At 64.0% G+C, this 42,352-nt stretch carries 36 protein-coding genes, 1 other RNA gene and 1 pseudogene; 9 read left to right on the top strand and 29 right to left on the bottom strand.

The window, feature by feature from the left end; genetic code table 11:
- A pseudogene (locus AC30QB_RS23310) lies at positions 1 to 278 on the bottom strand (hypothetical protein); the annotation flags it as partial.
- Between the two features lie 83 nt (positions 279 to 361).
- Here AC30QB_RS23310 and AC30QB_RS23305 point away from each other — a divergent pair.
- Positions 362 to 1,810, top strand: a complete 1,449-nt coding sequence (locus AC30QB_RS23305) for a transglycosylase SLT domain-containing protein (RefSeq protein ID WP_489548671.1) — start codon at positions 362 to 364, stop codon at positions 1,808 to 1,810.
- A gap of 1 nt (position 1,811) precedes the next feature.
- Here AC30QB_RS23305 and recR read toward each other — a convergent pair whose 3' ends face one another.
- From recR to dnaX, 3 genes are all read right to left on the bottom strand, one after another.
- Positions 1,812 to 2,399 (bottom strand): recombination mediator RecR, encoded by a 588-nt coding sequence (gene recR, locus AC30QB_RS23300; protein WP_489548670.1) that lies wholly within the window; start codon positions 2,397 to 2,399, stop codon positions 1,812 to 1,814.
- Between the two features lie 74 nt (positions 2,400 to 2,473).
- Positions 2,474 to 2,800: a YbaB/EbfC family nucleoid-associated protein gene (locus tag AC30QB_RS23295; protein ID WP_489548669.1), complete on the bottom strand. Its 327-nt coding sequence runs from the start codon at positions 2,798 to 2,800 to the stop codon at positions 2,474 to 2,476.
- Positions 2,801 to 2,816: 16 nt separating this feature from the next.
- Positions 2,817 to 4,622: a DNA polymerase III subunit gamma/tau gene (gene dnaX / locus AC30QB_RS23290; RefSeq protein WP_489548668.1), complete on the bottom strand. Its 1,806-nt coding sequence runs from the start codon at positions 4,620 to 4,622 to the stop codon at positions 2,817 to 2,819.
- A gap of 80 nt (positions 4,623 to 4,702) precedes the next feature.
- Here dnaX and AC30QB_RS23285 point away from each other — a divergent pair, with 80 nt between their 5' ends.
- Positions 4,703 to 5,833 carry an AIR synthase-related protein gene (locus AC30QB_RS23285; protein WP_489548667.1) on the top strand — a complete coding sequence of 377 codons (1,131 nt, stop codon included), beginning with the start codon at positions 4,703 to 4,705 and terminating at the stop codon, positions 5,831 to 5,833.
- Positions 5,834 to 5,873: 40 nt separating this feature from the next.
- Positions 5,874 to 5,971, top strand: an RNA gene (gene ffs / locus AC30QB_RS23280) — signal recognition particle sRNA small type.
- On the opposite strand, the gene AC30QB_RS23275 is transcribed toward ffs, so the two are convergent.
- The 5 genes from AC30QB_RS23275 to AC30QB_RS23255 all read right to left on the bottom strand — a co-directional run bounded on the left by AC30QB_RS23275 (position 5,967) and on the right by AC30QB_RS23255 (position 7,638).
- Positions 5,967 to 6,386, bottom strand: a complete 420-nt coding sequence (locus AC30QB_RS23275; RefSeq protein WP_489548666.1) for a DUF2177 family protein — start codon at positions 6,384 to 6,386, stop codon at positions 5,967 to 5,969. The two genes, ffs and AC30QB_RS23275, sit on opposite strands and share 5 nt — an antisense overlap.
- Before the next feature lie 15 nt (positions 6,387 to 6,401).
- A complete protein-coding gene (locus AC30QB_RS23270) occupies positions 6,402 to 6,665 on the bottom strand; it encodes a hypothetical protein (protein ID WP_489548665.1) in 264 nt (87 codons plus the stop codon).
- Positions 6,662 to 6,889: a hypothetical protein gene (locus AC30QB_RS23265; protein ID WP_489548664.1), complete on the bottom strand. Its 228-nt coding sequence runs from the start codon at positions 6,887 to 6,889 to the stop codon at positions 6,662 to 6,664. The genes AC30QB_RS23270 and AC30QB_RS23265 overlap by 4 nt, the downstream gene beginning before the upstream one ends.
- Positions 6,886 to 7,107 (bottom strand): hypothetical protein, encoded by a 222-nt coding sequence (locus AC30QB_RS23260; protein WP_489548663.1) that lies wholly within the window; start codon positions 7,105 to 7,107, stop codon positions 6,886 to 6,888. The genes AC30QB_RS23265 and AC30QB_RS23260 overlap by 4 nt, the downstream gene beginning before the upstream one ends.
- A gap of 123 nt (positions 7,108 to 7,230) precedes the next feature.
- Positions 7,231 to 7,638, bottom strand: coding sequence for a BLUF domain-containing protein (locus tag AC30QB_RS23255; protein ID WP_489548662.1), 408 nt, complete (start codon positions 7,636 to 7,638; stop codon positions 7,231 to 7,233).
- 117 nt (positions 7,639 to 7,755) lie between these two features.
- Here AC30QB_RS23255 and AC30QB_RS23250 point away from each other — a divergent pair, with 117 nt between their 5' ends.
- Complete coding sequence (locus tag AC30QB_RS23250) at positions 7,756 to 8,493, top strand: Crp/Fnr family transcriptional regulator (protein ID WP_489548661.1); 738 nt, start codon at positions 7,756 to 7,758, stop codon at positions 8,491 to 8,493.
- A gap of 138 nt (positions 8,494 to 8,631) precedes the next feature.
- On the opposite strand, the gene AC30QB_RS23245 is transcribed toward AC30QB_RS23250, so the two are convergent.
- The 5 genes from AC30QB_RS23245 to AC30QB_RS23225 all read right to left on the bottom strand — a co-directional run bounded on the left by AC30QB_RS23245 (position 8,632) and on the right by AC30QB_RS23225 (position 20,122).
- Entirely contained in the window at positions 8,632 to 9,807 is a 1,176-nt protein-coding gene (locus tag AC30QB_RS23245) for an ABC transporter substrate-binding protein (protein WP_489548660.1), read from the bottom strand.
- A 164-nt stretch (positions 9,808 to 9,971) separates the two neighbouring features.
- Positions 9,972 to 12,395 carry a protein kinase domain-containing protein gene (locus AC30QB_RS23240; protein WP_489548659.1) on the bottom strand — a complete coding sequence of 808 codons (2,424 nt, stop codon included), beginning with the start codon at positions 12,393 to 12,395 and terminating at the stop codon, positions 9,972 to 9,974.
- 5 nt (positions 12,396 to 12,400) lie between these two features.
- Entirely contained in the window at positions 12,401 to 14,245 is a 1,845-nt protein-coding gene (locus AC30QB_RS23235) for a serine/threonine protein kinase (RefSeq protein ID WP_489548658.1), read from the bottom strand.
- Positions 14,246 to 14,384: 139 nt separating this feature from the next.
- The gene (locus AC30QB_RS23230) at positions 14,385 to 17,618 is read right to left on the bottom strand and encodes a UvrD-helicase domain-containing protein (RefSeq protein ID WP_489548657.1); all 3,234 of its coding nucleotides are present in this window, start codon (positions 17,616 to 17,618) and stop codon (positions 14,385 to 14,387) included.
- Positions 17,615 to 20,122: a PD-(D/E)XK nuclease family protein gene (locus AC30QB_RS23225; protein WP_489548656.1), complete on the bottom strand. Its 2,508-nt coding sequence runs from the start codon at positions 20,120 to 20,122 to the stop codon at positions 17,615 to 17,617. The genes AC30QB_RS23230 and AC30QB_RS23225 overlap by 4 nt, the downstream gene beginning before the upstream one ends.
- A 142-nt stretch (positions 20,123 to 20,264) precedes the next feature.
- On the opposite strand from AC30QB_RS23225, the gene trxA reads away from it, so the two are divergent.
- The 4 genes from trxA to AC30QB_RS23205 all read left to right on the top strand — a co-directional run bounded on the left by trxA (position 20,265) and on the right by AC30QB_RS23205 (position 24,284).
- The gene (gene trxA, locus AC30QB_RS23220) at positions 20,265 to 20,594 is read left to right on the top strand and encodes a thioredoxin TrxA (protein WP_489548655.1); all 330 of its coding nucleotides are present in this window, start codon (positions 20,265 to 20,267) and stop codon (positions 20,592 to 20,594) included.
- 254 nt (positions 20,595 to 20,848) lie between these two features.
- Positions 20,849 to 22,111 carry a transcription termination factor Rho gene (gene rho / locus AC30QB_RS23215; RefSeq protein ID WP_489548654.1) on the top strand — a complete coding sequence of 421 codons (1,263 nt, stop codon included), beginning with the start codon at positions 20,849 to 20,851 and terminating at the stop codon, positions 22,109 to 22,111.
- A gap of 100 nt (positions 22,112 to 22,211) precedes the next feature.
- The gene (locus AC30QB_RS23210; protein ID WP_489548653.1) at positions 22,212 to 22,466 is read left to right on the top strand and encodes a type B 50S ribosomal protein L31; all 255 of its coding nucleotides are present in this window, start codon (positions 22,212 to 22,214) and stop codon (positions 22,464 to 22,466) included.
- Between the two features lie 111 nt (positions 22,467 to 22,577).
- Positions 22,578 to 24,284, top strand: coding sequence for a hypothetical protein (locus AC30QB_RS23205; protein WP_489548652.1), 1,707 nt, complete (start codon positions 22,578 to 22,580; stop codon positions 24,282 to 24,284).
- Here the strand turns inward: AC30QB_RS23205 and phoR are convergent.
- The 11 genes from phoR to AC30QB_RS23150 form a co-directional block, all read right to left on the bottom strand.
- Complete coding sequence (phoR, locus tag AC30QB_RS23200) at positions 24,244 to 25,587, bottom strand: phosphate regulon sensor histidine kinase PhoR (RefSeq protein ID WP_489548651.1); 1,344 nt, start codon at positions 25,585 to 25,587, stop codon at positions 24,244 to 24,246. The genes AC30QB_RS23205 and phoR overlap by 41 nt on opposite strands.
- Before the next feature lie 6 nt (positions 25,588 to 25,593).
- Entirely contained in the window at positions 25,594 to 26,295 is a 702-nt protein-coding gene (gene phoB, locus AC30QB_RS23195) for a phosphate regulon transcriptional regulator PhoB (RefSeq protein ID WP_489548650.1), read from the bottom strand.
- A 111-nt stretch (positions 26,296 to 26,406) separates the two neighbouring features.
- Complete coding sequence (gene phoU / locus AC30QB_RS23190) at positions 26,407 to 27,114, bottom strand: phosphate signaling complex protein PhoU (protein WP_489548649.1); 708 nt, start codon at positions 27,112 to 27,114, stop codon at positions 26,407 to 26,409.
- A 15-nt stretch (positions 27,115 to 27,129) separates the two neighbouring features.
- The gene (gene pstB, locus AC30QB_RS23185; RefSeq protein ID WP_489548648.1) at positions 27,130 to 27,915 is read right to left on the bottom strand and encodes a phosphate ABC transporter ATP-binding protein PstB; all 786 of its coding nucleotides are present in this window, start codon (positions 27,913 to 27,915) and stop codon (positions 27,130 to 27,132) included.
- An 18-nt stretch (positions 27,916 to 27,933) separates the two neighbouring features.
- Positions 27,934 to 28,800 carry a phosphate ABC transporter permease PstA gene (gene pstA, locus AC30QB_RS23180; RefSeq protein ID WP_489548647.1) on the bottom strand — a complete coding sequence of 289 codons (867 nt, stop codon included), beginning with the start codon at positions 28,798 to 28,800 and terminating at the stop codon, positions 27,934 to 27,936.
- Positions 28,797 to 29,774, bottom strand: a complete 978-nt coding sequence (pstC, locus tag AC30QB_RS23175; RefSeq protein WP_489548673.1) for a phosphate ABC transporter permease subunit PstC — start codon at positions 29,772 to 29,774, stop codon at positions 28,797 to 28,799. Before pstC ends, pstA begins: the two co-directional genes overlap by 4 nt.
- Before the next feature lie 73 nt (positions 29,775 to 29,847).
- A complete protein-coding gene (gene pstS / locus AC30QB_RS23170) occupies positions 29,848 to 30,885 on the bottom strand; it encodes a phosphate ABC transporter substrate-binding protein PstS (protein WP_489548646.1) in 1,038 nt (345 codons plus the stop codon).
- A gap of 128 nt (positions 30,886 to 31,013) precedes the next feature.
- Positions 31,014 to 32,345: a phosphoglucosamine mutase gene (glmM, locus tag AC30QB_RS23165; protein ID WP_489548645.1), complete on the bottom strand. Its 1,332-nt coding sequence runs from the start codon at positions 32,343 to 32,345 to the stop codon at positions 31,014 to 31,016.
- Complete coding sequence (gene folP, locus AC30QB_RS23160) at positions 32,342 to 33,223, bottom strand: dihydropteroate synthase (protein ID WP_489548644.1); 882 nt, start codon at positions 33,221 to 33,223, stop codon at positions 32,342 to 32,344. The genes glmM and folP overlap by 4 nt, the downstream gene beginning before the upstream one ends.
- A 68-nt stretch (positions 33,224 to 33,291) precedes the next feature.
- Positions 33,292 to 35,175: an ATP-dependent zinc metalloprotease FtsH gene (ftsH, locus tag AC30QB_RS23155; RefSeq protein WP_489548643.1), complete on the bottom strand. Its 1,884-nt coding sequence runs from the start codon at positions 35,173 to 35,175 to the stop codon at positions 33,292 to 33,294.
- 155 nt (positions 35,176 to 35,330) lie between these two features.
- Positions 35,331 to 36,017, bottom strand: a complete 687-nt coding sequence (locus AC30QB_RS23150) for an RlmE family RNA methyltransferase (RefSeq protein ID WP_489548642.1) — start codon at positions 36,015 to 36,017, stop codon at positions 35,331 to 35,333.
- Positions 36,018 to 36,073: 56 nt separating this feature from the next.
- Here AC30QB_RS23150 and AC30QB_RS23145 point away from each other — a divergent pair, with 56 nt between their 5' ends.
- Positions 36,074 to 36,550: a YhbY family RNA-binding protein gene (locus AC30QB_RS23145; protein ID WP_489548641.1), complete on the top strand. Its 477-nt coding sequence runs from the start codon at positions 36,074 to 36,076 to the stop codon at positions 36,548 to 36,550.
- A gap of 6 nt (positions 36,551 to 36,556) precedes the next feature.
- On the opposite strand, the gene AC30QB_RS23140 is transcribed toward AC30QB_RS23145, so the two are convergent.
- From AC30QB_RS23140 to carA, 4 genes are all read right to left on the bottom strand, one after another.
- Positions 36,557 to 37,000, bottom strand: coding sequence for a DUF4149 domain-containing protein (locus tag AC30QB_RS23140; RefSeq protein WP_489548640.1), 444 nt, complete (start codon positions 36,998 to 37,000; stop codon positions 36,557 to 36,559).
- Positions 37,000 to 37,476, bottom strand: a complete 477-nt coding sequence (gene greA, locus AC30QB_RS23135) for a transcription elongation factor GreA (protein ID WP_489548639.1) — start codon at positions 37,474 to 37,476, stop codon at positions 37,000 to 37,002. Before greA ends, AC30QB_RS23140 begins: the two co-directional genes overlap by 1 nt.
- Positions 37,477 to 37,567: 91 nt before the next feature.
- Positions 37,568 to 41,035, bottom strand: coding sequence for a carbamoyl-phosphate synthase large subunit (gene carB / locus AC30QB_RS23130; protein WP_489548638.1), 3,468 nt, complete (start codon positions 41,033 to 41,035; stop codon positions 37,568 to 37,570).
- Positions 41,028 to 42,188 carry a glutamine-hydrolyzing carbamoyl-phosphate synthase small subunit gene (gene carA, locus AC30QB_RS23125; protein ID WP_489548672.1) on the bottom strand — a complete coding sequence of 387 codons (1,161 nt, stop codon included), beginning with the start codon at positions 42,186 to 42,188 and terminating at the stop codon, positions 41,028 to 41,030. The genes carB and carA overlap by 8 nt, the downstream gene beginning before the upstream one ends.
- Positions 42,189 to 42,352: the final 164 nt, after the last annotated feature.

Below are 42,352 nucleotides of genomic sequence, written 5' to 3'. Positions count from 1 at the left end.
TCGTGCAGGTCGTCGATGATCCCGCCGGTCAGCACGATGGCGATCGAGAGAGCCAACCCGAACCGCACCTCCTGCCCCCCGGCGGCGGCGATCCCGAGGTAGGCGGCCAGGAAAACGATTCCCATCACGATCCCGCCGATCACCGGGATCTCGCCCTCGTGGATCTTGCGGCCGTTGGCCACGTCCACGAGCCCCCAGGCGGGCGCGGCGCGCACGAGCGGCGGGATGGACACCACCGTCACCCCGAAAGCGGCCAGGAATCCGAGCGCTTCGGTCATGTAATCAATCGTGAGGAGCACTGCGGTTTGCGTTGACCCGGGCGGGCGCCAGCCGTTAGCATTGACGGGTTCTGGAGTCCCCCATGCCGTACCCCCGAAACCTGACCGCAAGAAAGCTCGCGCTGGCCGTTATCCTGGCCTGGCCGCCGGCCGCGTTTGCGTCGTTGGACCCGTTCGTGAACCTCTCGGGCGAGCCTCCCGTGCTGCAGGCCGGCGCCTCGGGCGCGAACCCGCGGATCGACAAGCTGCTCGGGCAGACGGACGACCTGTGGGAGCGGATCCGGCTGGGCTTTGCAATGCCCGGCCTCGTGGACCGCAAGCTCGTCGACCAGCAGGCGGCGTGGTATGCCGCGCGGCCCGAACTGGTGCAGGCGATCGTGGTGCGGGCGCGCCGGTACCTCCATTTCATCGTCGACCAGGTGGAGCAGCGCGGGCTGCCCACCGAGCTCGCGCTGCTGCCTTTCATCGAGAGTGCGTTCAACCCGCAGGCCATCTCGTCGGCCCAGGCGTCTGGCATGTGGCAGTTCATGCCCGCCACCGGCAAGCATTTCGAGCTGCGGCAAAACGTGTTTCGCGATGACCGGCGCGACGTGCTCGCCTCCACCCGCGCCGCGCTCGACTACCTGGGCAAGCTGCACGACATGTTCGGCGACTGGCACCTGGCGCTGGCCGCCTACAACTGGGGCGAAGGCAATGTGCAGCGCGCCATCGCACGCAACCGGCGCGCTCATCTGCCCACCGACTACCTCAGCCTGCGCATGCCCAACGAGACGGCCTACTACGTGCCCAAGCTGCAAGCGGTGAAAAACATCGTGATGCGCCCTGAGGCTTTCTCTATCGGGTTGCCCGCATTGGCCAACCACCCCTACTTCCTGAGCGTGCCCATCGAGCGCGACCTCGACGTGTCGGTAGCCATCCAGCTAGCCGGCGTCACGAGCGATGAATTCCACGTGCTCAACCCGCAAATGAACAAGCCGGTGATCCTGGCAGCCGGCACGCCGCAGTTGCTGCTGCCGTACGACAACGCCAGCCTCTTCTTGCGCAACGTCGCGGCTCACAGCGGCCCCTTTGCCACCTGGACGGCCTGGGTCGCGCCGCGCACGCTGAAACCCGGCGACGCCGCCAAAGAGGTCGGCATGACCGAGGCCGAGCTGCGCGAGGTCAACAAAATCCCGCCGCACATGCTGGTCAAGGCGGGCTCCACGCTGCTCGTGCCGCGTGCGCAGCACTTGCTGAAAGACGTGTCGCTGCATCTGGCCGACAACGCCGTCATGTCGCTTGCACCGGAAGCCTTGCCGCCGCGCAAGGTCACCCACCGGGCAGTGAAGGGCGACACTGTGGCCAGCGTGGCCAAGCGCTACCGCGTGGGCACAGCGCAGGTGGCGCAATGGAACAAGACCACCACCGGCGCTAGTTTTTCACCCGGCCAGGCCGTGGTGGTGTTCGTGCCGCAGCGTCAACCCAGCGTGCGCAGCAGCTCAAAAGGCAAGAAGCCGGCGGTCAAGCGTAAGAGCCGCCGCAGCAAGCGCTGATTCAGCGCCGGTCGCTCAGGGCGTGGGCAATGGTGCCCAGGTCCACGTATTCCAGCTCGCTGCCAATTGGCACGCCACGCGCCAGGCGCGTCACACGCTGTTGGCGGGCCTTCAGGGTCTCGACCAACACATGTGCGGTGGCTTCGCCTTCGGCGGTGAAGTTGGTCGCGACGATCACCTCTTCGACTGAACCGTCGGCTGCGCGGTCTAGCAGTTGCTGCAAGCCGATGTCATGCGCACCGATGCCGTCGAGCGGGCTCAGGTGGCCCATCAGCACGAAATAGAGGCCGCGGTAGCTGCCGGTGCGCTCCATCGCAGCCTGATCAGCAGGCGTTTCCACCACGCACAGCAGACGCTTGTCTCGGGTGTCGTCTAGGCAGGTGTGGCAAACGGGCGCTTCGGTAAAGGTATGGCAGCGCTCGCAGTGGCGGATGTTATCAACCGCACCTTGCAGCGACTGTGCAATGCGTCGGGCGCCTTCGCGATCGTGCTGCAGCAGGTGAAACGCCATGCGCTGCGCCGACTTCTGGCCCACGCCAGGCAAGCGGCGCAGGGCTTCGATCAGGCCATCGAGTGCGGGCTCAGCCAAGGACACCCTCTATCCCTTGCCCACTCTCCCTCCGGGAGAAGGAACCCTGAGCTGTGAGGGCTATGGTCATGAATTCAGAACGGAAACTTCATGCCGGGCGGCATGGGCATGCCGGCCGTCAGCTTGCCCATCTTCTCTTGCGACACCTCTTCAGCGCGGCGAATGCCGTCGTTGAAGGCGGCTGCCACCAGGTCTTCGAGCATGTCTTTGTCATCGGCCAGCAGGCTGGGGTCGATGGTCACGCGCTTCACGTCGTGCTTGCAGGTCATGGTCACCTTCACCAGGCCCGCACCCGACTGGCCTTCGACCTCGATGTGGGCCAGCTCTTCCTGCGCCTTCTTGAGGTTGTCTTGCATGGCCTGGGCCTGCTTCATCAGCCCGGCCAATTGGTTCTTCATCATGTGAACTTCTCCTGAATCAATGGGGTTTAACCGAGCCGGGCACGATGCGCGCGGTCTTGAACTGCTGCATCAAGGCCTGCACCAGTGGGTCGTTGTGAATGATCTGTTCGGCTTCGTTCTGGCGGCGTGCGCGCTCTACTGCAGCGCGCTGCGCAGGGGTGTCGCTGGCGACGCCGGGTTCCACTTGCAACTGCACCGAGTGCTTCAGCAAGTCGGACAGCGCGGCCTGCAGCTTGTCTCGCTGCACAGGCGCGCGCAGCGTTTCTCGCTCCACACGCAGCCGCCACACCGGCGGCTGCGCCTGATCTTCGATGGCCAAGCACTGCGCTTGCATGGCCAGCTCGCGCACCAGCGCGCCAATGGTGCCCGCCTCCACCATCTGCCCCACCACCCGCACCCAACGATCGCCCAACGGCGTGGGCGCAAAAATCGGCGCGGCCGCGGGTGCCAGCCGTTGCGGCTCGGGCTCGCGCGCTGCCATGGGGGCAGCAGGTTCTTCGTCTTCGTAGGGTGCGTCTAGCCAAGGGGGCGGCTCGCTGCTGGCCCGTGCCACAGCGGGCGGCGCCATGACGGCCGGGCGCGCTGCCGCCACAGGCGCAGCAAGTGGCTTGCTGATCGCAGGAACAGGCGCGGGAACCGCAACGGGGGGGGCAAGAGCCGACGCGGGGGCCGCAATGCCGGGCCGGGCCGCCGGCACCACGGCCTTGGGGGATGTGCCTGCACTGCCCGGCCTGAAGGCCAGCATGCGCAACAGCACCATCACGAGGCCGCTGTATTCGTCAGGTGCCAAGCCCAGCTCGGCGCGGCCATGCAGCACGATGCTGTAGAGAAACTGCGTCTCGTCGGGCGCGAGCAGGCCGGCAAGGCGCGCCGCCGTGGGGGCATCGGGGTCGCTCTCGTCGAGCGCATCGGGCACGGCTTGCAGCACGGCCATTTGCTGCAACAGCGCCGCCATTTCTTCTAGCGTGCCGGTCGCCGACAGGCCAAGGCTCCTCAAACCATCGACCGCAGCAATTACTTCGGCGCCCTGCCCTGCGGCCAGGGCTTCGACCAGACGCACCGCATGGCTGCGATCGACAGCGCCCAGCATCTGGCGCACGCCGGCTTCAGACAGCGTGCCGGCACCGAAGGCAATCGCCTGATCTGTGAGCGACAAGGCATCTCGCATCGAGCCGCGCGCCGCACGCGCCAACAAACGCAGCGCGCCGGGCTCGGCCTCGATGTTTTCGGCGGCCAGCACGGTGACCAGGTGCTCTTGCACCGTCTGTGGTGCCATTGGCCGCAGGTTGAACTGCAGACAACGTGAGAGCACCGTGGGCGGCACCTTCTGCGGGTCAGTCGTGGCCAGCACAAACTTCAAATAATCGGGCGGCTCTTCCAGTGTCTTGAGCATCGCGTTGAACGCGGTGTTCGACAGCATGTGCACTTCGTCGATGAGATAGACCTTGAAGCGGCCCACCACCGGCTTGTAGACGGCCTGGTCGAGCAGCTGCGAGATTTCTTCGACGCCGCGGTTGGAGGCTGCGTCTAGCTCTATGTAGTCAACGAAGCGGCCGCTGTCGATGTCGCGGCAGGCACTGCACACGCCACAGGGGTGAGCCGTGATGCCCCCATTGCCATCAGGCCCGGTGCAGTTGAGCGCCTTGGCCAGAATGCGTGAGACCGAGGTCTTGCCCACACCGCGCGTGCCGGTGAACAAATAGGCGTGGTGCAGGCGCCGTTGTGTGAGCGCGTTGGTGAGCGCCTTGACCACGTGCTCTTGGCCGACCAGCGCTTCAAAATCGCGCGAGCGGTACTTGCGGGCAAGGACGAGATAGGACATCGGGCCATTCTATAAGTCACGCCGAGGTGAGGGTGCTCGGCTGCCGGATAATCCCGCCTTTGCCAGCTCGCGCCTTCTCGATGAACCCCAAGCTCCCCCAGACCACCGACCACAGCACGCTCAGCTATGAGCAGGCTGGCGTCAACTACGACCTCATCGACCCGTTGAAGGTGGCGGCCCAGCGCGCGGCCAAAGCCACGGGCGGGCACCTCGCCGCGCATGGCTTCAGCGAGGTCGAAGCCTCGCGCGGCGAGTCGGCTTACGTGGTCGACGTGGGCCCCTTCTACATCGCCTCCATCGTCGAATGCCTGGGCTCCAAAGCCCTGGTCGCCGACGAGATGAAAGCCCTCACGGGCAAGAGCTACTACGACAGCATTGCGCAAGACACCATCGCCATGGCGATCAACGACCTGATCACGGTCGGGGCCACGCCGCTGGTGGTGCAGGCCTACTGGGCCGCGGGCGGCTCCGACTGGTTTTCGGACGCCCAACGAGCGCAAGCTCTCGTGGCCGGCTGGAAGCGCGCCTGCGACGTGTGCAGCGTGGCCTGGGGCGGTGGCGAAACGCCGGCGCTCGCCGGCATCGTGGCCGAGGGCCGCATCGATCTCGCGGCCAGTTGCACCGGCCTCATCAACCCGAAAGAGCGACTCTCGGTGGGCGACAAGCTCGCACCGGGCGACGCCATCGTGATGCTCGCATCGAGCGGCATTCACGCCAACGGCCTGAGCCTCGCGCGCAAGCTGGTCGAGCGGCTGCCTCAGGGCTATCTCACCGAAATTTCGCCAGGCCTGAGCTACGGCGAAGCGCTGCTCGCGCCCACTGTGCTCTATTCCCCGGTAACCGAGGCGCTCTACAAGGCCGGCATCACGCCGCACTACTGCGCCAACATCACCGGCCACGGCTGGCGCAAGCTGCTGCGCCACCCCGCCACGCACACTTACCGCATCCACTCGGTGCCCGAGGTGACGCCGGTGCTCAAGTTTATTCAGCAGCACGCCAAGCAAGACGACCAAGAGGCCTACAGCACGCTCAACATGGGCGCAGGGTTTGCGCTCTTCGTGAGGGCCGAAGACGCCGAGCGCACGGTGCAGGTGGCCGAGGCACAGGGCGTGAAGGCCTTGATCGCAGGCCGCGTGGAAGCCGGGCCCAAGAAGCTCATCATCGAGCCCATCCAGGTTGAGTTCGGGGACGACGCACTGCAATTGCGCTGAGTGCGAAAAGGTCATCAAGGCCTCCCCTACAATCCGCCCTGACGGGCCTCCCCGCATGGAAGCGCGCCCAAACGGGTCAGGTTGGGAACGAAGCAGCCCTAAGCGTTGCAACCAGTGCCGGGGGTAAGGCTCGTCACCCCAACACCACATCAGCAGGTCGGAGCAAGCCCGAAGCCGCCCGGCCCGCCGCGGCCGACAAGCCGCTGACCAGCGCACCCCACGCCACGTCAATCACCGTCAATCCAAGCGGCCAGTCTTTGAGAATGGCCAAATTGGTGAGGTCGTAGGTGGAATAGGCGAAGAGGCCGAACAGCGCCCCCATCACTGCCGCCCGCCACCAGGCCTCGCCCGCGCCCGGCATGGCGGCAAAGATCACGATGCCAACGGGGTACAGCAGGTAGAACAGGCCAGCAGCCCACAGGTTCGGCTTCGCGCTCATCAGGTGACCGATGCCTTGCTGATACCAGTCGCTGGCGATGCCGCGCAGCCAGAGCATGTCGAGTGCCACAAGCACCACGGCCACCGCCAAGTAACTTACCAAGTAGCGCTTCATGAGCCGCCCGCGTTGTCAGCCAAGCGCAAAGCATCGCACGTGCTCTGCGGCGGGCCCACGCATTAACGTAGACGCTTCCTCAGCCAGCCCATCCGGCGGCCTGCAGGCCGTGCCCGAGCGGGTAAGGTTGTCCAGCACGAGGCCATCGTCGTCAATCACTTCGGTCAGGTATCGGTGATCGACACCAAACAGCAGCGCGCGTTGCACCGTCTGATCCTGCAGAAGCACGAGGTACTTGGCCTTGTAGCTGCTGTCTTGCATCTGCTTTCTTGCCTTCACGTGCGCTCGCTTTTGTTGTTCTTCTGACGTTGGTAAGCCTCATCCATTGGCGCGCCCCGGTCAGTGTCGACCTTGCCCGATGCCAGATCGTCATGCGCCTGCTGAATGATCGGCCGCACACCGTCGGTTTGGCTGTCGGACGATTCATCGTGCTCATGAGGCAGCCGCGGGACCGGCTGCTTGTCGATGGACGTGCGCGTTTGCCCAGGTGGCTTGGTGCTCACCTGCTGACTCCGGGGTCTTCACCCTTGGAATGCGACTTGCCGATGTCTTCGGCCTGCTCCATTTCGCTGGCCTCGCGTGCGTTGCGCGGTTTGGCCTTGCGCGCGGCAGGCTCGACCTTGCCGGACTGCGCAAAACCGCCTGCAGCCTTGTCGAAACGGCGGGCTGCTTCGTAATCGCCCTCGCCTTGAACCTGGCTCTTGCGTATCGTTTCTCTCATGATCTTCTCCTGGTGGATTGAACGTGGGCGGAACGATAGGCTGAGCACTTCAGCCGGAACACAGGCGCGCTGCGCGCCTCTCGGTCAGATCAAGTGCCCGCAGCAGGTAGGAGCTTTCCGACCTCAGGGCGTCAGGGCGCAACGAGGCAAAAGCGACAAGAAGGCGCTCACAGCGGGCTCTCCTTCCAGGGCAGCCGGTCCACTGAAGGGTTCGAGCTCGGTGACCTCGCAGTAGCCGCTGCACCAGGCCGCCAGCTGACGCAATGCAATGGCAGAGGCCGCGTGCAGCACGCGCATGCCCACATGGCGCGTGTCGAACTCGATGTCCCGGCACACCGCGAGGATCTTGTTCGCCTCACCTTCCAGCAATTCGCAGAAGCGTTCGCCGTCGAAGACCATGGCGCCCGTCAAGCCCAGGCGCTGGCTGCGCTCACGCGACGAGCGCCATATTTCGGGCACGTCGCCGGGCGCCAGCAGGGGTGACAGCTGGCTGGTCCACAGCACACAAAAAATGGGATCGCCTGGGGTCATGAGCGCACAAAAGAGTTGCCGGAATCTAGCCTCCGACACCCTGCCCAGCTGTGTCGAATGACATAACCACGAGTGGCGGATACTCCGCCTCACCGACCGGCCCCAAGCGAGCACGGCATGAAAATCGTTCCTTGCAAAGACTGCCCCCTGCGCGCGCTCGAGCTGTTCACACCGCACGCACCAGCCGAAGTGGCGTTGATCCAGTCGCTCAAGCGCGCACAGATCAGCGTACATGCCGGGCAGAGCGTCATCCACGAAGGCCAGACAGACGCGCCGCTCTACACGCTGTGGTCCGGCTGGGCGTTTCGCTACAAGACGCTGTCTGACGGGCGCCGGCAGATCCTCAACTTCCTGCTGCCAGGCGACTTCATCGGCGCGCAGCAAAAAATGTCTGACGCCCTGACGCACGGCGTGCAGGCCTTGAGCGACGTGCAGCTTTGCGTGTTCTCGCGAGACGCTCTGTGGGAGCTGCACCGCACTCAGCCGCAGATGGGTTTCAACATCACCTGGCTGATTGCGCAGGAGCAGTCTCTTGTCGACGACAGCCTGCTCTCGGTGGGCCGGCGAAACGCTGAAGAGCGCATCGCCGCTTTGCTCATCGTGCTCTTCAAGCGCGCTGGCGCGATGCTGCCTGATGCCGGCGCGGGTGGTGTGCCCTTCCCGCTCACGCAACAGCACATTGCCGATGCGCTGGGCCTGTCGCTGGTGCACACCAACAAGACACTGCGCAAGCTCGAGCGCCGCGGCTTGCACCACCTCGAAGACGGTCTGCTGTTCTTGAAAGACAGCAAGGCCCTGGCACGCACCGCCGACCTCTACGGGGACGGCAAGCCGGCGCCCCGCCCGCTGGTGTAGCAGCGGGCGAGGCGCAAACCCTCAGCGCATGTAGCGCATGCGGGGCCCGACGGTGCGGGCCGCCTCAATGAAGCCCATGAGCATCAAAAAACGGCAGGCCAAAGGCCTGCCGTTCGGGGCTGAAGCTCGAAGTGCTGCTCAGCGAATCCAGCGCCCACCCGGGCCCACGATGGCGATCTCGACGAAGCTCGATCCATGGTGCTTGTTCGGGCCATAACTGACCGGGTAGCCACCCATGTCGTACTTGGTCATGCTTTCCATGCCCTTCACGATGTTGGCCGACGTGACCTGCTTGCCCGCACGGCGCATGCCTTCGAGCAGGATGCGCATGTTGAGGTAGCCGAACATGTAGTCGTAGCCCGGCTCGATCTTTTCACGCGCCAGCACAGCAGCCAGGTCACGCGTGAGCACGGTGGTCTGGCGGAAGGGGTAAGGCACGTTCTGCGTGAACGCGAGGCCCCGTGCGTCGTCGCCCAAGGCCTTCAGGATGGGTGGCGCGTTGGAGATTGACACCGCGTAGATCGGCACGCCCACATAGACACGTGCGGCCTTCACGAAGGGAATCATCGAAGGGCCGAAGGCCATGAAGATGATGGCCTGCGGTTTGGCCGCGGCCAGCGACTGGGCGCATGCCACTGCATCGCTGCCGTTGGCTTCGAGAGGAGACTGCACCACCAGGGTGGCACCCAGCTCCTTGGCGACCTCTTCGACCACCGGCTTCATCAGTTGGCCAAACTGGGCGTTCTGGTAGACGAGACCAATCTGTGACTTCTGCAGCGTGATCAGGTTGCGGATCATCTGCACCACTTCATCACGGTAGCTCGCCATGGTGGTGAAGAAGTAGGGGTGCTGCTTCGCGCGCAGCGTGGGTGAGCCGGTGTACACGCACACCAGCGGCACCTTCTTTTCGCTCAGGATGGGCAGCGTGGCAGCCACGTTGGCTGTGCTGGCCAAGCCAAACAGGGCCACGACCTTTTCCTTGTCGATCAGCGTGTTGACGTTCTCGACGCACTTCTTGACGTCGTAGGCGTCGTCAAGCGAGATCAGCCGCACCGGCCGGCCTTGAATGCCGCCCTTGCGGTTGACTTCATCGATCGCAAGCTGCTGGCCCTTGATCACCGGGAGGAGAAACGGTGCCAGAGGGCCCGTCAGGTGAGCGCTTTGCCCGATGCGGATCTCGTTGGGGTCATGCGCTGCGCCAGAAGCGGCGCCACCGCCTGCCGCATCTTGCGCACGCAGAGGCAACGAAACCGCAGCGCCGGCGGCGGCGATGGCATGCAGGGCGTGGCGACGAGTCCATTTGGGTTGGGTCATGTTTTGTTCTCAGCGATAGCGAGTGACTGTTGACAGTGCACGATCGTGCCACGTCGATACGTTTCCTTACAAGGGGGGCACCAGGGGGAACGTGTCAGGCGCGATGCGAGCGTGACCGGCATCACGACATCAGGCATAGCCCATTTGCTCGATGCCGCCGTGCTTCAGGTGGCCTGCTTGAAAGCCATGACGGCTTGGTTGCGCAAAGTACGCAAGAGTGAGAGTTCTTTCTCACCCAGCTCGATCGCACCGGGTTGTGCCTTGTCTGCGTAAATCAGTGCGAACGGTGCACCCTTCAACACGAGTGGCAGCAAGAGGAAGGCCGGCGCGTTGATGGCTTGCCGATACCAAGCGGGCAGACGCGAGGCAATCTGCGGCACGGTGGCATCAGAGATGAGTGTGTCAGCACCCTTGATGCACACCGCGCCGAAGAGGTCGACGGCTACACCCGTTGCAGCCTTGAGCGGCACCCTGAACTTGGGCGACAGCGCTTCGACGCCATCGCCCAGGCCGAAGCGGCCGGTGAGTGTCTCGGTCTTGGGGTCGCGCAGGCAGAAGATGATCCGGCGAAACCCAAGCGCGCGCAGCATCGTCTCAAGGATCATGCGCAGCACTTCGTTGAGCTTGAAGTCTTCCACCATGGTGTTGGTGATGTCTTGAATGCCGGCGGCCAGCATCTCGATTGCCACCTGGTGATCAAACGCAAGGGGCACGTCGACCTCGGTGGCGGTGCGCTCTAGCGGCATCGTGGCGTGCAAGGCGTGTTCGGTGAGGCTGTCGTGCTCCACTGCGGCGGCCGTGCCGTTGCCCACTTGTTCGAGCAGGCGGCGCATCGGCGAGCCGGGTTGCGCATGCAGGTTCATCGCCTGCGCCAGCTCGATGAGCCGCCCCTGCGCAAGCATGGCCGCGGCCTGCACGTCGCGCGCGCTGATGCCCAGCGCCTTCGTGTAGCGCTCGGCCACGGCGGCAATGCTGGCGCTGGCGCGGCCAGGCTCAGCCTTCATCAAGGCATCGGTCACTTCATTGGCCGCTACGGCCACCCAATGGGCGCGGTCGGCCTTGTCGCAGGCGCGTGCCGGCGGCTCACCCTTGGGGCGGCGCATGCAGCGCTGCAGCCCCTCAGGCAGGCCCCAGCTCTTGGCAACCCCCAGGCCCAGCTCTTCAAAGCTCAGGCCCAGCACATTGATCGACGCCGCGTGCTCGTGGCTCGACGTGCGCGCCGCTGTGGCAGTGCCTTTGGCACCGGCCGCAGTCACCAGGCCGCGTATCTGCCGTGCTTCGTCGGGAAAATAAAACTCGGTCAGCAAACGCCCCAGGTTCTGGAACATGGCGCCTATGAAAGCCTCTTCGCCCTCACGCTGCGGGCCGCACAGCTCATTGGCCAGTGAGCCCGCCATCAGCGAGCGCAAGAACTCTTCCTTCAGCAAATTGGCATGCGCCTTGTCGTGCATGTGCTCCAGCAGCACCAGACTCAGCGCCATGTTGCGGATGCCGGCAAAGCCGATCAGCGCCACCGCGCGCGACACCGTGCTGATGCTGCCGCCACCCGCCTGGCTGTAGCGGGCGGTGTTGACCATGCGCAAGAGCTTGTTGGTCAGCGCCACATCTTTCAAAATTTCGCCGGACAGGCTGGCAAGGCTTTCGTTCTCTGAGTTGGCCACGCGCTGGATGCGGCCGACCGAATCTGACATCGCCGGGAAATCGCTCTTGTGCCGCATGCGGCGCAACAAGAACTCGAGCGTGCCGCTGCTCGCCGCCGACCCCTCGTTGCTGGCCACCGGCGTCAGCCACTGCTGCAGCGCGTCGCGAAAATCACCCGCGCTGGCATGGCGCTTGGAGGCGTCACGCGCCAGGCTGCGCTGCACGATGGCACGCAGGCTGTCGTCGGCATCGGGCGCCGTGCCCGCGGGCAGCATCAAGTCTTCATTTGCCACGCGGTACATCGCGCGATAGGGGTCGCGCTCAGTGATCAGCTGCTTGCCCGAGAGCATCTCGGCCAGCACCAGACCGGCTGTAAAGATGTCCATGCTCGGCGAGGCCTTCATGCCGTGCGTGGCTTCAGGCGACATGTAGCCCGGCGTACCGACCACCTGCTGCTTGTGGGTCTGCTCTTGCAGGCGGGCGGCAATGCCGAAGTCCATCACCCGCGCACGGCCGTTGCCATCAACCAAGATGTTGGACGGCTTCAGGTCGCGGTGCACCACACCCGCGGCATGTGCCATCTGCAAGGCATCTAGCACACCCAGCATCATCTCGACTGCTTCGCGCGCGGGCAATGCGCCGCGCGCGCGCAGGTGCGCCGTGAGCGTGCGCCCCGGCACAAACTCAAACACGAGGTAAGGCTGCTGCTGGTGCACGTCGGCCTCGAACACCGGCACGATGTGCGGGTGGTGCAACCGGCTCACGCTGCGCGCCTCTTGCAGCCACTGGTCAACCACCAGCGTGTCGGCATCTGCATGCATCAGCTTGACGGCCACCTCGCGCTCAAGCCGCGGGTCGAAGGCCAGCCACACCGTGGCCTGGGCGCCTTTGCCCAGCTCGTGCCGCAGCTCGAAGCGGCCAATCCTGTCGGTGGTGAGGGTGGGCATGGTGTTCAGCGGTTGCGCGAGGCGAGCAAGGCAGAGAACTCGGTGGTACCGGGCTCACCCTGCGCCACGTCTTCACGAGCCGGTGCGCGCGGCACCGGCGCTGAAGGCCCGCTGCGCACGGTGCCCCGTGCGGCCTGCAGGCCTTCGGTGATGTCTTTGAGCGTGATCGACAAGGCGCGCACGTAGCGCTGCGCCACGTGGCCTAGCGCCGCCCCCACACGATTGGCCGGCTGCTGCGTCACCACGTCGACTGCTTCATTGGCCGCGCTCGCCGCCAGGCGCAACATCTCGCCATCGCTGTCGGCCACACGCACTGCGCGGGTGATGTCCAGGCGGCGGATCATGTGCAGCACCTCGTCGGCCAGGCCCCAGTGCTTGGCCACGGCGGCCCCGAGCGATTCGATGTCCACGCCCAGCACTGCGTAGGCGGCGCCCTCTTCGGTCATGCCGGGCAGGTCGGGCTCGGTCGGCTCGGCCGCAGGCTGGCTTTGCATCAGCTGGCGAATCTGCTCAGCTTCTTCGGGGAAGTGGTACTGCACCATCAATCGCCCCAGGTTTTGCAGGATGGCGATGAGGTAGACCACCTCGGGGTCGTAGCCTGCAGGGCGAAGCGCCTGCGCGGCGTGGCCCGCGAGGCGCACGCGCTCCATCAGCGCTTGCAACGCCGAGGCATGCGTTTCAGACAACGGGCCTGGCCAGGCGCGCAGCGACGCCGCCGCCTGCCGCACACCTTTCAGCCCCACCAGCGCCACGGCGCGGCGTATGGTCAGCACCGGGCCGTTGCCGGCGATTTGCGTGCCTTGCACCTGCGCCGAGTTCACGGTGCGCAGCAGCTCGAAGCTGAGCCCCATGTCTTGCAGGATCTGCTCGGCCATCTCGTCGGTGCGCTGGTTGTTGGCCACCGCCAGCCGTGCCACTCGGGCGCCCACACCAGGCGCCGCCGGCAGGTGACCCACGCTGTGCAGACGGTCTATGAGCAATGCCAGTGCGCCGCCGTTGTCTTGTGCGGCAGCTTCACGCCAGCCGATGAGGGCAGCCAGCAGGGTTCTGGCGTTGTGATAACGCTGACGCTCTTGCGCCGTGGTGCAGCGGTTGGCAATGGCGCGCAACGCCTCGGGCACAGGCTGGGGCACGCTCCAGGGCAGGCGCACCATTTCGCGGCCGTGCGGCGGCAGGCGGTCGATCACCCGGGCGGTGTCGGGCTCGTCGAGTGCAGGCGCAGCAACCAGCAAGTGGTGCAGCAGGATGCCGGCGGCGAGCACGTCACGCACGCCCGCTTGCCGCGCCGAGCGCAGGCGGTTGGGGTCTAGCGGCATGGCCCGGTCATTGGCATGGTCGGAGCTGGCGGTGGCGGTGAGGCTCGCGCCCAAGGCCATCACCCGCACGGTGCCGTGCTCGCTCACCAGAATCTGGTGCAACTGCACGTCGCCATGGGCCAGGCCGGCTTCGTGGGCGAAGGCCAGTCCTTCAAGTAACTGGATGACCCAGCCCACCGCTTCGTCAGGTGCCGGGGGGCGCTTTTCAGCGAGTCGTTCGCCCAGCGTAGAGCCCAAGGCTCGGTCAACAGCGGTGTAGGGCCAGTGGTCCTGCACACCCACTTCCACCACATGGGCCAGGTTCGGGTGGTTCAGCCGAGCCGCATGCTTGGCGTCGACCAGCCAGAGCTCGAGCGCCGCAGCGGTGGCCGGTTGCACCCGCGGCAGCGTGAGCACCAAGTCTTGCTGGGAGCGCGGGTCGAAGGCGAGCCATACCATCGTGCGCTCGCTCTTGCCCAGCAGCTGGCGCAGCTCGAAGCGGCCGAACATCCGCGTGGGAGTCGGCTTGGTTGCTGAGGGGTCGGTATCAGGCATGGAAGCGCATCGGCACAGGCCCAAAAGAGGCAGGTGTAACCATATTTGACCGCCCGGCAGCGTGACGCAGTACGCGGATCAGGCGCGCAAAGACAGCCTTATTTGGTGATCACCAGTGTGCGCTTCTGGCAGCGCAGCATCAGGTGATCTCGATCACGTTCCCCATGCCGTTGACGAGGGCACAGCGCACCGCTTCGCCCGGCTGCAGCGTTTGCACAGCGCCGCGGTAGCGCAGCATCTGCTCGCGGTAGGCCTGCTGGGCCTGCGGCTGCAGCGCGAGCTTGTAGTCGAGCACCCACCACACGCGCTGGCCACCTTCTTCTTCTCGTTGCACCAGCCTGTCGAGGCGCAGCAGCTCGCCGGCGTCGGCCACTGGCACTTCGTTGCCGGCCCACAGCAAGCCGGGGCCACCGAAAAACGGGCGGCAGCCTGGGCTGCGCCAGATGGCGCCGGCGATGCGCGCGACTTCGGCCGCTGGGGCACTGAACTCGCCCGCAGCGGCAGCGGCCAGATGCTCGATGTCGGGCGATGCGGCGCCGGGCGCCGTTGCCCATTCGAGCACCCGGTGCACCGCCTGGCCCAGGCGCGACACGTCGCTGTCTTCGCCACGCATGGGCTTGGGCAGCACCGGCGTGGCCACCCAGCTCGGCAAGGTCGGCAAGGTGATCGCATCGCTCGCCCGGGGCTGCGCGGACGGCTCGGCCGCCACGGGCCACCAGGCCTGCACCTGGCCTTCGACTCGCTCCCACCAAGAGGCCGTGGGCCGGTGCGGCTCGGTGCGGCTGAACACCAGCTTGTGGCGCGCACGGGTCATCGCCACGTAAAGCCCGTTGAGCTCTTCGCGCTGGCGCGCAACCTTCTCTTGCGCCAGCAGCGCCACAAGCGATGGCGGGCACTGCGACTCGGCATAGATGAAGGCACAACGCAGCGGGCGCTCGGCCTCCACCGGCCAGTCGACCAACAAGGTGGCGGTGTCGGGGTTGCTGGCTTCGGGCTGCGCATCCATCACGAAGACGATCTTGGCTTCGAGCCCCTTGGCGCCGTGCACGGTGAGCAATTGCACCGCATCGGGCTGCACCGGGGCCGACACCTTGATTGCCCGGCGCTTGAGGGTGCGCACGAAGTTATAGGGCGTGGCGTAGCGTGCGCCGTCGAGCATCAGGGCCTGGCTCAACAGCGCTGCGATGGCGTCAAGCGCAGCCACGCGCCGCTCGGCCGGCACCACGGCAGCCACACGCTCACGGTACTGGCCCTCGAAGACGATACGGTCGAGCAGGTCGTGCGGGGGCAGGCGTTGCGCGGCGTCTTGCCAGGTCAGCATCAGCTGGCGGGCGCGCTGCAGCGACGGGCGATCGGTGTGGTCTGCCAGCGTTAGCGCGCCCCACCAATCGCCGGTGTGTGCGGCGGCCAGCGCCAGTGCCACCAGATCATCGTCGCTCGCGCTGAACAAGGGGCTGCGCAGCGCATGGGCCAGCGACAGGCGGTGCGAAGGCGAAGCCAGCGCGTCCAGCACCGCCACCAGGTCGCGCACTTCGGGGGCGTCCATCAGCGCGAAGTCTTCGGCCGCGGCAAACGGCAGGTGCAAGGCTTGCAACGCCTGCGCCACGAGGCGCAACGAGGCACGCTTGCGGCACAGCACGAACACTTCGCCTGCGCGTGCCTGCCCCGTGCGCAGCAACTCGTGCACGGCTTGCGCCACCCAGCGCGCCTCTTGCTCGCGCAGCAACGCTTCGGGCTCTTGCAATGGCGTGGTGAGGCTGTCGCGCCACTCGGCGAGTGGCGCGTCTTGAGAGGCTTGGCCTTTCGGAGGCTTGGGTGGGCGCAGCACAGGCGGCAGCGCCAGCACGCCAGCGCCCGGCACGGCGCCTAGCTCGGTGGTGTGCGTGCGGAAGCCGTCGTACTCGCCCTGCTCGGTGGCGCGGGTGAACACCTGGTTGATGGCATCCAGCACCTCTGGCGCATTGCGGCGTGTGTGGTCGCAGGCGAGCCAGGCACCGCCCAGGCCTTCACTGACAAACTGGCGCGCCGCGACAAACACGCGCGGCTCGGCGCGGCGAAAGCGGTAGATGCTTTGCTTGGGGTCGCCCACGATGAAAACGCCAGGGGGGCGCTGCCCGCTCTGCCCGCCGCCCGCGCCAGCGTAGGCCGACAGCCAGCTGTGCAAGGCATGCCATTGCAGCGGGCTGGTGTCTTGAAATTCGTCGATCAACACGTGGCGTATGCGGGTATCCAGCCGCTCTTGCACCCAGCCCGACAGCGTGGCGTCACGCAGCAACGCAAGCGCGCAGCGCTCAAGGTCGGCCATGTCGGCCAAGCCACGCGCACGCTTGTAGGCGGAGAGCTCGCGCAGCAGCACGCGCGACAAACGCACCAACCGCAGGTGTTCGAGGTGGGCCTCGTACTGCCGCACTTGCACCGCCATGTCTTCGAGCTCGTCTTGCGCGGCCGCGAGCGAGGGCAGCGTGCCAAGCTTGCGCGGGCTCAGCTTCTGGGTGAACAAGGCATCGCGAAGGCCGGCGTAGATGGCCTGCGTGTCGGTGTGCGCCAGTGCCATGACGATGCCAGTCGCAGCGTCTTGGGCTTTCACGCCGCCCAGAGCCAGTGCGATGGCCAGTTCGCGCATGCCTTCTCGCCAGCGAACACCTGCGAGCGGGAGCGTCGGGTGGCCCTCGCCGGAAGGCGCAGGCACGCTGCTTTCGAGCACGCCAGCTTCGTCGGCCAGCTCAAGCTCAACGCGCTTTTGCAAGGCAGCGTCGAACCATGCGCGCACCTGGTCGCGGCCACGTGCGTGCACCAGTGCGGCGTGGTCGGCGTGCAGTGCGGGGTCGGCGAGGATGGCGCTGTGAAAGCGGCGAAACACCGCGGCAAGGTGGTCGTCCAGCTCTTCCATCAAGCTCATGCCGGGCGCCAAACCCAGCTCGGCCAGTAGGTCGAGCGGGGCCGCTCGCAGCAGCTGCGAAAACCAGGCGTGGAAGGTGCGTATCTCGACGGCACGGCCGCTGGCCAGCACGGCCTCAAACAAGCCCGCCAAGGCGGGCGCCAGCGCCCTCGCCTGGGCCGGCTCCATGCCGCGCAGCATCAGCTCGTGCGCACGCTGCTCATCGCTCAAATGCGCTTGCGCAAACTCGCGCAACCAGTCGTTCAGCCGGTCGCGCATCTCGCCTGCAGCTTTGCGGGTGAAGGTGATGGCGAGAATCTCTTGCGGCTTGGCACCTTCGAGCAGGGCCCGCAAGATGCGCGACACCAGCATCCAGGTCTTGCCTGCACCTGCGCAAGCCTCGACCACCACGCTGCGCTGCGGGTCGCAGGCGATTGCATAGAAGGCCTCGCGCGTGATCGGCTGGCCGTCGGCCTGGTATGCCGGCGCGTTCATGAGGACGCCCAATGGTCGCGGCGGCACAGGCCGCGTGCTTCGCAGTAGTCGCAGATCTGGCCTTCGCCCAGGGCCGGCATGCCGGCACCGCCGCGTATGCGCGCCAAGTCATGCCCCAAGCCGTGCACCAGCGCGCTCGCGCTCTGTTGCACATCGGGGTGCGCGATGGTTTCTATCTTGCGGGCCAGGGCCAGGTACATCGCCTGCAGCGGCCCACGCGTTTCGGGCTGCATGAGGGCGGCGTAGACAGCAAGCTGGGTGTCTTCGTAAGGCCGTTTCACTTTCTCGCGCAGTGCACCGGCGCTGCCGGTCTTGTAGTCGATCAGCTCCATGCCGCTGCCGCGCAGTTGGTCAAGGCGGTCAACGCGGCCGTAGAGCGCAATGCCTTGCCATCCCTCGGGCTGTATCTCTCGCGCAAGCTCGCCTTGAGACCATTGCGCACCCTGCGCATCGCGCTCGTGCAACCAGGCGATGTAGCGCGGCGCAAGCTCGGCAAAGCCAGCGTCGAAGGGCAGGAAATCGGCATCGTCCAGGCCGAGCGCGAGCTTGTGCTGCTGCGCGATCGCCATCAGGCGTGTGAGCTCGGCCGCGGGCGTGTCGGGTTGGCTGCGCTGCTCGTGGAAGGTCATCAGCACGGCGTGCAGCCAGGTGCCGTAGTCGCGCTTTTCGATCTCGTCGTCGAGCTCTTCAGCCTCGCGCAAGCGCAGCAGATGCAAAGCGTGAAAGCGATAGGGGCAGGCGCGCAGCGCTTCGCAAGCGCTGGCTGAGAGGCGCGGTGGCAGCAGCGCCGCACCGCGCGGTGCCGGCATGGTGATCGGTGCAGGGGTGATCGACAGGCGCTGCCGTGGGTCGGCCCAGGTGTCAAAGTGCCTCCCCGCACGCTGCAGCCGCAAGGCAAGCCGCTCTACCAAGGGGCTTTGCGACAGCGGCTCAGCACCTTCGCTGCGGCGGTAGAACAGGCTGACCTCGCACGCGCTCACCGCATGGGCGAACGCCAGGGCTTCGTTCTCGCGCCGTTGCGCTGCACTCGGAATGCCCAGCGCGAAGGCCTGGGCGTCTGTCAGCAGGGGCTGCGGCGAGAGACCTGCGCCGAGATGATGGTCGTCTGCGCCTGGGAACACGATGGCCGCAAACGGCCGCAGCATCACACGGGCAAGCGGCGTGATGACCACGCTGGCGGGCTCTTGTGGCGGCTCAGGGACGAACGATGCCTCTTCCAACACACCGTCAGCCCACGCATCGAAGTCATCGACCGACATCATGGTTTGCGCCGCCTGCTGGCTCGACCATGCCGCAGGCTCGGCCAGTCGCAATGCGCTCAGCACTTGCTGGCCTGCTTCGTCTAGCGTCAGGGGCTCCCACGCGCCGCTGTCTCGCAATGCGGCTTGCAGGGCTGACAACCAGAGCGAGAGGGGTTGGCGCCGCTCGACGCGCAACCGCTGAAGTGCAGTGGCTGCCTTCGCGTAGAGCAGCGCGGCGGAGGCATTGAGGCGTGTGGGGTCGATCGCGCCGAGCCGGCTCCAGCCCGCGCGACGACAGGCCAGCTCCAGCTCGGCGACGCCAGGCCAGGCGCCAGCCTTGAGCCAGTCGAGGAAAACGTCGGTCGTCGCCACCGGGCTGGCCGCACGCAACAGGCCCATGACTTGCGCTGCCGCGCGCGTGGTCGACAGCTTCCAGCCTGTTTCATCTAGCACGCTCACCTGCTGGCGCTCGAGCAAGGCGCGCACGCGGCGCACAAGCACGCGGTCTTGCGCCACGAGCGCAACGGGCACAACGCCTTGCTGCAAGTGCGACAACACCTGAGCAGCCGCGCACTCGGCTTCGTGCTCGAAACCATTGCAAGCTTGCAGCGAAAGGCGGACCGCGATGGAGGTGTCGATACCGGAGTCGCAGTCGAGCACAAGACTGGGCGCCGATGACGCGAGCCTTTGCGTCAGCGCGTCTTCACCGCCCGCCTGCACCACGATCCAAGCCGCTGGATTCAGGGAAAAGAGCTCATCCGTCGCGCGGGGCGGCGCCAGAGCGGCCCACTCGAATGCCAAGCGCGCCAACGCTCGCTCGCTGGCGCCGGGGCCTCCCGAAGAGGCCAGCATGTCTCGCGCCTGCTGCCAATGTGCTGCGCGGGCTTCGGGCGAGACGGCCGCGGCGGCCTTGACCAGCGCATGGGCAGTCACCACCACCGCAGTCACCGCTTCGTCAAAAGCCAGCCTGTCCTTGTTCACCCAAGACTGCGAGCGCAGCATGCGCGCGGCGTTCAGGCGATCGGTGCTCACGTCCAGCGTGAGCTGCCCGTCGTCTGCGCGCGGTACGGGGGCCAACGCTGCGGCCAGCGTGTGGGTGGTTTCCACGCGCGGCTGCCACCCATCTTGCTTCACCCAGGCGCGCCGAGCCGGGGCCAGGTGCTGGGCGAAAGGCACGAGCACGATGGCTGAGCGCAGATCGAGGCCTTGCGCGTGCGCCCACAGGGTGGCGCGGGAGGCAATGTCTGCCCAGGTCAACGGCATTTCAAGAGGTAGATCAAGCGATGAATGGGCTATCGACACCATAGAAAGGTTGAAGGTGCCGCGGGGCACGCCAGAGGGGGCTTTGTGTCAGAATCTTTCCACTTCGCCGCTCGCAAGGAGTGGCACAGAAGAGGACCAGACAATGAGCAGTGAACTGATCAAACACACCACCGATGCATCGTTCGACAGCGACGTGCTGCAAGCAAGCAAGCCCGTACTGGTGGACTATTGGGCCGAGTGGTGCGGCCCTTGCAAGATGATCGCGCCCATTCTGGACGAAGTGTCCAAGGATTACGACGGCCGCCTGCAAATCGCCAAGATGAATGTCGACGAGAACCGTGACGTGCCGGCCAAGTTTGGCATTCGCGGCATCCCGACCCTCATGTTGTTCAAAGACGGCCAGCTGGCCGCCACCAAGGTGGGCGCCTTATCGAAAGCCCAGTTGACGGCCTTCCTGGACGGTCATCTATAATCTGCTTAATCGCGGTGGCACTGGCCAAGGGCTCATAAGGCCCGCCAGACGCCACCGCCTGAAGACTTAGCCACCACGCCCGTTTGAGGCGCGTCGGTTCGGCCCCCCACTCCAGCATTTCGTTTCTCCGTTAGCGTCTTCGCTTGCAACGCGCGTTTTCACCTCGGCTGATCTGAAGCCGCCGGTGGCTTCAACCGCAACACCGGTCAAGGCTTGAATGAGCCTGCCCGGCAATCACCCCAGGGTCATCGCCCATGCATCTCTCCGAACTGAAAGCCCTCCACGTCTCCGCCCTCATCACGATGGGCGAAGAGCTGGAAATCGAAAACGTCGCCCGCATGCGCAAGCAGGAGCTGATGTTCGCGATCATGAAGAAGCGCGCCAAGGGCGGCGAGCAGGTGTTCGGTGATGGCGTGCTTGAAGTGCTGCCCGACGGCTTCGGCTTCCTGCGCGCGCCCGATGCCAGCTACATGGCCTCGACCGACGACATTTACCTGTCGCCCAGCCAGATACGCCGCTTCAACCTGCACACGGGCGACGCGATCGAAGGTGAGGTTCGGGTCCCGAAAGACGGCGAGCGCTACTTTGCGCTGGTGAAGGTCGATCGTGTGAACGACGTAACGCCCGAGGAGAGCAAGCACAAGATCATGTTCGAGAACTTGACGCCGCTGTTCCCCAAGGAACAGTTCAAACTCGAGCGCGAGATAAAGACGGAAGAGAACATCACCAGCCGCATCATTGACTTGATCGCACCGATCGGAAAAGGCCAGCGCGCCCTGCTGGTGGCACAGCCCAAGACCGGCAAGACGGTCATGATGCAGCAGCTGGCGCACGCACTGGTTGCCAACCACCCCGAGGTCTACCTGATCGTGTTGCTCGTCGACGAGCGGCCTGAAGAAGTGACCGAGATGGTGCGCACGGTGCGCGGTGAAGTGATCAGCTCTACCTTTGACGAGCCCGCCGCCCGCCATGTGCAGGTGGCCGAGATGGTGATCGAGCGCGCCAAGCGCCTGGTCGAAATGAAAAAAGACGTGGTGATCCTGCTCGACTCGATCACCCGCCTCGCCCGTGCCTACAACAACGTGCTGCCCTCGTCGGGCAAGGTGTTGACTGGCGGTATGGATTCCAACGCCCTGCAGCGCCCAAAGCGCTTCTTTGGCGCAGCGCGCAACGTGGAAGAAGGCGGCTCTTTGACCATCATCGGCACTGCGTTGGTCGACACCGGCAGCCGCATGGACGAAGTGATCTACGAAGAGTTCAAGGGCACGGGCAACTGCGAAATCCATCTCGACCGCCGCATGGCCGAGAAGCGGGTCTATCCGTCGATCCTGATCAACAAGAGCGGCACCCGTCGTGAAGAGCTGCTGCTGCAGCCCGAGATCCTGCAAAAGACCTGGATCTTGCGCAAGCTGCTCTACCCCATGGACGAGATCGAGGCGATGGAGTTCATCCTCGACAAAATGAAGTCGACCAAGAACAACCACGACTTCTTCGACATGATGCGGCGCGGCGGCTGATGCCAGCTCGCCCTATGGCATAATCGCGGGTTTTCCGCATTCTGGAAAGTGCGCCAAAAGGTTTGGCGTGGCTCCCGGCACTCACAGCGAAGAGGCTCCCATGAAAGACGGCATTCACCCCAACTACCGCGACGTGTGCTTCGTCGACCTGTCCAACGGTTTCAAGTTCGTGACGCGCTCTTGCGCTCAGTCCAAGGAAACAGTCAAACTCGAAGACGGCCGAGAGGTGCCTTTGTTTAAGGTGGAAACCACCAGCGAGTCGCACCCGTTCTACACCGGTACGCAAAAGAGCATCGACTCGCTCGGCGGCCGCGTCGAGAAGTTTCGCAACAAGTTTGCGCACCTCAAGAAATAAGCGTCCCGCACGGGAAGATGAAAAGGCAGCTTCGGCTGCCTTTTTTCATGGCCGGATCAACGCCACGCCCAAGTTGCTGCATCATCGCCGTCAGTCAAATACCGTGACATCTTGAACACTCCGAACCCTGCCCTGGTCACTGAGCGCGCGGCGCGCCGGTTGCCGCGATTCGCACTGCTGCTTTTCTGTGCGGCCTACTTGCTGCCGGGTCTGTTCGGGCGCGATCCATGGAAGAGCGCCGACATCACCGCCTTCGGCTACATGGTCAACATCGCGCAGAACCACACCGCGTGGTTGTCGCCACTGGTCGGTGGCCTGCCGAGTGAGGCGGCGTTGCTGCCGTACTGGCTGGGTGCTGTTTTCATCAAGCTGTCTGGAGGGTTCGTCGCGCCAGAGCTGGCCGCCCGCATCCCGTTTGCCATGCTGCTCGGCTTCAGCTTCCTGCTGACCTGGTACAGCACCTACCACCTCGCACGCACCGATGCCGCCCAGCCTGTGCCCTTCGCTTTTGGCGGAGAGGCCAGCCCGGTCAATTACGCCCGAGCGATAGCCGATGGCGCATTGCTGGCGCTGATGGCGTCCTTGGGCCTGCTTCAACTGGGCCACGAGACCACGCCCGAGCTGGGCCAGTTGGCAAGCGTCGCGCTGTTTCTCTATGCATTGGCGGCCAGCCCGTTTCGGCCTTTCCAAAGCCGGGTGGCAGTGCTGGTTTCATTGCCCGCCCTGGCGGCGAGCGGCGCGCCCAGCATTGCCATGTTGTTGGCGGTGGCCGGCGCCATCACCTGCGCGCGCTCAAGCCATGCTCCGGCTCGGCGCTTCACGCCATGGGTTGCGGTCGCGGGGGTCCTCGCTGCGGTGGTCGCCACCAGTTTGGGTGCTTGGGGTTGGCGGTTTGAGCCATATGACAACGCCGCCGAGGCCTTCAGCGTGCTGCGGCTCTTCGCGTGGTTCATGTGGCCTGCGTGGCCACTGGCGCTGTGGACACTGTGGCGCTGGCGCTCTCACCTCTTGCATCGCCACATCGCCGTTCCCCTCAGCTGCGCATTGGTGAGCCTGCTGGCCTGCGTTGCAATGGGTGGTTCTGATCGAGCGCTGATGCTGGTGTTGCCCCCGCTGGCCGTGCTGGCGTCATTTGCACTGCCCACCTTGCACCGCGGCACGTCTTCGGCGATCGACTGGTTCTCGGTGTTCTTCTTCAGCGTCTGGGCGTTGGCAATCTGGGTCGTGTACTTGTCGGTCTACACCGGCTTTCCCGCCAAACCAGCGGCCAACGTGATGAGGCTTGCGCCAGGGTTCGTACCGCACTTCTCGACCCTCGCCCTGGTGGCGGCCATCCTCGCCACCCTCGCCTGGCTATGGCTGGTGCAATGGCGCACAGGGCGCCACCGGCACCCGCTGTGGAAGAGCATGGTCTTGCCGGCGAGCGGCGTGGCGCTGTGCTGGTTGCTGCTGATGACGCTGGGCCTGCCCCTCTTCGACTACGCACGAAGCTACAGGCCCTTGATCACGCGGGTGATGCAGTTCGTACCCCGCGATACCTGCATCGCCGCGCCTGGCATGTCACGCGCGCAGCTGGCGGCGCTGGAATACTTTGGTGACTACCGCGTCGACGGCACGGCGCCCGCCAGCAAGACGTCTTGCGAGTTTCTTCTGCTCAGCGAGACCATCACTCATCGCGCACAAGCCGGGCCCGGCTGGTTGCTGGTGGCCCGCGAACAACGCCCCTCCGACAAAGAAGAGGTCATCGCTGTCTATCGTCGCAACAGCGAAAGCTTTGCTAGCCCAGGTGCAGCGCCCGCATCGGCGTCGGCTCGATAAGCCGCACGCGCGCAGCCGGAAACACCAGGCTGAAGCTCGACCCTTTCCCCAGCTCACTGTGAATGTCGAGCTCACCGCCGTGGCGTTGCACCACGTGCTTGACAATTGACAGCCCAAGCCCTGTGCCGCCCGTTTCGCGCGAACGGCTGCCGTCGACGCGATAGAAGCGCTCGGTCAGCCGAGCGATGTGCTCGCGTGCCACGCCAATGCCAGTGTCGCTGACAGTCACTTCGCCCGAGCCGTCTTCGCGCAACCGCCAGGCCACGGTGATGCGGCCGCCCTCTGGCGTGTAGCGCACGGCATTGGTGACAAGGTTACCCACCGCACTCATCAGCTCGCTCTCGATGCCCGCCAGTTGCGCCCCATCCGCGTCGGAAACGGTGAACTGATGGCGCCCCGTCGACAGTGCCGAAGCATCGGCATGCGCTTGGTTCAACAGCTTGCCGACCGCCAACCAACGATCACTGGCCGGACGTGGGCTTCCTTCCAATTGGGCCAACGTAAGCAGGTCGTTCACCAGCGTCAGCATGCGCTGGGTCTGCTGCGACATGAGCGTCAGCACACGGCGCCGCTCAACTTCAGTAAGCGGCAAGCTGTCCATGGTTTCGATGAAACCTGACAACACGGTGAGCGGCGTTCGGATCTCGTGCGACACATTGGCCACGAAATCGCGCCTCATGCCGTCGGAGCGCTCGCGCTGGGTCACGTCTTGCGAGAGGACGAGCTTGAGCCCTTCGCCATACAGGCGCACGAGTATCGACAGGGTGCCACGCCCTCTGGGCTCAGGAATCAACACCGGCTCGCCGAACTGCCCGGCCTGCAGATACGCCACGAAGGCCGGCGCACGCACGAGGTTGGTCACACGCTGGCGGCGGTCTCGCGTGGGGTCGAGCCCGAAGTGGTCGGCGGCGACCGAGTTGCACCAAGTGATCTGATCGGCATCGTCAAGCAGCAGCACACCATTGGGCGATGCCTCCATCGCCGAGAGAAACTGCCCTAGTCGCATCTGCTCCAATTGCAGGCTCTTGTCGCGGCTGCGAATGGAGCGCTCGACCCGGTAAGCGATCTCGCCCCAAAACCCGGTGTCGCGCGGCGCCGTTTGCTCTTGCGTACCGCTGAGCCAGCGGATGAGCCGGTAGCCTCGCAGCGTGTCGACCAGGCTCAGAAGGCTGACACTGACGGCTCCACCCAAGACCGCTCCCACCACGGGCGCATGCACCGCCTCGCCGGCCAGAAAGCCCAGAAAGCCGCCCCCTGCGATGGCGCAGGCACCCGCAAACAATCTTTGCAGCAGCCAGTTCACGGTCGTCTATGCGGAGAGTGTCTGCGCCTGTTGCGTCAGGCGGTAGCCTGCACCGCGCACGGTTTCAATCATGTGCGAACAGTGCACCGGGCTGAGTGCCTCGCGCAAGCGCTTGACGTGAACGTCCACCGTGCGCTCTTCGATGAAGACATGGTCGCCCCACACGCGGTCGAGCAGCTGCGACCGGCTGTGCACGCGCTCGGGATGGGTCATGAAGAAATGCAGAAGGCGGAACTCAGTCGGGCCCAGGCGCACCTCTTGCCCGTCGCGTGCGACACGCCGCGTGGCGGGGTCAAGCTTGAGCACGCCGATCTCGACCGCAGCGTCCAATGCCTCGGGCGCCTTGCGGCGCAGCACAGCGCGTATGCGCGCCATCAGCTCATGGGTCGAGAACGGTTTGGTCAGGTAGTCGTCGGCACCCGCATCGAGGCCGGAAATCTTGTCAGCCTCTTCGGCGCGCGCCGTCAGCATGATGATCGGCAACTCGCGTGTGCGAGCCTGAGAGCGCCAGCGCTTGGCCAGCTGCAAGCCTGATTGGCCGGGCAGCATCCAGTCGAGCACCACCAGGTCGGGCAGCACGCGGTCCACCTGCAACAGCGCTTCATCCGCAGTGGTCGCAATCACCACTTCGTAGCCAGCGTGTCGCAGGTTGATCGACATCAACTCGGCGATAGCCGATTCGTCTTCCACCACCAAAACCTGGCTCATATCCGCCCCTCGCCCGGGGAGCAGCGCGGTCGATCCCCCAAGGGAATGCGGCCCGGCTTCGCAGCGGGCCAGCACTCGGCCAGCAACATAAGGTGTTTCATCGCAAATTCCTCACTTGACCATCGACTCGACTGTCTCGACCGGGTTGTGCCGCACGTCGGTGCCCTTGACGATATAAATGATGACCTCGGCCAGGTTCTTCGCATGGTCGCCTACGCGCTCAATCGCCTTGGCCACGAAGATCAGGTCGATGCTCGACGAGATCGTGCGCGGGTCCTCCATCATGTAGGTGATGAGCTTGCGCATCAGGCCATCGAACTCCTGGTCGATCTGGTCGTCTTGCTTGAGCACCTCGACAGCTTTGATGATGTCGAGGCGCGCAAACGCATCCAGCGCCTTGCGCAGCTGTGCGACGGCCAGCTCGGCCTCGTAGGCCAGGTCATTCACCGGCAGGCGCAGGCGGCTCGACACGCCGGTGTTGATCAGGCGCTGCACCGTGCGCGCAATGCGTGCGGCCTCGTCACCCACGCGTTCCAGGTTGGCAATCGTTTTCGAGATGGCAATCAGCAGGCGCAGGTCGCGTGCGGTCGGCTGGCGGCGGGCGATGATGGTCGACAGGTCTCGGTCGATCTCCATCTCCATCGCATTCACGCGCTCTTCGCTGCGCAGCACTTCGGTGGCAACTTCACCGCTGAAGTTGGTCAAGGCATAAACCGACTGCGCCACCTGAGACTCGACCAAGCCGCCCATCTCGAGCACCCGCGTCGAGATGCCGCTCAGCTCGGCATCAAATTGCGTTGAAAGATGTTTTTCTGACATGTGCTCTCCTGGGCATCAGCCGAAGCGGCCGGTGATGTAGTCCTCGGTGTCCTTCTTCTTCGGCTTCATGAAAAGCTCCGAGGTCGGGCCGAACTCGATCAAGTCGCCAAGGTACATGTAGGCCGTGAAGTCAGAGCAACGGGCCGCCTGTTGCATGTTGTGCGTAACGATGACCACGGTGTAGTCGTTCTTCAGTTCATGGATCAGCTCTTCGATCTTGCCGGTAGAGATGGGGTCGAGCGCTGAACAGGGCTCATCGAGCAAGAGCACCTCGGGCTTGATGGCAATACCGCGCGCTATGCACAAGCGCTGCTGCTGCCCGCCCGACAAACCTGAGCCACTCTGGTTGAGCTTGTCGCGCACCTCGTTCCACAGGGCCGCCTTTTTCAGCGCCCACTCCACCCGCTCGTCCATCTCGACACGCGGCAAAGACTCGAACAGCTTCACACCAAAGGCGATGTTGTCGTAGATCGACATCGGGAACGGCGTGGGCTTCTGGAAGACCATGCCGATCTTGGCGCGGATGAGTGAAACGTCTTGCTTGGACTTCAGGATGTTCTCGCCGTCGATCATGATCTCGCCCTCGGCGCGCTGCTCGGGATACAACTCGAACATGCGGTTGAAGGTGCGCAGGAGCGTTGACTTGCCGCAGCCCGAGGGGCCGATGAAGGCAGTGACCTTCTTCTCGGGGATCTCAAGGTTGATGTGCTTGAGCGCGTGGAACGCGCCGTAGTAGAAGTTGAGATCGCGCACCGCCAGCTTGGGCTGGCCGGTCACGAAGTTGTCGGCTTTGGTGTCCATGCGATGGAACTCCGGTATTCAGTGCTTGTTGCGCAGGAAGATGCGCGCGAGGATATTGAGCGCCAGTACGCCCAGCGTGATCAGGAACACACCTGCCCAGGCGAGCTTTTGCCAGTTCTCATAGGGGCTCATGGCGAACTTGAAGATGGTCACCGGCAGGTTTGCCATCGGCGAGCCGAGGTTGGTTGACCAGAACTGGTTCGACAGTGCGGTGAAAAGCAGCGGCGCGGTTTCGCCCGAGATGCGCGCAAAGGCCAGCAGCACTCCGGTCATCACGCCGGCACGAGCCGACTTCAACGTGACAGTCAAGATCACCTTCCACTTGGGCGTGCCCAGCGCGTAAGCCGCCTCACGCAGCGCATTGGGAATAAGCGAGAGCATGTTTTCGGTGGTGCGAATCACCACCGGGATCACGATCAAGGCCAGGGCGAGCACACCGGCAAAACCGGAGTAGCTCCTCATCTTGGCCACCACCACGGCGTAGATGAAAAGACCAATCACGATGGAGGGGGCGGACAACAAGATGTCGTTGATGAAGCGCGTAGCACTGCCGAGCCAACCCTTCTGCCCATACTCGGCAAGGTACACCCCCGCCATCACGCCGATGGGCGTGCCGATCAGCGTGGCCATCGACACCATGATCAGAGAGCCCATGATGGCGTTGGCCAGGCCACCGGTCTCGGCCTGCGGCGCGGGCGTCATTTCGGTGAAAACCGACCACACCAAACCACCGAAGCCCAGACGGAAGGTCTCGATCAGTATCCAGACCAGCCAGAACAAGCCAAAGGCCATGGCCGCCATCGACAGCGTGAGTGCGATTGCGTTGACGGCCTTGCGACGGCGGTTCTTGGCCAGGCGATCGGCATGCAAGGTCAGGCTGCTCATGAGCGTGCCCCTTCGCCCTTCTTCAACTGTGCCAGCAATATCTTGGACAGGGACAGCACCACGAAGGTGATGAAGAACAGCACGAGTGCCAGGTACAACAGCGAGGCTTGGTGTAGGCCTTCGCTTGCCTCGGCAAATTCGTTGGCCAGCACCGAGGTGATGCTGTTGGCCGCCTCGAACAGTGACGGGCCATTGAGCTGGTTGGCATTGCCAATCACGAAGGTGACGGCCATGGTCTCGCCCAGCGCACGCCCCAGGCCCAACATGATGCCGCCGATAACACCGGTCTTGGTGTAGGGCAACACCACCTTGAAGACCACCTCCCAAGTGGTAGAGCCCAGGCCATAGGCCGACTCTTTCAACATGGCGGGTGTGACCTCGAATACGTCGCGCATCACCGAGGCGATGAACGGAATGATCATGATGGCCAGGATAATGCCGGCCGACAAAATGCCGATGCCCACTGGCGCGCCGGAGACCAAGCCCTTGAGCACAGGCGTGTTGCCAAACATCGCCTGCAGAGGCTGCTGCACGTACGTCGACAGCACTGGGCTGAACACCAGCAAACCCCACATGCCGTAAACGATCGACGGCACGGCGGCCAGCAGCTCCACCGCGATGCCCAGCGGGCGGCGCAGCCAGTTCGGCGACAGCTCGGTGAGGAAGAGCGCAATGCCGAAGCTCACCGGTACCGCGATGATCAGTGCAATCAGCGAGGTCATCAGCGTGCCGTAGATCATCACCAGGCCGCCGTACTTGTCTTGCACGGGGTCCCAGTCGCTGCTCCACAGAAAGCCCAAGCCGAATTCGCGTATCGCCGGTGCGGCACCAATCAGCAGTGAGCCGATGATGCCGGCCAGCAAGAGCAAGGTGAGGATGGCCGCGCCATGCGCGAGCACGGAGAACACCGTGTCGGCCCAAGGCACGTTGCGCCGCACAGCCGGTGGGCGCCCCAGCGGCTCAGTGCGTTGCATCTTGTCCGGGTCGTAGTGGGATGCTGGAAGTGTAGCGGCCACGGTGCCTCCGAAGGCTCAGGCGAGGGTCAGGTCACTGCAGGCTGATGGCCTTTGCCGAAGCGTCTTTCACCTCGTGCCACTGCTTGCGCACCAGGCTCTTCACCGCGTCGGGCAGGGCCACGTATTCAAGCTCGGCCGCGGCCTTGTCGCCGTTCGCGTAGGCCCAATCGAAGAACTTGAGCGTGGCCACGGCTTGTGCAGGCTTGTCTTGCACCTTGTGCAGCAGGATGAAGGTGGCACCCGTGAGCGGCCAGGCTTCCTTGCCCGGCTGCTCGGTCAGCACCTGGTAGAAGCTCCTGTCCCAGTCGGCATTCGCGGCGGCGGCCTTGAAGTTGATGTCGTCCGGGGCCACGAAAGCGCCGTCCTTGTTCTTCAGCAAGGTATAGGTCATCTTGTTTTGCTTGACGTAGGCGTACTCGACGTAACCGATCGAGTTGGGCAGGCGACTGACGAACGCTGCAACGCCTTCGTTGCCCTTGCCGCCAGCGCCGGTGGGCCAGTTCACGGCCGTGCCTTCGCCGACCTTGGTCTTCCACCCTTCATTCACCTTCGAGAGGTAGTTGGTGAAGATGAAACTCGTGCCCGAACCGTCGGCACGGCGCACCACCGAGATCGCTGCATCAGGCAAGGGCACACCGGGGTTCAACGCCGTCAGTGCAGCGTCGTTCCACTTGGTGATCTTGCCGAGATAGATATCACCCAACACGAGACCGGTCAGCTTGATCTGGCCGGGCTTGATACCGGCAATGTTGACCACCGGCACCACGCCACCGATGACAGTGGGGAACTGGATGAGGCCGTCTTTTTGCAGCTCGTCGTCCTTGAGCGGCATGTCTGACGCGCCGAAGTCGACAGTTTTGCCGCGGATCTGCTTCAGGCCAGCGCCGGAGCCGACCGATTGGTAGTTGATGCGGGCACCGGTCGCCTTGTTATAGGCATCGGCCCACTTGGCGTAGATGGGGGCGGGGAAGGAAGCGCCAGCGCCAGTGACGTCTTGCGCCATTGCAGTGCCAGCGGCCAGGGTCAGCGCGACAGCAGTCGCGGCAAAACGGATCGAGGTTGTGTTCATGAATGCACCTTTCCAGAGAGTGGGCTGATGGAATGGTGCGACTGTAAAAACTAGATGTGACAACGTCGTGACACATTCAGCCTCACTGTCATCGTCACATGACAGTCATTTAAAAGTCACAAATACCGTCATGCATGGAAAAGCGCAGCCAAACGCTCGGCACAACTGTGTGCCTGCGCGGCGTCACGCGCTTCGACCATCACCCGCACCAGCGGCTCGGTACCCGACGGGCGGATCAGCAGTCGGCCATTGGCGCCTAGCTCTCTCTGAGCCTGAGCCTGGGCTTCGGCCAGGCCTTCGGTTATTTTCCAATCTTGCCCAGGCTTCAGCCGCACATTGATCAGCACCTGGGGAAAGAGCGTGACAGGTGCCAGCAACTGGGCGAGCGATTGACCGCTGCGGCTGATGGCCTGCAACACCTGCAGAGCACTCACGATGCCGTCGCCGGTGGTGTGTTTGTCGAGCGCCAGCAAGTGGCCTGAGCCTTCACCGCCCAGCAGCCAACCGCGAGCAGCCAGCTCTTCCAGCACATAGCGGTCACCCACCTTGGCTCGCACGAACTCGATGTCGCGGGCTTTGAGCGCCACCTCGACGGCCATGTTGGTCATCAAGGTACCCACGGCGCCCGGAACACGCTGGCCTTGAGCCAGGCGGTCGGCCACCATCACGTACAGCAACTCGTCGCCGTTGTAGAGACGGCCCGTCGAGTCGACCAGTTGCAGGCGGTCTGCATCACCGTCTAGTGCGACACCGTAGTCGGCCTGGTGTTCCTTCACCGCCTGAACCAATGCGGCGGGCGAAGTCGCGCCAAAGCCGTCGTTGATGTTGAGCCCATCCGGGCTGCAGCCAATGCCGATGACCTCGGCACCCAGCTCATGAAACACCTCAGGGGCGATCTGGTAGGCCGCCCCGTGAGCCGCGTCGACCACAACCTTCAGGCCCTTGAGTGACAGGTCATGGCCGAAAGTGCTCTTGCAGAACTCGACATAGCGGCCGCGTGCGTCTTCCAGGCGCTTGGCTTTGCCCAGCTGCACCGACTCGACCCAGTTCGGCGGCTCGCTCAGTGCGGCTTCAACTTCGCGCTCCCATTGATCAGGCAGTTTCTCGCCGCGGGCGGAGAAAAATTTGATGCCGTTGTCGGGGTAGGCGTTGTGTGAAGCGCTGATCACAACACCGAGGTCGAGCCGCAACGCGCGCGTGAGGTAAGCCACACCCGGCGTGGGCAGTGGGCCGCTGAGCAAGACGTCGACACCGGCTGACGCAAAGCCGGCTTCAAGCGCCGACTCGATCATGTAACCCGAAATGCGCGTGTCCTTACCTATCAGCACGGTCGGCCGAGTGATGTGCGCCTTGAGCACCCGGCCCACAGCGTGGCCCAGGCGAAGCATGAAATCGGGCGTGATGGGCGCCTGCCCCACAGTGCCACGGATGCCATCGGTGCCAAAGTAAGTTCTGCTCATGTGATTCGTTTGTCCTTGCCCCTGAATTGTGCAGCAGCCGAATCGACAGGCAAACTCAGCAACCCGGCCACTCCCATCACCTTGAGGGCATCGACAGTGGCAGCCACGTCATGCACGCGCAGCACGCCGGCGCCATGCAGCGCAGCCGCCAGCGCAGCGGCCACGCTGGCCGCCAGCCGATCGCCCACTGGCCTACCTGTCAGCACGCCGAGGGTGCTCTTGCGCGACCAGCCCACCATCAAGGGGTAACCCAAGGCTAGCAGCTCTTCTTGCCTCGCCAGCAGCGCGAGGTTGTGTTCCACCGTTTTGCCAAAACCGATGCCGGGATCGAGCACCACGCGCTCGGGGTGCAGCCCAGCGACCCGGGCGGCAGCTGCGCGGGCAGCCAGAAAAGCGCCTACCTCGGCCAGCACATCGCCGTAAATCGGCAGGCCCTGCATGGACTGAGGTTCGCCCTGCATGTGCATCAGGCAAACGCCGCAAGACGGGTGGGACGCCACCGCTTCGAGCGCGCCAGGCCAACGCAGCGCATAGATGTCGTTGACGATGTCGGCACCGAGATCGAGCGCCGCACGCATGATCTCGGGCTTGTACGTGTCGACGGACACCGGCACACCCAGCGAGAGTGCGCCCTTCAACACGGGCAGCACCCGCGCCCACTCTTCTTCGAGCGGCAAGGGCACCGCACCTGGCCGGCTCGATTCGCCACCCAGATCGAGGATGTCAACACCTTCCTTGACCATCTGCTCGCAGCGCGCCAGGGCAGCCTGCGTCGTTGCGTGCCGGCCACCATCAGAAAACGAATCGGGGGTGATATTGACGATGCCCATCACCCGAGGGTGGCTCAGGTCGATGCGGTAGCGGGTGGTCTGCCACATTGGCATGCAGCCTCACGAAATGGAAACGGGGCCTAAGCCCCGTTTGGTTCAAACCGCAGGTTTGTCGCTCAGGCCGCGGCCGGCGCGCTGTCGGGGTTGACCGGTGGCACTGAGCCACCCGATCGGCTGGACGGCGTAGACCAGTCCTTGGGTGGGCGTGGTGGCTTGTCGTTCATGATGTCGTCGATCTGCTCGGTGTCTATGGTTTCCCATTCAAGCAGAGCCTTGGCCATCGCGTGCATCTTGTCCTTGTTGGCCTCAATGTGGCGGCGGGCAGTGGCGTACTGCTCGTCGATGATTCGGCGCACTTCCACATCCACGCGCTGCATGGTTTCTTCAGACACATTGGTCGTCTTGGTCACCGAGCGGCCAAGGAAGACCTCGCCCTCGTTCTCGGCATAGACCATCGGACCCATGGCCTCGCTCATGCCGTAACGCATGACCATGTCGCGGGCGATCTGCGTGGCGCGCTCGAAGTCGTTGCTGGCGCCGGTGGTCATCTCCCCCATGAACACCTCTTCGGCGATTCGGCCACCGAACAAGATGGAAATGGTGGTCAGCATGCGAATCTTGTCTGTGCTGTAGCGGTCGCCTTCAGGCAACTGCATGGTCACGCCCAGCGCACGGCCGCGCGGGATCACCGTCACCTTGTGAACCGGGTCAGCCTTCGGCATCAGACGCGCCACCAGAGCATGCCCTGACTCGTGGTAAGCGGTGTTGCGGCGCTCGTCTTCGGCCATGGCCATAGACTTGCGTTCCGGGCCCATCATGATCTTGTCCTTGGCCTTCTCGAAGTCGATCATGTCGACCACCCGTCCGTTGCGGCGAGCCGCAAACAAGGCCGCCTCGTTGACGAGGTTGGCCAGATCAGCACCCGAGAACCCAGGCGTGCCGCGAGCCAGGATGTCGGCCCGGATGTCTTGGCCGACCGGTACCTTGCGCATGTGCACGTTGAGAATCTGCTCGCGGCCACGCACGTCGGGCAGCGTTACATAGACCTGGCGGTCGAAACGGCCTGGGCGCAGCAACGCGGGGTCAAGGATGTCGGGCCGGTTGGTTGCCGCCATCACGATCACGCCAAGGTTGGTCTCGAAACCGTCCATCTCGACCAACATCTGGTTCAGCGTTTGCTCGCGCTCGTCATTGCCACCGCCCAGGCCGGCACCGCGATGGCGGCCGACAGCGTCGATTTCGTCGACAAAGATGATGCAAGGCGCGCTCTTCTTCGCCTGCTCGAACATGTCGCGCACGCGCGCGGCGCCAACACCGACAAACATTTCAACGAAGTCAGAGCCCGAGATGCTGAAAAACGGCACCTTGGCCTCACCGGCAATGGCCTTCGCCAGCAGGGTTTTGCCGGTGCCGGGAGGGCCGACCAGCAACACGCCGCGCGGAATTCGCCCGCCGAGCTTCTGGAATTTCTGCGGGTCTTTCAGGAAGTCGACCAGCTCCTTGACTTCTTCCTTGGCCTCGTCGCAGCCGGCGACGTCAGCGAAGGTGGTCGTGTTGTTGGCCTCATCGAGCATGCGCGCCTTCGACTTGCCAAAGCTGAAAGCTCCACCCTTGCCGCCGCCTTGCATTTGGCGCATGAAGTAGATCCAGACCGCAATCAACAGCAGCATGGGCCCCCACGAGACCAAGATGTTCATCAGCACGGAAGGCTCTTCATCTGCCTTGCCTGCGACTTGTACACCGTACTTCATGAGGTCGCCGACCATCCAGATGTCGCCGGGCTGAGCAATGGTGTAGCTCTGGCCATCGCTCGGGGTAACTTTGAGGTTGCGCCCCTGCACTTCCACGCGCTTGACCTTGCCGGCCTTGGCGTCGTCCATGAACTGCGTGTAGGTCACGCCCTCGGCGACACGAGGCTTGTCGAACTGCTTGAAGACAGTGAACAGCACCAAGGCGATCACCAACCAAACAGCAACTTTAGAGAACCATTGATTGTTCACCGCGGCTCCTTCTGCAAATCAATACTTCCGCACAGGCGCACGGCGTGCCCCGCATCCACGGGATATGGGGCGGATTCTATTCCAGACAAGGGGGTCGCCTGGCTTGATGTTCCCCTCGGTGAACGAGGTGTTTGGTCTGGAGCCAAGGCACTACTTCACGAACGCTTATCGGCATCATTTGCCGGGTTCTTGAGACCCAGGCCCACCAGAAAAGTTTCGGCCGATTTGTCGCGCGATGCCTTTGGCTTGATGGGCTTGACCACTCGAAAAGTTGCCTTGAACAGATCGGTGAGTGCGCTGTGGCCGCTGCCGTGAAATACCTTGGTCACCAGCGCGCCATTGGGCGTCAGGTGGTTCTGGGCGAACTCGACGGCCAGCTCGACCAGGTGCTCCATGCGGGCAGCGTCGGAGCTCTGGATGCCCGACAGGTTGGGTGCCAAGTCGGACACCACCACGTCGACAGCGCGGCCGCCGAGCAGTGCTCGCAGCTGGGCCAGCACAACCTCTTCGCGGAAATCACCTTGAAGGAAGTGAACGCCTTCGATCGGCTCCATCGGCAGCACGTCGAGCGCAATGATCGTGCCGTTCAGTTCGCCCGCAGCGGCCGCGCCCGTACCAACGAATTTGCGCCTCACATACTGGCTCCAGGCGCCTGGCGTCGACCCGAGGTCGACCACCAGCTGACCCGGGCGTATGAGCTTGAGCGTCTCGTCGATTTCCTTGAGCTTGTAGGCGGCGCGCGCCCGATACCCCTCTTTTTGGGCCAGCTTGACGTAGGTGTCATTCACATGGTCGTGCAGCCACGCCTTGTTGACCTTCTTGCTTTTTGTCTGAGTTTTCATGAGCTTGCCCCTGAGTCGACGCTTTTGCGCCGAGCTTTGCCAACGATAATAGAGGCATGCCTGCCATCGAACTCCGCCCCGTCCAGCGCAAGGAAAAACGCGCTGAAGCCCATCACCTCGAACCGCTGGTTCGCATCGGCGGCGAGGGCCTCACCCCCGCTGTGATCAAGGAAGCCGATGCCGCGCTCAACGCCCACGGTTTGATCAAGGTGCGCGTGTTCTCCGATGAGCGCGAAACCCGCGAGGCTTTCTTCGCCCAGCTGAGCGATGAGCTGAACGCCGCGCCCATTCAGCACATAGGCAAGCTGCTGGTACTGTGGCGCCCCATTCCCCCGAAAGAAAAGGCTGAGCGCGACGACGATCGCAAGCCCGGCCCCAAAGTGGTGAAGATCCTCAAGTTTTCCAAGAGCGGCAATCACCGCCCCCAGGTCAAGAAAATCAAGCTGTTGGGCAACCAGCGCCTCGCTGCTGGCGGCGAAGTAAAGCGGGCCAAAAAGCGCATCACCAGCGTCAAGCGCACCGCGCCCGAATGATCGGCCTCAGGCGCTCGACAAGCGCCACGCCAGCGACAGGGTAAATAGCCCCTTGAGCCCGAACAGCACGGCCGACACCCCGTGCAAAGCGCCAAACGACCACATGCCCTGCCCGGCTCTGGCGGCCGTCATCATGGGCTGGACGGCAAAGTAGCCGAGCATCGTGCAAAACAAGGTACCCAGTACCAACACGATGTCGGTGCTGAACACCGATCCCCGGCCCGCTTCTGAGTTGATGCGCGCCAGGTGGCGCACCATCAAGAGCATCAACACCGAGACCACGAGGCTCAAATAGGCCTCTTGCATGAACATGCGCCCCGCCACGCGCCCTGCTGCCTCAGGCACCAAGCTGGCAAAGCCCGCGGGCGCGCCAATCGCCGCGATGCCGAAAATTAAGCCGGCCCATACGCCTGCGGTGCAGGCCGCCACACGCCGGGTGTCGAAGCGCATCAGATGTAGCGAACCTTGATGATCTCGTAGCTCTTGACGCCACCTGGAGCTTGCACTTCGGCCACGGCCCCGACTTCCTTGCCGATCAAGGCCCGAGCAATGGGCGAGCCGATCGAGATACGGCCTTGCTTCAGATCGGCTTCGTCTTCACCCACGATCTGGTACGTCACGGCCGTGCCCGAGTCCTCGTCTTCCAGATCGACCGTGGCGCCAAACACCACGCGACCTTCGGTATTCAAGGTGCTCGGGTCGATGATCTGGGCTGCTGCGAGCTTGCCTTCAATCTCCAGGATGCGGCCTTCGATGAAGCCCTGCTTGTCCTTGGCCGCTTCGTACTCGGCGTTTTCTGAAAGATCACCTTGCGCCCGGGCTTCGGCGATGGCCTGAACCACCGCATGGCGCTCTACGGTCTTCAAGCGGTGCAGCTCTTCTTTCAGCAGTTGCGCGCCGCGGGTGGTGACGGGAATGGTGGCCATGGTGAAACCTTGAAACTCAAAATGAAAACCGCCGCCTTCTCCCTTACGGGAGTGTCGGCGGCGGCCGATACGGAAGAGAGATGACGAAAGTCTAGTGCAGTTCAGCGTGCAACTCTTGCAGGGATAGCACCACCAGATCGTCCTGGTGCTTCATGCCTTCCACTGCGGCTTCGCAACCCGCCATGCTGGTGTAGTAGGTGATGCGATTGGCCAGCGCCGCCTGGCGAATGTGGCGCGAGTCGCCGATCGCTGTGCGGGTTTCGTCCACCGTCGTGAAGACGAGCTGAATCTCACCCGCCTTGAGCATGTCGACAATGTGTGGCCGGCCGTCCTTGACCTTGTTGACCACCCTCACCGGCACGCCGCCTTCGGCAATGGCCGCCGCCGTGCCCTTGGTCGCGACCACCTCGAAGCCCAGCGCCACTAGATCACGGGCCACGACCACCGCACGCGGCTTGTCGCTGCTCTTGACCGTGATGCACACCGTGCCCTTGTTGGGCAGGCGTGAGCCAGCACCAAGCTGGCTCTTGAGCATGGCTTCGCCGAAGGTACGGCCTGCGCCCATCACCTCGCCGGTAGAACGCATTTCCGGGCCGAGAATGGGGTCGACACCGGGGAATTTGTTGAACGGAAATACCGCTTCTTTCACCGAGAAGTAAGGCGGAATGACCTCGACAGGCATCTTGCCGTTCAGGCCCTTCTGATCCACCAACCTTTGGCCCACCATGCAGCGAGCTGCAATCTTGGCCAAGGGCTGGCCGGTAGCCTTAGACACAAACGGCACGGTGCGCGAGGCACGTGGGTTCACTTCGAGCACGTAGACCACGGCGTCGGCGCCTTCGCCTTGAATGGCGAACTGCACGTTCATCAAACCCTTGACCTTGAGCGCCATTGCCATCGCAATGGTCTGGCGGCGCAGCTCGTCTTGCAACGCCTTGGGCAGCGAATACGGTGGCAGTGAACAGGCCGAGTCGCCCGAATGGATGCCGGCTTGTTCGACGTGTTCCATGATGCCGCCGATCATGCAATCGACGCCATCACTGATGCAGTCCACGTCGACCTCGATCGCGTCGTCCAGAAAGCGGTCGAGCAGCACCGGCGACTTCTCGCTCACCTTGACCGCTTCGCGCATATAGCGCTCTAGATCCTTGTCGCCGTGCACGATTTCCATCGCGCGGCCGCCCAGCACGTAACTCGGGCGCACCACCAGCGGGTAGCCGATCTCCTGCGCCAGCAGCAGAGCTTGCTCTTCAGTGCGGGCAGTGCGGTTGGGTGGTTGCTTCAGGCCCAAGGCATGCAGCAGCTTCTGGAAGCGCTCGCGGTCTTCGGCGATGTCGATGCTGTCGGGTGTGGTGCCCACGATGGGCACGCCGGCGCGCTCAAGATCGAGCGCGAGCTTCAGCGGTGTCTGGCCACCGTACTGCACGATCACGCCGAGCGGCTTTTCTTTGTCGACGATCTCGAGCACGTCTTCCAGCGTCACGGGCTCGAAGTACAGGCGATCCGAGGTGTCATAGTCAGTCGACACGGTCTCGGGGTTGCAGTTGACCATGATGGTCTCGTAGCCGTCCTCGCGCAAGGCGAGCGCCGCGTGCACGCAGCAGTAGTCAAACTCGATGCCCTGCCCGATGCGGTTGGGGCCACCGCCCAGCACCATGATCTTCTTCTTGTTAGTGGGCTCGGCCTCGCACTCTTCGTCATAGGTCGAGTACATGTAAGCCGTCTGCGTGGCGAACTCGGCCGCGCAGGTGTCGACGCGCTTGTAGACCGGGCGTACCTTTTGCGCCCAGCGCGCTTCACGCACGGCATGCTGGTGCGTGCCGAGCAGCTTGGCCAAACGCCGGTCGGAAAAGCCCTTCTGCTTGAGAAAGCGCAGCTCTTCGGTCGACAGGCTCTCAAGCATTCGGCCTTCGATGGCCTGCTCAGCCTGAATCAATTGCTCGATCTGCGCCAGGAACCATGGGTCGATGGCGGTCTCTTCGAATACCTCTTGCAAGCTCATCCCAATACGGAAGGCATCGCCCACGTAGAGGATGCGCTCGGGGCCGGCTTCGCCGATCTCTTCAATGATCTCGTCGCGGTCGGTCGAGCGCTCGGTCAGGCCGTCAATGCCAGTTTCCAGGCCGCGCAAGGCCTTCTGGAAGCTTTCCTGGAAGGTGCGGCCCATGGCCATCACCTCGCCCACCGATTTCATCTGCGTGGTCAGGTGCGAGTCGGCGGCGGGGAATTTCTCGAAGGCGAAGCGCGGGATCTTGGTGACCACATAGTCGATGCTGGGCTCGAACGACGCCGGGGTCGCACCACCGGTGATGTCGTTGCGCAGCTCGTCGAGTGTGTAGCCCACGGCCAGCTTTGCAGCCACCTTGGCAATCGGAAAGCCCGTTGCCTTCGAGGCCTGCGCCGATGAACGCGACACGCGCGGGTTCATCTCGATCACGACCATGCTGCCGTCTTTCGGGTTGATCGCGAACTGCACGTTCGAGCCGCCGGTGTCGACACCGATCTCGCGCAGGATCGCGATGCTCGCGTTGCGCAGCTCGTCGAGTGTGTAGCCCACGGCCAGCTTTGCAGCCACCTTGGCAATCGGGAAACCCGTGGCCTTGGAAGCCAATGCGGATGAGCGCGACACGCGCGGGTTCATCTCGATCACGACCATGCGGCCGTCTTTCGGGTTGATGGAAAACTGCACGTTGGAGCCACCTGTGTCGACGCCGATCTCGCGCAAGATGGCGATGCTGGCGTTACGCAGCAACTGGTACTCCTTGTCGGTGAGCGTCTGCGCAGGCGCCACTGTGATGGAGTCGCCGGTGTGAATGCCCATGGGGTCGAGGTTTTCGATGGCGCACACGATGATGCAGTTGTCGGCGCGGTCGCGCACGACTTCCATCTCGAACTCCTTCCAGCCGATCAGGCTCTCTTCAATCAACAGCTCTTTGGTGGGCGACAGGTCGAGGCCGCGCTTGCAGATCTCTTCGAACTCTTCGGGGTTGTAGGCAATGCCACCACCCGTACCGCCTAGCGTGAAGCTCGGGCGCACCACCATCGGGAAGCCGTTGCCGCCGATTTCGAGCTGAATGCGCTTCTGCACGGCCAGCGCGTCATCCATCGAATGCGCGATGCCCGACCGGGCCGAATGCAGGCCGATGCCGGTCATGGCGTCCTTGAACTTCAGGCGGTCTTCGGCCTTCTCGATCGCCTTTTCATTCGCACCGATCATCTCGACGTTGTACTTCGAGAGCACACCGTTCTTGTGCAGGTCGAGCGCGCAATTCAGCGCGGTCTGGCCGCCCATGGTGGGCAGCACGGCATCGGGCCGCTCCTTGGCGATGATCTTCTCGACCACTTGCCAGGTGATGGGCTCGATGTAGGTGACATCGGCCATCTCGGGGTCGGTCATGATCGTCGCCGGGTTGCTGTTGACGAGGATGACCTTGTAGCCCTCTTCGCGCAGCGCCTTGCAGGCTTGCGCGCCCGAGTAGTCGAACTCACAGGCCTGGCCAATGATGATCGGGCCTGCACCAATGATGAGGATGGATTTGAGGTCTGAGCGCTTAGGCATTTGTGTTCTTCTCCATCAGCGCGGTGAAACGATCGAACAGGTAGGAAATGTCATGCGGTCCGGGTGAGGCCTCGGGGTGGCCCTGGAAGCAGAAAGCGGGTTTGTCGGTACGGGCCAGGCCTTGCAACGTGCCATCAAAGAGGCTCACGTGCGTAGGGCGCAGGTTGGCGGGTAGGGACTTTTCGTCCACCGCAAAACCGTGGTTCTGACTGGTGATGCTCACGCGTCCGTCGTCTAGATCTTTCACCGGATGGTTGGCACCGTGATGGCCGAACTTCATCTTGAAGGTCTTGGCCCCGGAGGCCAGCGCCATGATCTGATGACCGAGGCAGATGCCGAAGGTGGGAATGCCCGCTTCGATCAACTCGCGCGTGGCGCGGATGGCGTAGTCGCAAGGCTCAGGGTCGCCGGGGCCGTTGCTGAGGAAGATGCCATCGGGCTTGTGCGCCTGCACGTCGGCAGATGACGTCTGCGCCGGCACCACGGTCACCTTGCAGCCGCGGCTGGCCAGCATACGCAGGATATTGCGCTTGACGCCGAAGTCGTAGGCGACCACATGGAATCGTGGCGACTTGAGCGTGCCATAGCCGCCCTCGAGCGACCACTCGGTTTGAGTCCATTCAGTGGTGTCGGATTGGCTCACCACCTTAGCGAGATCGAGACCGTTCATCGCGGGGGCCGACTTCGCCAAGGTGATTGCCTTGTCGGCGTGGGCGGCGGTCAGCGCCTCGCCCAGCGGCAGCGTGAAAATGCATCCGTTCTGCGCGCCCTTGCTGCGCAAAACACGCGTCAGCCGGCGGGTGTCGATGTTGGCGATGGCAACGGTGCCTTCGGCCTTCAAGTAGTCCGACAAACTCACCGTCTGGCGGAAGTTTGAGGCCACGATCGGCAGATCTTTGATGATCAGGCCAGCGGCGTACACCTTGCTCGCCTCGACGTCTTCAAGATTGACGCCGTAGTTCCCGATGTGCGGGTAGGTCAGCGTGACGATCTGGCGGCAGTAACTGGGATCGGTGAGGATTTCCTGGTAGCCGGTAAGTGCGGTGTTGAACACCACCTCGCCAACCGTGTGGCCGGCAGCGCCGATCGACACACCTTGGAACACCGTTCCGTCCGCGAGTGCGAGGAGAGCCTGGGCTTGAATTGGCAGCAATGGCGGGGGCACACGATTCTCCGATTTGTGCGCGCCCAGCTCTGCTCTTCGAGCACGAGACCGGTTGAGAAAACTGAGGGAGTTTTCGGCAGGAAACAGCGAGAGGAGTCGCTGGGCGGTGGGGTTGCGGGTAAACCTTCGTATTGTACCCGAGCGATGAGCCT

The organism is Rhizobacter sp., assembly GCF_046595475.1.
Taxonomy (GTDB): Bacteria; Pseudomonadota; Gammaproteobacteria; order Burkholderiales; family Burkholderiaceae_C; genus Rhizobacter.
The sequence above is the reverse complement of the archived record's forward strand: the minus strand, read 5'-3'. Positions and strand labels throughout refer to the sequence as shown.

Excerpts from the sequence above, each read along its gene's own strand:
- AC30QB_RS23295 (WP_489548669.1), bottom strand. The coding sequence starts at position 2,800 with ATGATGAAGAACCAATTGGCCGGGCTGATGAAGCAGGCCCAGGCCATG.
- AC30QB_RS23225 (WP_489548656.1), bottom strand. The coding sequence starts at position 20,122 with ATGCCGTTGACCTGGGCAGACATTGCCTCCCGCGCCACCCTGTGGGCG.
- AC30QB_RS23275 (WP_489548666.1), bottom strand. The coding sequence starts at position 6,386 with ATGAAGCGCTACTTGGTAAGTTACTTGGCGGTGGCCGTGGTGCTTGTG.
- pstA (WP_489548647.1), bottom strand. The coding sequence starts at position 28,800 with ATGAGCAGCCTGACCTTGCATGCCGATCGCCTGGCCAAGAACCGCCGT.
- AC30QB_RS23285 (WP_489548667.1), top strand. The coding sequence starts at position 4,703 with ATGAACCCCAAGCTCCCCCAGACCACCGACCACAGCACGCTCAGCTAT.
- AC30QB_RS23210 (WP_489548653.1), top strand. The coding sequence starts at position 22,212 with ATGAAAGACGGCATTCACCCCAACTACCGCGACGTGTGCTTCGTCGAC.
- folP (WP_489548644.1), bottom strand. The coding sequence starts at position 33,223 with ATGTGGCAGACCACCCGCTACCGCATCGACCTGAGCCACCCTCGGGTG.
- phoU (WP_489548649.1), bottom strand. The coding sequence starts at position 27,114 with ATGTCAGAAAAACATCTTTCAACGCAATTTGATGCCGAGCTGAGCGGC.
- pstS (WP_489548646.1), bottom strand. The coding sequence starts at position 30,885 with ATGAACACAACCTCGATCCGTTTTGCCGCGACTGCTGTCGCGCTGACC.
- dnaX (WP_489548668.1), bottom strand. The coding sequence starts at position 4,622 with ATGTCCTATCTCGTCCTTGCCCGCAAGTACCGCTCGCGCGATTTTGAA.
- pstB (WP_489548648.1), bottom strand. The coding sequence starts at position 27,915 with ATGGACACCAAAGCCGACAACTTCGTGACCGGCCAGCCCAAGCTGGCG.
- AC30QB_RS23150 (WP_489548642.1), bottom strand. The coding sequence starts at position 36,017 with ATGAAAACTCAGACAAAAAGCAAGAAGGTCAACAAGGCGTGGCTGCAC.
- greA (WP_489548639.1), bottom strand. The coding sequence starts at position 37,476 with ATGGCCACCATTCCCGTCACCACCCGCGGCGCGCAACTGCTGAAAGAA.
- glmM (WP_489548645.1), bottom strand. The coding sequence starts at position 32,345 with ATGAGCAGAACTTACTTTGGCACCGATGGCATCCGTGGCACTGTGGGG.
- AC30QB_RS23145 (WP_489548641.1), top strand. The coding sequence starts at position 36,074 with ATGCCTGCCATCGAACTCCGCCCCGTCCAGCGCAAGGAAAAACGCGCT.
- AC30QB_RS23240 (WP_489548659.1), bottom strand. The coding sequence starts at position 12,395 with ATGCCCACCCTCACCACCGACAGGATTGGCCGCTTCGAGCTGCGGCAC.
- AC30QB_RS23255 (WP_489548662.1), bottom strand. The coding sequence starts at position 7,638 with ATGACCCCAGGCGATCCCATTTTTTGTGTGCTGTGGACCAGCCAGCTG.
- AC30QB_RS23250 (WP_489548661.1), top strand. The coding sequence starts at position 7,756 with ATGAAAATCGTTCCTTGCAAAGACTGCCCCCTGCGCGCGCTCGAGCTG.
- AC30QB_RS23260 (WP_489548663.1), bottom strand. The coding sequence starts at position 7,107 with ATGAGAGAAACGATACGCAAGAGCCAGGTTCAAGGCGAGGGCGATTAC.
- AC30QB_RS23245 (WP_489548660.1), bottom strand. The coding sequence starts at position 9,807 with ATGACCCAACCCAAATGGACTCGTCGCCACGCCCTGCATGCCATCGCC.
- trxA (WP_489548655.1), top strand. The coding sequence starts at position 20,265 with ATGAGCAGTGAACTGATCAAACACACCACCGATGCATCGTTCGACAGC.
- AC30QB_RS23235 (WP_489548658.1), bottom strand. The coding sequence starts at position 14,245 with ATGCCTGATACCGACCCCTCAGCAACCAAGCCGACTCCCACGCGGATG.
- rho (WP_489548654.1), top strand. The coding sequence starts at position 20,849 with ATGCATCTCTCCGAACTGAAAGCCCTCCACGTCTCCGCCCTCATCACG.
- AC30QB_RS23230 (WP_489548657.1), bottom strand. The coding sequence starts at position 17,618 with ATGAACGCGCCGGCATACCAGGCCGACGGCCAGCCGATCACGCGCGAG.
- carB (WP_489548638.1), bottom strand. The coding sequence starts at position 41,035 with ATGCCTAAGCGCTCAGACCTCAAATCCATCCTCATCATTGGTGCAGGC.
- pstC (WP_489548673.1), bottom strand. The coding sequence starts at position 29,774 with ATGCAACGCACTGAGCCGCTGGGGCGCCCACCGGCTGTGCGGCGCAAC.
- AC30QB_RS23305 (WP_489548671.1), top strand. The coding sequence starts at position 362 with ATGCCGTACCCCCGAAACCTGACCGCAAGAAAGCTCGCGCTGGCCGTT.
- phoB (WP_489548650.1), bottom strand. The coding sequence starts at position 26,295 with ATGAGCCAGGTTTTGGTGGTGGAAGACGAATCGGCTATCGCCGAGTTG.
- AC30QB_RS23140 (WP_489548640.1), bottom strand. The coding sequence starts at position 37,000 with ATGCGCTTCGACACCCGGCGTGTGGCGGCCTGCACCGCAGGCGTATGG.